Consider the following 53,907-nt stretch of genomic DNA (forward strand, 5'->3'; position numbering starts at 1 on the left):
TCACCGAGCGCCTGCAACCCACTTAACGGCCGCACCATCACCTCGAACTCGACAATCTTCCCCTGTTCATCGAAGCGGATCATGTCGATGCCCTTGAGCTCTTTCGAGCCTACCTTGGCACTGAATTCCAGCACCACATTCAAACCATCAGCCGTCGCCAGTTCACGGTGGTATTTGAAGTCTTCAAACACTTCGAACACGGTGTTGAGGATCATCGCGACCACCGGCGCGCCGGGGTAGGGTGTGTGGGCCATCGGCGAACGGAATACGGCTTTGGGGTCGAGCAGGTCGGGCAGGGCTTTCAAGTTGCCGGTACGGATCATCTCGTGCCAGCGGTTCAGGGATTCGGCGGCGTTGGGGTGCAGGTTCAGCTCGGACATGGTTTCACTCCTGTATTTTTGTTGTTCTTTGCGCGACGCCCATGACTCTAGATTAAAGCGGCGTAATGGAAACCTTCTGTACCGAGCTGAATGACGACACATGAGTGGGCCAAATCCATCTGATCCGCTTTTTCCTGTTGAATCTGCATCTGTAACCATCTCAGCCATAGGCCCAAAATACCCTTGCCGTTCGGCCACACGCGACGAGCTTCATTCCGAAGCGCCCGGTGCGCCGGACATTCAGTATTCAGGAGGCCTTCATGGCTAAGATGGCGTTTTTCCTCGGCGGCTTTCTCGTGTTGACCATCATGATCGGCGTTCTGGCCACGATTTCTCCGGTCTGACGATCAGCAGTTGAGTACCGGCATGTAACGCTCTTCATGCTTTTTGAAATGGATCGGCGCTGTCGGGATTTTCTCTCCGTTCAGGAAGAGCTCCGGCAGCGTCAGGATGAAATCGTCCATTTCGCCGCTGCCCAGCGGTGTTCCGGGGGAATATAGATCCAGCCCTGTTTCACGCGGGTCGAAACCGGTTTTCAAGCGTTCGATGCTGACCTGGTACGACTTGCCATTGGCCAGTTGCACGGTGGCCATCGGCGAAGCCGCGCTGATCCACAGGGCCGGTTCGGGCGTGCTGTAGGCGGTTTTCCACTGTTCCGGTGTATTCAGGTTTCGCATGTACGGGGGCGTATAAAGATACGCGTACAGGCGCACTTCGGTATCGGTGCTGTGATGATAATCAGGTCTGGTCGGCGTCCCCGGCAGCGCTGCATAGACCAACAGATGCACCCAATCGAGCTCTTCTGACGTGGTCGTGTAGCTCATTGCCTGGTGAGGGCCGGGGCACGTTCTGATCAGCAACGCGTTCTGACCGACAGTCGATTGCGGATTCAGGTAAGGGCCCGAGCTACAGGCCGAGAGCAAGGGTAGAAGCAGATAGCAGGCTAGACGTTTCAAATAATCGACTCCGTGATTGGCTGTATTCCCTTTCAAACCACCGCAGATTACCTGAAGCAGCGCCTCTGTTGCGTGTGATCTAATGCCGGGCTTTTCATCCAGCAAACGGACTTCACCCCATGGCCGAACCGCGTATCCGCGCACTTGCACTGTGTGTCTTTCAGCAAAATGGCAAAATTCTGGTTAACCGCTTCCACGACCCGGTCGCAGACCAAACCTTCTACCGTCCCATCGGCGGTGGCATCGAATTTGGCGAAACCAGTCGCGAGGCCATCGTGCGCGAAGTGCAGGAAGAGTTGGGCCTTTCAATGAAAGACCTGCGCCTGCTCGGCACACTTGAAAGCCTCTTCGTCTACAACGGCAAACCGGGACATGAGATGGTTCAGGTGTATGACGCCCGTTTCGAAGACGCGCAGGTCTACGAGCAATTGCAGATCGTCGGTCACGAAAGCGACGGCGCCCCGTTCACCGCCAGTTGGCAGGACAACTCAAGTTTCACTGAGCAATCACCGCTGGTGCCCGTCGGTTTGCAGGCGTTGCTCAAGAACGCCGCCATTCTCGACTGAGCACGCAGTCACACGAGCACCCAGACAAAACCGCATTCGGTATTAGACTCCACCCACGATCTGATACCGGAAACCGTGACATGCCGGACTCCCCATGGACTCGCTGATCAACGCTGCCGGTCGCGCACTGGCGGCGGGTGATCCGTTGGCCGCGCTGAATTTCGTGGCGCTGCGCGAAGACCCGCCCGCCCTGGCCCTGCGCGGGATCGCCATGGCCCAGCTCGGCGTTATGGCGCGGGCCAAGGTATTGCTGCAGCGGGCGGTGAAAGCGTTCGGCGCCAATGAGCCGTTGTCTAGGGCACGCTGCGTGGTGGCCGAGGCCGAAGTGGCACTGGCGGCGCGGGATCTGGGCTGGCCGGTGAAGGCGCTGGAGGCGGCGCGGCGGGCCTTGCACGATCACGGCGACTGGCTCAACGCGGCGCACGCGCGCTATCTGCAGATTCGTCGGTTGCTGCTGATCGGGCAGTTGGACGACGCAGATGCGCTGCTCGCTGAACTCGATCCAGCACCGTTGCCGCCAGCCCTGCGCGCCGTTCATGAACTGATGACTGCCGGGATCGCGTTGCGCCGGGTGCAGGCGCACAAGGCGCAAATGGCGTTGGAACGTGCGCAACGGGCGGCTCAGTCGGCTGCCATTCCGGCATTGTCGGCGGAGATCGAGCACGCTCGGCAAATCCTCGAAGCGCCCGCTGCCCGATTGATCGTTGCGGGTCAGGTGCAAGCAGTGACATTGGCACAGGTTGAAGCGTTGTTTGCGTCGCCGACGCTGGTGGTCGATGCCTGTCGCTATAACGTTCGCGGTGCAGGAATGACGGTGGCGCTGGCCACGCGGCCGGTGCTGTTTCACCTCGTTCGGCTGCTCGCTGAAGCCTGGCCCGGGGATGTGCCCCGAGAGACACTGGTCGCCAAAGCCTTTCGATTGAAACTCGATGATGAATCCCACCGCGCCCGTTTGCGGGTCGAGATCGGCCGGTTGCGTGCAGCGCTGCAACCGCTGGCCGGAATCACGGCGACTTCCCGTGGCTATGCGCTGGTTGCGCAAGACGTGGCGCTGCTGACGTTACCGCTAGAAGACAAACACGCCGCACTGCTGGCCCTGCTCGCCGACGGCGAGGCGTGGTCAAGTTCGGCGCTGGCGCTTGCGTTGGGCAGCAGCCAGCGTCAGATACAACGGGCACTGGAAACGTTGGCGGCGCAAGACAAGGTCCAGGCGTTCGGTGTCGGCCGTGCGCGGCGATGGCTGACCCCGCCCGTGCCGGGTTTCGCGACGATCTTGTTACTCCCGGTGTCGTTGGGCAATGGCTAGGCTGGACTCACCCACTCAACGAGGAAGCCAGCATGAAACACGCAAACGCAGAAATCCTTCGTGAATACGGCCCGTTCGACGGCATCGACGGTGTCCACGGCGTGACCTTCGACGGTCGGCAAGTCTGGTTCGCCAGTGACGGCCAGCTCAATGCGCTGGACCCGGCCAGCGGCGAAACCGTGCGCACGATCAAGGTCGGTGCCGATGGCGGGACCGCGTTCGACGGCAAGCACCTGTTTCAGATTGCCGACCGCCGAATCCACAAGATCGACCCGGCCACCGGGCGTGTGCTCCACACCATTCCGGCCCCCGGCGACGGCGGCGATTCGGGTATGGCCTGGGCCGAGGGCACGTTGTGGGTGGGGCAGTATCGCGATCGCAAGATTCATCAGATCGATCCGGAAACCGGGAAAATCCTCCGCACCCTCGAATCAAACCGTTTTGTCACCGGCGTGACCTGGGTCGACGGTGCGCTGTGGCATGGCACCTGGGAAGGCGATGAGAGCGAGATCCGGCGGATCGATCCAGGCAGCGGCGAGGTTCTGGAAAGCCTGACGTTGCCCGCCGGGATCGGCGTCTCCGGACTGGAGGCCGATGGCAGGGATCGCTTCTACTGCGGTGGCGGCAACAGCAGCAAGGTGCGGGCAGTGCGTCGGCCGAAGTGAGGCGCTCAAGGCGCCCCGAACAGCATCGTCCAGTACACACCGTTATCGCTGCGGGCCTCACTGGCAAAACCGGCGCCGACCTGGGTGAACATCGGGTTCATCAGGTTGGCGCAATGTCCGGGGCTGGCCAGCCAGCCGGCCATGGCCTTGCTCGGAGAACTCTGCCCGGCAGCGATGTTTTCGCCGATCTGCCGGCCACGGTAGCCGGCAGATCGGGCGCGGTCGGCTGGCATGTCGCCGTCCGGGTCCTGGTGAGCGAAGTAGTTGCCGTAGGCCATGGCCTTGCTGTGACCCTGCGCGGCGGCGCCGAGGGCCGGGTTCCAGCTCAAGGGCCGGGCGGCGGCAAAGCGCTGGCGACCGCACATTCGTGGTCGGGCGCGGGCGGCGTTGACCTCGGCCAGCAAGGCTTTGCCGACGCTGCGGTTATCGCCCAAGCGGCTGTCGATCACCGGACGCGCCAGTACCACTTGCCATTCACTGCGGGCGCGGCTGATGCCGATGTCGGCGTACTGCGCATCCAGCAATGCGCCGCAATGTTCATTCTGCAATTGATCAAACGCCTCTTCGGCATCCTCGGCCCCGACGATCCGGATGCTGCGCACCGCGACCGCTGCATAACCGGAGGCTTTCAGTTGCTCGCGCATCCCGCCGCCGTAGCCATAGCCGATGGGCAACGCAATGTTCTGCTTCAGCGTCAGTGGCGCCAGGCGTTGTGCCGGACGCCGGTCGCAGCGTTGCGGATGGGCACGGAGGTCATTGATGGCGGCTGCCAGTTGCCGCTCTGCGCCAGCGTGGGCAGAGGGGGCGAGCAGGGGAGAAAGGATCAGCAGGCACAGCGAAACGAAGCGAGACGAACGGACGGCGTGGCGCATGGGACGCAAGGCTCTGAAAAAAGATAGCGCTGATAGGGAGTTAGCCGCGAAAGCGGCGCGAGTAGGACTGGCCTTTTTGCACTTGGTTCAGGAGGCGCCTGAGGCTTTCGCTGGTCGCCGACGAAGTGCGCAGGTGTCACTCACCGGTTCAACACATCCTTCATCCATTGCAGGTATTGCGGCCGTTCGGATATCGAGTTGTGCGCCGAGTCCTTTATCACTTTGAGCATCGCCACCCCGTCGGGGAAACTGCGCAGCAGGCGCTCTGTGCTGGCCCGTGAAACCACCTCGTCATCGCTGGCCGCCAGCAGCAGCGTCGGCACGCTGATGTGCGCCGCATATTTGCCGGACTCGTAACGATCCTTGAGCAACCACTTCACCGGCACCCACGGGTAATGCTGGACGGCGAGTTCAACGAGGCTGTTGTAGGGCGTGACCAGAATCAGCTGGGCCACCGGCCGCTGGCTGGCCAGCCGCACCGCAACGCCGGAACCGAGGCTGCGTCCAACCAGTGCAATCTGTGGATGCCGGGCATACACCTGATCGAACAGCGCCAGCGCATCTTCGGCGATCGCCGCTTCGGACGGGGAGCCGCCGCTGCCGCCAAACCCCCGATAGTGCAGCAGATACACCGCGTAGTCGGGAAACGCCTCGGCAAACGCCGGCAGATTGCGCGACACGTCTTCGGCATTGCCGCCGAAATAGATCAGCGCTTTCGCCCCGGAATGCTCACGAACACTGACGCGAATATCGGCGTCGGGCATCGCCAGCGTCATTCGCGATTCCGCCGTATCCATGGAGCCGGGCTGCGGGAAATAGATCAGCGAGCGCTGAAAAACGAACAGCGCCGCGCACAGGATCAGGTACACGGCAACGATCAAGGCGACGAGCGACATCAGGATTCTGGACATTCGGCTAACTTTAACGGGGCGTGAGGGTGCTCAGTCGCAGTGTAGTTGAGCCTTCCCGAGTGACCGCCGCCGAACACAAGGCGCAACAGATCCATCAAGCAGAGACGCGAGCATGAGCCACACTGAGGGTTGTTCCCGCCGCCGCCTGCTCACGCTGGCTGCCGGGGTTTCGGCGGTTTTCACGTTTGACCGGGCGTTGGCCACTGCCACGTCGCCGAGCGCCTCAGGAGGCCAGACCATGCAGACCCGCGCCATTCCTTCCAGCTCCGAGCGGCTGCCCCTGGTCGGGCTGGGTACGTATCGCGGTTTCGATGTCGCGCCCGGCGATCCGGCCTACCGGCCCTTGGCGGCAGTGCTCGACGAGTTGTTCAGGAAGGGTGGCACGCTGATCGACAGCTCGCCGATGTATGGCCGCGCCGAAGAAACCACCGGCGAACTGCTGTCGATCCACGAACCGCGTTCACCGGCCTTTCTGGCGACCAAGGTGTGGACGCGCGGGCGCGAGGAGGGCATCGCGCAGATGGAAAACTCCTTCCGTCTGCTGCGCACCGAGCGCATCGACCTGATGCAGATCCACAACCTGCTGGACTGGCAGACTCATCTGCCGACCCTGCGTGAGTGGAAGGAGCAGGGCCGCATTCGTTACATCGGTATCACCCATTACACGCCCTCGGCGTACGAGGAAGTGGAAGCGGTATTGAAGGCCGAACAGCTCGACTTCCTGCAGATCAACTACGCCCTTGATGACCGGGGCGTGGAGAAACGCATCCTGCCGTTGTGCCGCGAGCGTGGGGTAGCGGTGATCTGCAATCGCCCGTTCGGCGGCGGCGAGCTGCTGGCACGGCTCAAAGGCAAACCGCTGCCGGGCTGGGTGTCGGATGTGCAGGTCAACAGCTGGCCGCAACTGGCGCTGAAGTTTTTGCTGTCGAACACGGCGGTCACCTGCGTGATCCCCGGCACCGGCAATCCGCGCTACATGGCCGACAACGCCGGCGCCGGGTTCGGGTCGATGTTGACCGATGCGCAGCGCCAGCAGTTGATTGCGCTGGTGGGTTAGCAGCGCTCGCGTCAGTCTTGCAGGTGGGGCGATGAACGGTCGTTGTCGCCCTGTGAATCATCGTTCGTTTCCCAGGTCGTATCTGCGGCTGCGCGCACCGCGCCACTTCGGTGTGGGTTGCGTTGACCCTTTCCGTCGTCAAGACCTTGGTTTTAGGGAAATTCTGAATGATGCGTGCAACAACGCTGCTGCTGACTGTTTCCGCCGCCGTATTGCTGGGCGGCTGTGTGGCGGACTTTGATGATGACTACCGACATGGCCGCCATTACGACCGTGATCATGGCCGTTACTACGATCATGATCGGCGTTGGGACGACCGCGATTACGATCGCCGCGACGGGCGTCGCTACCACCGTGACCGGGATGATGATTGATCAACGCTGGACAGGCAGGTTTTGACGGGATGGACGCAGTAGTGGCTATTCAGTAGCATCGCGGCTTTTCCCGGCCTTTCCCTCAAGGATGAACATGCCAGTCACTTCGCTCCTTCGCCGTTCTTCGGCGCTTTTCGGCTTGATGGTGTCCCTCTCGGGGCTTGGTGGTTGCGCACTGACGGGGACCTATCAGGACGCCACCGGGCCAGACGCTGCCAAGATGCGTTTCGTGGCCAACACTGACAATGCCACCGTCAATTACTTCGACGCCGAGCATTGCGACGGCCTGACCACTGGCATCCTGAACAATTTATTTGTCAGAGACAGTCCGCGGCGGGTGGGCATGACCGTGGCGCCTCCGGAAAAGGCCCGTGGTTATCTTGAAGTGAAATTGCCGCCCGAAAAGGAAGTGTTCCTGCAGGTCAATACCCAGGTGGGCTATGGCGTGTGTGGCGCGGTATTCGGTTTCAGACCCGAGCGCGCAATGGAGTATGAACTCACCTTCGAACTCAAGGGCAACCAATGCTTGACCTTGATGCAGCGCCTGCAACGGGTTGATGGCAAGGATGTACGTACGCCCGTCACCATCAGGCGCGATGGATTTGCCGCGTGTGAGGGCCGCAGCCCGATCTTTCCGAAACCACCCGCGCTGCTGCCCGATACGCCGGAACGCACGGCGATGATGGATCGCATCATTGCCGGCAGTACGTTTGTCCGGATGACCTCCGACACGGCCAGGGACAAGGTCGAGGGCAACTCGCCGGAAAAAATCGACTCACTGATCAGCGAGCGCAAGGCCAAGCTGGGCTTCAATCTGCCGGACGAATACTGGACGTTGTATCGCCAGAATCTTGAGGCGTTCGATCAGGATTTCGCCGCCAAGAAGACGCAGGTGATGCAACGCTCGACCGACGAATACCGCAAACGCCTGAGTAGCGCGGACGACAAGCAATTGAAGGCGTGGACAGGAACCGGCGAAGCCGCCAACCCCATGAACTCGGCGCCGGCGGAGCTGGAAAAAACCATGATCATGTTCTATTTCCAGACCGACAGAGCGGTGACGGTCGAAACCATCAATCGCCACCTCGACCGCATGGCGAAAATGGAGCAGCAGTACGACGTCTGCTCGCGCTACGCCGATTGCTGGAAGCGTTGATAGTCCGTCTGCGCTGACAAAAAAAGCCCACTGAGCCTAATCGGCCAGTGGGCTTTTTCATGGCCGTTCCTCAAGGGAACAGCAGGTACAGCGATTAAAAATGAGCGTTCGCCCGGACGCTGGATCGCGCAGGCACGGAGGCCTCGATGTCCAGCAAATGGGTGGCGAGTATGTCGCTCAGAAAGCGGAACTGATCGTTGAGGCCCACCACTTCATTGCTGAAATGATTGCTCGCGGCGGGCATCAGCAGATCTTCGAAATCTTCGTTGAACACCAGCGGCTGTGTCTTCAGCGACACCACGTGCTGGTCGTAATAGTTGTTGCCGAAGACCGGGAAACTCACGGCGAGGGTGACGGTATGACTCATGATGTGAACTCCTCGTGGTGTTTGTCTCGGATGGGTGAATCCTGCGCCAGACGCGTTTGATGCGGAAGGCAATCGTCGTAATGGTGAACATCGACGTCAGTGATGGTTGGGAAGAATGTTGAAATCGCCCGCCAGAATTGCAGCCCCCTACAACCGGACAAACGGCTGAAACCCGCACCTATACTCAAACCATTACCTCCAGATCTGATCCACAAAAGGACACCGCCACCGTGAACCTGCGTGCGCTGATCGTCGCCGCACTGATGTTGCTGGCCGGCTGCGCGACGACGGCGCGGGGCCCGGCGAGCGCGCCGCCGGTGGTGGTTTCACCGGCCACCTGGCAGCAGATCGACCGGGACATCGTTACGGCTTCCCGACAGTCCACCGAGCAGGTCAAGGTTTTCGCTCGCGGTTCAATGGAACATTGGCGCATTCGCGTCTATGAGCAAACTGAAGAAAAATTCATCCCGTGGTTCAGCAGCTACTGGACCCAGGAATGGCTGTCGATGAAGGTTAGTTGGTACACCATCAGCGCCGGCGGCGAGCAGGATGCTTCGTCCAAACGCCTGGCCGCCTATTTGCTGGAGCAGTATCAGGAGCGAGTCCTGGCGCCCGTCGCGGCGGAAATCGACCCGGACGCGATCCTCGGCCAGTCCACCGCGTTCTACGCGCAATTGATGGCGCAGCAGATGCCGGTCATCGCCCAGCGCTACGGCATACCTATTGCCCAGCTCAACGGGCACTTGCAGAAAATCCCCGCCATTGCCCTCGGCCCGCCGCCGGCCCGGGATGCCTCGCTGTATCAGATCGTCAGCACTGAACCGCTGAACACCTTGCCGGCCTACGCGGCGTTGATTGACAAGATCCACATCGAAGGGGGGGCCAAGGGCATCGCCTCGACCGACGCGGGCATGGCCCCGGTGGCCAAGCGTGCCAGCCAGCGCATGGAGGCGGAAATGGCCCCGCGTGGCGCCGCCAGCGCGGTGGCGGCGGCGGCCGGCAAACTCGTCGGCGGGCTGATCTCGGCCGGTGTGGCAGGCATCCGCGCCATCCTCCAGGCCAGTGATCGTCCCGACAGCGAAGCGCTGATCCGCAGCAGTCTGGGCAACACCTTCGACAAGGCCTGGCTGAAGCTGGTGCAGAACCCGACCACCGGCGTGATGGCCGGTACGCTGCACATGGCGGCGCAGGTCGAAGGCAATCTGGGCGGGGGCGATGAACCGTCGGTCGGCTTGGGCGCCACTCCTGTCGAATGGCGGCCGCCTGAATCGACTACTCAGCAGATCGACCCCTAAACCCGCAGGAGAACGACCATGGCTTACATCGATGTTTTTGTCGCACCCGTGCCGAACGCCAATCGCGAACAGTACAAAAAACACTGCGAAATCGCCGAGAAACTGTTCAAGGAGTACGGCGCCCTGGAGGTGGTGCAAGGCTGGGGCGATGATGTGCCGGACGGCAAGGTCACCTCATTCCCGATGGCGGTGAAACTCAAGGACGGCGAAACCGTGTCGGCCGGCTGGCTGGTCTGGCCGGACAAAGCCACCCGCGACGCCGGCATGGGGAAAATGATGGAAGACCCGCGCATGCAACCGGACGTCAATCCGATGCCGTTCGATGGGCAGCGGATGATCTTCGGTGGCTTCAAGAACATTCTTGAGTCTTGAGGCATATCTGCCGGATCACTCCGCCGATGGGGTGATCCGGCAGCCTTTGCGGTTGCGAATCTGCTCGTCCGTCGGCCGCTCGCGAACAAACTCGAAACGCGGCTCACCCTCGCTGTAATGCACCAGCCAGCCCCATTCCAGCTCGTTTTCATCCTGCCCCGGGTTCGGTGGCCGAGCCCACCAGGGTTCTTTACTGAGGATCTCGCGCATGACGCCCTCCGGTTGATGGCAATCGTTGAACTATAAACCCCACGCCAAGAGTCGCCAGGAATGGCCGTGTAGAATCGACGGATCAACATCGACAAGGGAGCGGGGCCATGACGGATGACAAACACGGCGAACAACCGTTCAAGCGGCTGTTCTTCGCCCTCGACTGCCCGCCGGCACAGCGCAAGGCGATTGCCCAATGGCGCAGTGAACTGGGGCTTAGGACCGGTAAACCGGTGCCGGCAGACAATTTCCACCTGACGCTGCTGTTTCTCGGCGCGGTGCCGTTGGCGCAGATAGGAGAAGTCTGTGAGGCGGCGTCCAAAGTGAGTACGCCGGGCGAGGCGCTGATGATTTCGCTGGATCGCTTGCAGGTCTGGCGTCGCGCCGGGGTGTTGTCGCTGGCGCCGGAGCAGGCACCGCAGGGATTGCTGCGACTGGTGTACGCACTGGAGCAGGCGATGTTGCCGTTTGGCTTTGAAGAGGCGACGCGTGAGTATCGTCCGCACCTGACACTGGCCCGCGACTACCGCGCGCCGGAACCGGAGTCCGCCACGCCGCCGGAGTTCTTCCTGCGGGCCGAGCGCTTTGCATTGTTCGAATCCCACAAGGGCCGTTACCGCGCACTGGCCGATTGGCCGCTGATCTGAGCCCACAAAAAAAGGCGCCCGAGGGCGCCTGAATTCACCTGAACCGAGGAAGCCAGGTGAGGCCGTTCAGAGCAGGGGGCAGCGGTGGTAAGGCGCTGCGTGAACGGAAATCGATGTGTGTTTATTTGCCGAGCTTCACCCGGGTCCAGCCCCGGGTCATGATCCGTTGCGTGGAAATCGGTTGATCCGGCACCGCATACAGCGTGGCCATCACTTCCTGCGACGGGTACGAGCCCGGGTCGTTGCGGATCGCTTCATCCACCAGGGGCGTCGCCGCCGAGTTGGCGTTGCTGTAACCGTTGCTGTTGGTGATCTCGGCGATGATGTCCGGACGCATCAGGAAGTCCATGAACAGGTAAGCGTTCTCGACGTTCGCCGCATCGCGTGGAATGGCGACCATGTCGTAGAAGCTGCCGGCACCTTCCTTCGGAATGCTGTAGTCGATCACTACGTTGTTGCCCGATTCCACCGCGCGGGCCTTGGCCTGCAGCACGTCGCCCGAGTAACCGACGGCGACGCAGATGTTGCCGTTGGCCAGGTCCGAAATGTATTTCGAAGAGTGGAAGTACGCCACGTTCGGGCGAATCTTCATGAACAGCGCCTCGGCTTCCTTGATGTGCGCGGTGTCCTTGTCATTCACCGGATAGCCCAGATAGTGCAGGGCAGCCGGGATCATTTCGGTCGGTGAATCGAGGAAACTGATGCCACAAGCCTTCAGCTTCTCGGCGTTCTCCGGTTTGAATAGCAGGTCCCAGGAGTTGGTCGGCGCGTTCTTGCCGAGCACTTCCTTGACCTTGGCCGGGTTGAAGCCGATGCCGATCGAGCCCCACATGTACGGGAACGCGTGGGCGTTGTCCGGATCACTGGCGGAGGCGTTTTTCAGCAGCACCGGGTTGAGGTTTTTCCAGTTTGGCAGCTTCGACTTGTCCAGGGTCTGATAGACCCCGGCCTTGATCTGCTTGGCCAGGAAACTGTTGGACGGCACCACGATGTCGTAGCCGGATTTACCCGCGAGCAGACGCGCCTCGAGGGTTTCATTGCTGTCGAACACGTCGTAGGTCACGCGGATGCCGGTCTCGTCCTCGAACTTCTTGACGGTGTCCGGGGCGATGTAATCCGACCAGTTGTAAACGCGCAGCACCTTGTCGTTGGCCTGGGCGCCTGTGGCGATTGCGCCCAATAAGGACAGTGTCAGCAGAGTCCTGCCAAACATTTTCATCGGTGAAACTCCATTCTTTTTATTCAAAAGCTTTTAAGCAAAAGCGCAAAGCCGTAAAACGCGACGGCCCTAGGCCGTCGCTGCCACTCGTTGAGGTTGCGGTTGCTGCCACGATTCGTTGGCGGTCTGATCCATGGCTTCCTGAATCGCCCGCTTGCGGTTGGCTTCTGCCTTGCGGCCGAAGTACCAGACCAGGAAGGTCACCAGCGACACCGCCAGCAGAATCAGGCTGGCCACGGCGTTGATCTCGGGCTTAACGCCCAGACGCACGGCCGAGAACACTTCCATCGGCAGGGTGGTGGAACCTGGCCCGGAGACGAAGCTCGCCAACACCAGGTCATCCAGCGACAGAGCGAACGACATCATGCCGCCCGCCGCCAGCGACGGCGCGATCATCGGGATGGTGATCAGGAAAAACACCTTGAACGGCTTCGCGCCCAGATCCATCGCCGCCTCTTCGATCGACAGGTCCAGCTCGCGCAAGCGGGCGGAGACTACCACCGCCACATAAGCGGCACAAAACGTGGTGTGGGCGATCCAGATCGTGACGATGCCACGCTCCTGCGGCCAGCCGATCAGTTGCGCCATCGCCACGAACAGCAGCAACAGCGACAGACCGGTGATCACCTCAGGCATGACCAGCGGCGCGGTCACCAGACCACCGAACAGCGTACGACCCTTGAAGCGTGTCACGCGGGTCAGCACGAAAGCGGCGAGGGTGCCCAGCGCCACGGCGGCGATCGCGGTGTAGCAGGCGATTTCCAGCGAGCGCACCACCGAGCCCATCAGTTGCGTGTTGTCGAGCAGGCCGACATACCACTTCACCGACCAGCCACCCCAGACCGTCACCAGTTTCGAGGCGTTGAACGAGTAGATCACCAGAATCAGCATCGGCAGATAGATGAACATCAGGCCGAAGATCAGCATGAACTTTGAAAATCCGAAGCGTTTCATCCCCGTGCCTCCATCTCTTTGGCCTGGCTGCGGTTGAACAGCAGAATCGGCACAATCAGGATCAACAGCATCACCACCGCCAGGGCGGACGCCACCGGCCAGTCGCGGTTATTGAAGAACTCTTGCCACAGCACGCGACCGATCATCAGGGTCTCCGGGCCACCCAGCAGTTCCGGGATCACGAACTCGCCCACCACCGGAATGAACACCAGCATGCAGCCGGCGATGATGCCGTTCTTGGCCAGCGGCACGGTGATTTTCCAGAAGTTGTTGAAGTTGCTCGAGCCCAGATCCTGCGCGGCTTCCAGCAGGCTGCCGTCGTGCTTCACCAGGTTGGCGTACAGCGGCAGCACCATGAATGGCAGATACGCATAGACGACGCCGATATACACGGCCGTATTGGTGTTGAGGATCTCGATCGGGTGATCGGTGAGCCCGGTCCACATCAAAAATGCGTTGAGCAAACCGTTGTTGCTGAGGATGCCCATCCATGCGTAAACACGGATCAGGATCGCGGTCCAGGTCGGCATCATGATCAACAGCAGCAGGACGTTTTGCGCTTCCTTGCTGGCCTTGGTGATCGCGTAGGCCATCGGGAAACCGATCACCAGGCACATCAGCGTGCTCAGCGCCGCGACCTTCAGCGAACCGAGGTAGGCCGACAAGTATAGCTCGTCTTCGCCGAGCATGGTGTAGTTGCCGATGTTCAGGAACAGCTGGAATTTCTGTTCGGCGTAGGTGTAGATCTCCGAGTACGGCGGGATCGACAGCGCGGCTTCCGAGAAACTGATCTTCATCACCAGGAAGAACGGCAGCATGAAGAATAGGAACAGCCAGATGAACGGGATGCCGATGACGAACTTTCGCCCGCTGGGCACCAGGCGCAGGAATTGCTGATTGAAGGTTCTCATGAGCGCAGTACCACGCCGCTGTCGTCTTCCCACCAGACGTAGACCTTGTCGTCCCAGGTCGGACGCGCGCCACGGCGTTCGGCGTTGGCCATGAACGACTGGACGATCTTGCCGCTCGGCAACTCGACGTAGAACACCGAGTGGCCGCCGAGGTAGGCGATGTCATGCACCTTGCCTTCGGACCAGTTGTAGCGGGTCTCTGGCTTGATCGTGCTGACGAGCATTTTTTCCGGGCGGATCGCGTAGGTGATCGACTTGTCCTGCACCGAGGTGCTGACGCCATGACCGACGTAGATCTTTTGCTGCAAGTCCGGACTGTGAATGATCGCGTGACCTTCAAGGTCCTCGACCACGGTGCCGTCAAAGGCGTTCACGTTGCCGATGAATTCGCAGACCATGCGGCTGACCGGTGCTTCATAGATGTCGACCGGGCTGCCGATCTGGGCGATCCAGCCCAGGTGCATGATCGCGATGCGCTCGGCCATGGTCATGGCCTCTTCCTGGTCGTGGGTCACCATCACGCAAGTCACGCCGACGCGCTCAATGATCTCCACCAGTTCCAGCTGCATTTGCGAGCGCAGCTTTTTATCCAGTGCGCCCATCGGTTCGTCGAGCAGCAACAGCTTCGGACGCTTGGCCAGGGAGCGGGCGAGGGCCACGCGCTGACGCTGGCCACCGGACAGCTGATGCGGGCGGCGCTTGGCGTATTGGGTCATGTGTACAAGACGCAGCATTTCTTCGACGCGGGCGTCGATTTCGCTGGTCGGCAAACGGTCCTGCTTGAGGCCGAAGGCAATGTTCTGCGCGACAGTCATGTGCGGGAACAGGGCGTAGGACTGGAACATCATGTTGATCGGCCGCTCGTACGGCGGCATGTCGGTGATGTCCACACCGTCGAGCAGAATGCGTCCTTCAGTCGGCCGTTCGAAACCGGCGAGCATGCGCAGCAGGGTCGATTTGCCCGAGCCGGAGCCGCCGAGCAGGGCGAAGATTTCGCCCTGATGGATCTCCAGGGACACGTCGTCCACAGCGGTGGTTTCGTCGAACTTCTTGGTGACTCGATCGACTTTCACCAGAACCTTTTTCGGTTGCTGATGACCTTCAAGAGCCTTCCTGTAAGTGCTGGAGGCGTTTGCCATGTGAAACTCCCAACAGGTTTCAGTCGCCGGGCCAACGCGGCCTGGCTTAAGAGTGGATTGCAGACCCGCACCGTGCGGGTTGTTCGGCGCCGCCGTCCTGGCTGCCGGGTGGTGCTTTTTGTTTTCGCGGTGTGTTGCTGATCGCGGATGACGGATGCACAGGTGCGCAGCCGCCGACCCCGCGGGGGCAGTAAATGGTTTTGCAATCGTTGGGTGGCGTCAGCGCTGGTTACGTCGCGCCGCACGCTGGCGGCAAGCCTCGCCGAATGCCTGGAAAATCCGCAGGTAGTTCGGGTTGTCCAGCACCTGCCATTCCGGGTGCCATTGCACGCCGAGGGCAAAGGTCGGGCTGTGCTCCACCGAGACCGCCTCGATCAAGCCATCCGGCGCCACGGCTTCGGCGCGCAGGCCGGGAGCGAGGCGGTCGATGCCCTGACTGTGAATCGAGTTGACCTGGAATTCACCCGGCAGCTCCAGCGCTTCGAACACGCCACCGGCCAGCACCGTCACGGCGTGGGCCGGGGCGTACTGCACGGCGACATCCGGGCTGTCGGCTTCGCGGTGATCGAGCATGCCCGGCAACTCATGCACCTTCTGGTGCAGGCTGCCGCCGAACGCTACGTTCATTTCCTGGAAACCCCGGCAGATGCCGAGTACCGGAACGCCCGCCGCGATGGCTGCACGTAATAAAGGAAGGGTGGTGGCATCCCGCGCCGGATCGTGATCCGTGCCGGGAGCGCTGTCCGGGCCCTGATAGTGGAAAGGTTCCACGTTGGACGGCGAGCCGGTCAGCAACAGACCGTCGAGCTGACCCAGCAGGTCTTCGATTTCAGTCAGTTTGCCAAGGGATGGAATGACGACGGGCAACCCCAGCGCCGCAACGCTGACAGCGCGAACGTATTTGTCGCCGCTGATGTGGTAGGGGTGCAGGCCAATCTGTTTGACGCACGCAGTAACGCCGATCAATGGCTTGAATGCCATTTTTATTCACCTCGAAGTTTGACACTTGAACGAGCTTTTTCGGAGCTTAGCCTCGTTGATTTTAATTAACAACTCCCATGTAAAAAATTCTAAACGCCGTTCATCAAATCTTCATGATTCCCGGGCCTCTGGCGCCTGCGTTGGCACGAGAGTGTTAAAAAAAGCCCGAAAAATAAACGCTGAGCGGCCATGTGTTCGCTATTGACTTCACTTTGCCGTTCGGGTTGACTGGCTCGGCGAAACAGCAGTGAACATAATAATTAACAGCTAAATAGGTGCATCATGTCGGTCCCTCTGCGTGCCGTTCAACTCAACGAAGCAAACGCATTCCTTAAGAAACATCCTGAGGTTTTGTACGTCGACCTTCTGATTGCAGACATGAACGGTGTGGTGCGCGGCAAGCGCATCGAGCGCACCAGTCTTCATAAGGTTTACGAGAAAGGCATCAACTTGCCGGCTTCGCTTTTCGCCCTCGACATCAATGGCTCCACGGTGGAAAGCACTGGCTTGGGTCTGGACATCGGCGACTCTGACCGCATCTGCTATCCGATCCCGGGCACCCTGAGCATCGAGCCTTGGCAGAAGCGCCCGACCGCACAACTGCTGATGACCATGCACGAACTGGAAGGCGAGCCGTTCTTCGCCGACCCGCGTGAAGTGTTGGCCAACGTGGTGCGCAAGTTCGACGAAATGGGCCTCACCATCTGCGCCGCGTTCGAACTCGAGTTCTACCTGATCGACCAGGACAACGTGAACGGCCGTCCGCAATCGCCGCGTTCGCCGGTTTCGGGCAAGCGTCCGGTGTCGACCCAGGTTTACCTGATCGATGACCTGGACGAGTACGTCGACTGCCTGCAAGACATCCTCGAAGGCGCGAAAGAGCAGGGCATTCCTGCCGACGCCATCGTCAAGGAGAGCGCCCCGGCGCAGTTCGAAGTCAACCTGCACCACGTATCCGACCCGATCAAGGCGTGCGACTACGCCGTCCTGCTCAAGCGTCTGGTGAAGAACATCGCCTACGATCACGAGATGGACACCACCTTCATGGCCAAGCCGTATCCGGGCCAGGCGGGCAACGGTCTGCACGTGCACATTTCGATTCTGGACAAGGAAGGCAACAACATCTTCGCCAGCGAGGATCCCGAGCAGAACGCCGCGCTGCGCCACGCGATCGGCGGTGTGCTGGAGACCCTGCCTGCGCAAATGGCCTTCCTGTGCCCGAACGTCAACTCGTACCGCCGTTTCGGCGCACAGTTCTACGTGCCGAACTCGCCGAGCTGGGGCATCGACAACCGTACCGTGGCAGTACGCGTGCCAACCGGTTCGGCAGACGCCGTGCGCATCGAGCATCGTGTCGCCGGTGCCGACGCCAACCCGTACCTGCTGATGGCTTCCGTGCTGGCCGGTATTCACCACGGCCTGACCAACCAGATCGAACCGGGCGCCCCGGTCGAAGGCAACAGCTACGAGCAGAACGAACAGAGCCTGCCGAACAACCTGCGCGACGCCCTGCGTGAGCTGGACGACAGCGAAGTCATGGCCCGCTACATCGACCCGACGTACATCGACGTGTTCGTCGCGTGCAAGGAAAGCGAGCTGGCCGAGTTCGAAAACTCGATCTCTGACCTTGAGTACAACTGGTATCTGCATACCGTCTGACGCTCGAGCGCTCACCCCGCAAGCACCGCCGATTCCGTGGGAACGGCGGTCACCTCTTTCTCTGTGTGAGTCACCCCCATGACCATGACCCGCAACGACTGGGAACAACGCTTCCAGTCCCTGACCCTTGAATCCCGCGCCTTCATCAATGGCGAATACCGCCCGGCCATCAGCGGCGACACCTTCGAATGCCTGAGCCCCGTCGACGGCCGTTTCCTGGCCTCCGTCGCCAGCACCGATGAAGCCGACGCCAACCTGGCCGTCGAAGCCGCGCGCCAATCCTTCAACTCCGGCGTGTGGGCCAACAAGCCCCCGGCCGAGCGCAAGCGCATCCTGATCCGCTTCGCCGATCTGATCCTGCAACACCAGGAAGAACTGGCGCTGCTCGAAACCCTCGACATGGGCAAACCGATCAGCGACTCGATGAGCATCGACATCCCGGCGACCGCCAACGCGATCCGCTGGAGCGCCGAAGCGATCGACAAGATCTACGATGAAGTCGCCGCCACTCCGCACGACCAACTCGGTCTGGTGACTCGCGAGCCATCGGGCGTGGTTGCAGCCATCGTGCCGTGGAACTTCCCGCTGATCATGGCCAGCTGGAAATTCGCCCCGGCATTGGCGGCAGGTAACTCGTTCATCCTCAAGCCTTCGGAAAAGTCGCCGCTGACCGCGATCCGCATCGCTCAGTTGGCGCTGGATGCTGGCATCCCGAAAGGCGTGTTCAACGTCCTGCCAGGCTTCGGCCACACCGTCGGCAAGGCGCTGGCGCTGCACATGGACGTCGATGTGCTGGCCTTCACAGGCTCCACCGCGATTGCCAAGCAACTGATGATTTATGCCGGCCAAAGCAACATGAAACGCGTCTGGCTCGAAGCAGGGGGCAAGAGCCCGAACGTGGTGTTTGCCGACGCACCGGACTTGCGCGCGGCAGCACAAGCAGCGGCCGGCGCCATTGCGTTCAACCAGGGCGAAGTCTGCACCGCCGGCTCGCGCCTGCTGGTGGAGCGTTCGATCCGCGAGCAATTCATCCCGCTGCTGGTGGAAGCGCTGCAAGCGTGGAAACCGGGTCACGCCCTCGATCCGGCGACCACCGTCGGCGCTGTGGTCGATCAGCGTCAACTGGACAACGTGCTGCGCTACATCAGCATCGGTCGGGAGCAGGGCGCCGAACTGATCGCCGGCGGCCACCGCACCCTCGAAGAGACCGGCGGCAGCTACGTCGAGCCGACGATTTTCGACGGCGTGACCAACGCCATGACCATCGCCCGCGAAGAAATCTTTGGCCCGGTGCTGTCGCTGATCACCTTCGACACCGTTGAAGAAGCGCTGCACATCGCCAACGACAGCATCTTCGGTCTCGCCGCCGGGGTCTGGACCAGCAACCTGAGCAAGGCCCACACCTTCGCCCGTGGCCTGCGCGCCGGCAGCGTCTGGGTCAACCAATACGACGGCGGCGACATGACCGCGCCGTTCGGTGGCTTCAAACAGTCGGGCAACGGTCGCGACAAATCGCTGCACGCGTTCGACAAGTACACCGAGCTGAAAGCGACCTGGATCAAGCTCTGACTCTTTTACAGCGGTGGTCGCCTGCAACCGGCGACCCTCGGAGAATAAAAAAATGAAACAACAACACGTCAACAGTTACTACGCCGCCACCCGCAACGAAGTGATCGATTTTCCGGTCCTCGAAGAGTCGGTGGAGTGTGATGTCTGCGTCATCGGCGCCGGTTACACCGGCCTGTCCTCGGCGCTGTTCCTGACCGAAGCCGGCTACAAGGTGACGGTGCTGGAAGCGGCGAAAGTCGGCTACGGCGCCAGCGGTCGCAACGGCGGCCAACTGGTCAACTCCTACAGCCGCGACGTCGACGTGATCGAAGAGCGCTACGGCGACAAGACCGCCGAAATCCTCGGCAGCATGATCTTCGAAGGCGCCGACATCATCCGTTCGCGCATCAAGGAATACGACATCAAATGCGACTACCGCCCGGGCGGTATCTTCGCAGCGATGAACAAGAAACAACTCAACGGCCTGGCCGAGCAGAAGCGCAACTGGGAACGCTACGGCAACCGCAATCTGAAGATGCTCGACGCTGCGGACATTCGCCGCGAAGTCGGTTCCGACTCCTACGTCGGTGGTCTGCTGGACATGCAGGGCGGTCACATCCACCCGCTGAACCTGGCCCTCGGTGAAGCTGCGGCCATCGTGCGTCTGGGCGGCAAGATCTACGAGCAATCCGCTGCGGTGGAAATCAAGTACGGCGAGCCCAACGTCATTCGCACCGCCAAAGGCCAGGTCTGCGCCAAGTACCTGCTGATCGCCGGTAACGCCTACCTGCCGCAAGGCCTCGACAACCGCGTGACCGCCAAGAGCATGCCGTGCGGTTCGCAGATCTGCGTCACTGAACCGTTGACCGAGAAACAGGCCCGCAGCCTGATCACCAACAACTACTGCGTCGAAGACTGCAACTACCTGCTCGACTACTACCGCCTCACCGCCGACAACCGTCTGCTCTACGGCGGCGGCGTGGTCTACGGCGCCCGTGAACCGGACGACATCGAAACCCTGATCCGCCCGAAGATCCTCAAAACCTTCCCGCAGCTCAAGGACGTGAAAATCGACTACCGCTGGACCGGCAACTTCCTGCTGACCATGTCACGCATGCCGCAATTCGGCCGCATTGAGAAAAACGCGTACTACATGCAGGGCTACAGCGGTCACGGCGTCACCTGCTCGCACCTGGCCGGCAAGCTGATCTCGGAAATGATCCGCGGCGACGCCGAACGCTTCGACGCCTTCGCCTCGCTGCCACACATGCCGATGATCGGCGGCCGCACTTTCTCGGCCCCGCTGACCGCCCTCGGCGCCGTGTATTACTCGCTGCGCGACCGTTTCGGCATCTGATTTACCTCGCCGGCGGCGCCCCCCAAAAGGGCGCTGCCGGCTTTTTCATGTGCCGTCCATCGAACCTGCTGAGCAACACCGACAAACGTGATTTAATAGCCGCCTTTCACGGTTCCGGGACACGGGAGCAACGTGATCCGCGCGACCTGCGCGGCACCCGCCACCCACCCCCATTACCCTTAAGTCGTTCTCACATAAGGCTGTCATGGATACGGGTTCTCGACTCAAACTAGTACGCGAAAGCTACAAACTCTCCCAGCGCGAGCTGGCCCGGCGTAGCGGCGTGACCAATGCAACCATCTCCCTGATCGAACAGAATCGTGTCAGTCCTTCCGTCAGCTCACTGAAAAAGCTGCTCGAAGGCATCCCGATGTCCCTGGCCGACTTCTTCACCTTCGACCAGCCCCCCCGCGAACACCAATACGTCTTCCGCGCCAACGAACAACCCGACCTCGGCCGCCACGGCCTGCGCCTGCTGCTGATCGGCGCCTCGGTCCCCAGCCGCCAGATGCGCTTGCTGCGCGAGCAATACGCGCCGGGCGCGAGTTCGGGGGAAGAGCCGATTGTTCACGCGGAAGGTGAAGAGTGTGGGTTGGTGACCCGTGGCACGGTCGAGTTGACGGTGGACGGGCAGGTGAGCGTGTTGAGTGCGGGGGATGGGTACTATTTTCCGACGACGCTGCCGCACAAGTTCCGGAATATCGGGGCGGATGAGGCAGAGATTATTAGTGCGAATACGCCGGCGAATTTTTGAGTTTGATTTTTCGCAACGCTTTCGATTGACCTATAAAAAAACCGCAGAAGTGCGGTTTTTTTGTACCTGATTTTTAGTACCTCATTTCGGTTCATGTGATAAATTTGGCGATGTCCATGTGCCATCATTTGGGGCGAGAACGAAGATAATCGCTAAGGCTCGCGATAACAGCGCGTGAGTTCTTGCCCTCGTTGCTGCGGCCTCCACGTGGAAGGTCTTGAGAAAGTGGACGTGGCGATTGATTGAAATGAAAGCGACGAAAAACTTGTTAATGGGTTTTTGATTGAATTTGTAATTGGGGTGAGTCTTGCTAGGGAAAATTGCTAGTTTGTTAGGGATCGTGAGTAAAGATAGATCAATTCCAGCTGTGATACTTAATACAAGGCGGCTCAATCGCTTTTCGAAAGGTTCGTTGTGTTTTTCTTTCTTTCTGACGCTGATGGCATATTCGCTTTGGATTTATCCAGTATTTGAGGAGGTCGATGTCACAAACTCTGCAGTTGTGGGTGTTGTGACTTCGAAGGAATATCAATCGATCACGAATGGGCAGTTTGAAAAACTCGCTTCTTATAATGAAGGGTTTTTAAGTGAAGATAATTTTGTAAAGTATGATCTTCATGGGGTTCAGGGTTTTAAAGGAGTGGTTGTAAAGTTTGATCTTAATCTTGTTCCTGCGTCGGAAGAGAGAGTTGGAGGAGGGCATAAATATAAGTATGAGAGTGTTTATAGGCTGAGTTTGAATTTTGGTCACTTGGTTCTGTTTTTGATCGTTGAAGCCTGTATTTTGTTGTTTGGCTGGTATTTTCTCCTTTGGAAACCGCCTGCGGCGCAGATTGAGTTTGAAGAGGATGTGTTAAGAAACTTCTTTGCTTTTGAAACAGATGAAAACGCCTCCAATAACTTGAGTGTTGAAGAGCGCATAGAGTTGCTTCTTCGGAAATTTCATCGCTTTGCGAAAGACTTGAGTGTACGTCAACGTAATCGTCCGGCACTTTTGGTGGAGGATGAGTATGATGTTCAGTATTTGGTTTTTGCGTTGTTGAGAATGTATTTTTCAAATGTTAAATCAGAGGATGTAGTTCCGAGTGTCTTGGGAGGTGGGTCTAGGGTTGACTTTTTAATACCAGAAGAGGAGTTGGTAGTAGAAGTCAAAATGGCACGGGCGGGTATGAGTGATCGAACGCTTGGCGATGAGTTGATTCGTGATGTCGCAAGGTACCATTCGCATCCGGCTTGCAAAACGATTGTCTTCTTTGTGTATGATCCAAATGGTCACATAAGAAATCCGACTGCCTTGAAAAAGGAATTCCGGGCGGCTTCGGATAAGTTGAAGGTCATCGTTGTGTTTGCTCCTGAATATTAAATCTATTTCGTAAGCAAAAGAAAATGACAGAAAGGGTGACAGATTTATTTATGTGAATCTGTCACCTTCAAGTGTCTAGCCAGGAACTTCAAGCCCTCGTCGCTCTATAACTCGAAACATATCACTCGCGTCTTGCACCATGATTCTGGCGATGGTGGTGACGGTGTTAATGTCATGTTCAGCATGGTCAGGTAAGTGAATGCAGGCCATGAGATCGAGACATTTGAGGACGGCATTCAGGCGTTCACTAAAGCAGGCGTGTAAATCTCGCAGCGGGATGTCGGCGTCGATGAGCAGCACTGGGTGCTCGGTGGCTGGGTGTGCGTCACTTCTGAGGGCTGCGAAACCCTATCGCCAAAATCGTTCAGCGACAGACCCACTCTAGGCACCGATCCCCACCGTCGCAATCAGCCTGTAGGACGCAAAATAGCCACGTCTAGCCAGAGAGTTGACTCCCGTTCCGCCGCGCAGCCGGCGTAAATCAAGGGTTACTGAGTGCCAGGGAAAATGACTCGTCGAGTTTCGGCCTGCTTCGCATCCCATCGAGACCAAGCTCCCTCACCACGCGCGGTCATTTCCTACGATGTTTTCAGATCCCAAAATCCAGCCCCATCCCCGCCCCGGAACTTTCCTAAAAAGCGATGTCAATTTGATAGCGTGTCGCGACGCTCATTTCGAACGGATCAACCAGTGCCTGGCTGTTTCCCGGCAAACCCAAGGAAGTGTGAGATGAAACTGATTCTTGCGATGTTGTTGATGTTCAGCGGTTACGCATTTGCCGGTTGTTCCAGCATCCACGACAGCGACCAGCGCGCTTACTGCGAGGCAAAAAACGGCAGCACGTGTTCGAGCATTCATGATTCAGATTTGCGCGCAACATGTGAGGCCGAGAAAGGCAGTACTTGTTCGAGCATTCACGACAGCGACCAGCGTGCTTACTGCGAGGCGAAAAAGGGCAGCACTTGTTCGAGCATTCATGATTCGGATTTGCGCGCAACGTGTGAGGCTGAGAAAGGCAGTACTTGCTCCAGCATCCATGACAGCGATCAGCGTGCATTTTGCGAGGCGAAAAAGGGCAGCACTTGTTCGAGCATCCATGATTCGGACCTGCGCAACCAGTGCGAAGCCATGAAACGTTGATCCATCGACCTGATTCCTAACGCAAAAAGGGACACTCAACGGTGTCCCTTTTTTGTGGGCAAGAATGTTCGCTTCACCCATCGCCGTACATTAGTTCAAGTCTTTCAATCCACTCACTAGTTGCGTGAAATTTGGAATAGTAGGACTGTTTTTCAGTTTCACTAAGTTGAGTAAAAAAACTGAAAAAATAGTGGTTGTCGTAATATTCTTGAGCGCCTTGCATGCTCCCTCCCCACCCAGAAGGCGCGTAGCCTTCAAAAGCAAACCATGGCGGAGGAACCGCAAATTTTTTACGGTTAAGCATTGTTAAAAAGTCAAGGCTGTTCGTTATCAAGCGAATCGTGACGGAGTTGAACTCTCTAGTCGATGCGAAGACTATCAGTCGGTCTCCGCTCAGTGCGCTTTCGTATTCAAATACTGGAAGATCATTGAAGGTTCTTTCAGTGTTTTTTCTGAAGTGAGATTCAACGAGCGATTCAAATTCAACTAAATCTTTTGGTTCGATAAGGAACTGCGAAAAAAATGCGCAGATATCAGCGCTTTCCAAGGAAGTAGTGGGAGGCTGTGTGGGTAAGTTGGTATGAGCTAAAGGCCGAGAAAATAAGCTTTTAAGCTCCTGTTTGCTGTACCCGGCAATTTGCTCTTGACTAGGTTTTGGCTTTACCAGTGCCATTATTTTTTTGATAAAGCTCATGCTGCTCTCACTCTTGCATATATTCAGTTAGCCAAGTAGCACCTAAATAACCGGCAGTGCCAAATATAATGCCCCCGATTGCACCGCTGACAACTGCGCCAGGGCCTGTTTCGATTCCCACTGCTGCTCCGACCACCACGCCAATCCTGGCGCCAGCTATCGCCGCACCCCAGCCACCAGCCTGTTTGACAACCTCAACGGATATAGGCTTGATGCTGTTTTGTTTAATTGATTCTTCAGTCGCGATCTTCAGATCGTATGCAGTGAATGCAATCCCGAACACCCGCACAACTCTTGCGCCTTTTATAAAGGCGTTTGTGACTTTGTGGGAGGTAGGCGTGAAAATCGCCTTCGCTGGGATTTTATCTGCTTGAACTAATACTTCTTTATCGATGTTCTTTACCCAGCCAGCAATTTCATCGATTTTTGCTACGTTTTTTGGTGCGTGTTTTTTGTAGTCTTCGAGGGCTTTTAGAATTTCTTCAGTTGATACTAGCTTTGCGCCTGCGGCTTTAGCTTTTTCAATATCAATGTAGACAGTTTTTCCTTCGAATCTTGGTGATCCATTCGGGAATTCAGAACTCGTGGAAATATAGCCTGAGGGGTACTTTCGACTACTGTAAACATGTTGGGCAACTGTGGCGCCAGAATCCGGTGCAACAGAACGCATTCCGTATTTTTCCGGCCAGACTTCGTTTTTGATCTGAAGTTCGGAAAGATTTTTTGCGATCAGGTGAGGGTTGTCGGGCGAAGAGTAAATTTTCCGGACTAGAAATCCGTCCTTGCCGATTTCATCTACAACAACAAATAAATGAATGTTGGCCGGCATCAAGTAGCCGGGTACGTTGCTAACGGAGTTTGCCTGCTTGTTTGTTGGCACTTTGCAAGAAAACTCCGTCATACGTCCTCCCATTTTTCAAGCGCGGCTACACCGGTTGTAACTTCAAGAGCTTCTTGCTTGCTAGTTGCGATGCGAGGTGTGTGCCCAGACTCATCAGAGAAGCCTGTATAAACCCTGCCTGCTTCGTCTCTGATGTGGTAAGGCACATTGGCGAGGGGTTGGCCGTCACTCCCGACGATGCAAAATTTTTCGTCAAATTTCATGGCCCAGAGAGGCATGGCTGATGGAGGGGCGAATTCTGCGGGCGTATGCGAATTTCCGATAATTACAGTTGATGAGCCGGCGATTACTTTATTGCCGTGGCCTCCGACACTTCCCACGGTTGCGGCAGGCAAGCCGTTGATGAGCACGGTGGAAGCGACGTCTCCCACGATGGGGCTGCCACAAGCGCTCTTATCGTTCTGGCGGGCTGCAGGTAACCCATCAAAAAAAACGTCGGGTGAGCCGGCGGCGATTGGATTTACTCCATGCCCAGGTAGCGGGCAGGAGGTTGGATCAGTAACTCGCGCAGCGGGTTTTCCTGACATTGTGAACATCCTTGTAAATACGCTGTTTTGGAAATGTTACACAAAAGAGGGTGGTTTGAACCATTTCACTTGTCTCCCCGCATCTCATCGCCAGAGGTTTCCCCCATCGGCACCACGTCGTAGACTGCGAAACAAGTTGTCACGCCTCTCCCACGGACGGAACCGCGCATGATTCAGATCGGCAGCCGCAACAACGCCCCCACGCCGCAGCACAAAACCCAAGACATCTATATCTTCAGCATCGACCTGTCCCGCCCGACAACGCCGTTCTGCTTCGAGCAGTCGATCGGCGGCGGGCATGCCAATCAGGGTGGTGCGCGGTGGTTGGCGCTGGATGAGCTGGAGGCGTGGCCGGGCGAGTGGCGGGAGCATTTGAAGAAGGCCAATTGCGCCTGGGTGGCCGAGTTGATGGACGCTCATCCGGCGGCTGATCAGGCTGATCTGGTTTCGCTGATCCTCCAGCAATACGCCGAGCCGGCGCAGCCAACCGGCCGTTTGCAGGCGATTGGCCGCTGGCTCAAACGCAACATTCACGTCGGCGGCCGGTACGGCGTCTAACCCGAGGAAACGCCCATGACTCAGACTCTGGAACGCGCCATCGCCATTGCCGCCACGGCCCACGCGGGGCAGGTGGACAAGGGCGGTGCGCCGTACATTTTGCATCCACTGAAAGTCATGTTGCGCATGAGCAGCCTGGAAGAGCGCATCGTCGCGGTGCTGCACGATGTGGTCGAGGACTGCGGCATCAGCCTGGATGATTTGCGCAAGGAAGGCTTCAGCGAAGAAGTCTTGTCAGCCATCGAATCGGTGACCAAGGTGCCGGGCGAATCCTACGAGGATTTCGTCGAGCGCGCGGCGCAGAACCCGATCGGGCGGGTGGTGAAACTGGCGGATCTGGAAGAGAACAGCGACCTGTCGCGGATTGCCTCGCCGAGTTGGGAGGATCTGGAGCGGATCGAGAAATATCGGCGGGCGATCGGACGGTTGCGCGCCTGACTCAATTTGAATAGCCAGGAAGGCGACCATGAAATCCATTCTGTGTTTGTTGATCGCTGCCGGATTCGGTGCGCTGTTGCAGTTCGAGGGCGTGCCTCACGGTTTGCTGTTGGGCTCGATCCTCGTCACCGCACTTGTCGTCACCCGGTTCGGCTTCGTGCCTGCGACGCCTTATGGGCTGGGTTACATCCAGGTCACGCTGGGCATCGCCACCGGACTGATGTTCGAAGCGTGGGACAGTGCGACCGTTTCGACGATGTTGCCAAGCCTCGGCGTGTTGCTGCTGTGCCTGACGGTGCAGGTCGCGCTGTCCGCCTGGTGGCTGGCGCGAGGGGCAGGGTGGAACCGCACGGATGCATTGCTGGCGGTGTATCCGGGGGCGCTGGCGGCGGTGTTTGATTTGCTGGAGTCGGAGAAGGCATCGAGCAAAGTCATCATCGTGCACCTGATGCGGTTGTTGCTGATCACGGTGCTGGTGAGTTTCCTGATTCCCGGGCCGGTATCGGTCGCCGTTGCCGAAGCCGATCCGCTGTCGACAGGCATGGCGTTGACCGTGCTGTCGGTGATCTTCCTCAGCGTGGTGGTCGGGCGATTGCTGCTGGCGATGGGTGTGCCGGCGCCGTTCATGTTGACGGCAATCATCATCACCGCTGTGTTCGTGAAATCGGGATGGCTGCACGGCTTTCACATGCCGGACTGGAGTTTGAATCTGGCGGCGTTGATTCTCGGGGCGCGGATCGGCTCACGGTTCCAGGGCCTCGGTTTTAAGGAGCTGGCCCGTCATGGCCGCACGGCGTTGGTCTCGGTGGGTTTGATGATCCTGGTTGCGGCCGGGTTTGCCGAAATGGCGGCGCGGTTGCTGGGGAGTGATGCGTTGTCGCTGTGGCTGGCGTACATGCCGGGAGCGATCGAGACCATCGCCATCGTGGCATTTGGTGGCGGGTTGAATGTGGTGTTTATCCTGACTCACCATCTGGTGCGGATGGTGGTGCTGCACTTTGCGCCGGCGTTGTTGGTGCAGGTGCGTAGAGCGCGGGAAGAGGTGTGATTTGTGCGTCGTTCACTTATTTGTGTCTTGAGGTAGGTCATGGGGTCATGGGTTCGGTGCAAATGTGATGAGCTGGTTCACAAAAACTGGTTTTGCGGGGCGGGTGTATCTCTGGTGGCTTCAGAGGATGCGCTTGATCTGCCGGATGGAAATCAAATGTCCGCCAATCAACTCGTCGACAAGCTGTTTGCAGAGTCCGACATGCTTCTCAAATGCTGGAATTGCGCTCGGATCATTTTGTTGAACGAGCGGGGCGGGGAGTTTGATATCAGGTTTTTCGCCCCCGAGCCTGATTGATCGGCGGTGCTGTCGGTGCCGCACTTTCTGTTGCTGATGTCAGTGCTGGCGAGTACCGATCTGGTGGCGATGTTGCCGTCGCGGCTGGTGCGCGACCGTTCAGCGTTGCAGGTGGTCGAGCCGCCGCTGGCGGTGCCGGGTTACGAGATGGTGATGCTCTGGGCCGAGCGCTCGCATCGGGATCCGGTTCACAAATGGTTTCGCGAACATCTGGTGGCGTCCGTGTGAATCATGCATGCCCCAGGGCAATCGCAAACGAGACGACGATCATGCACGCAAACGCAAAATTGAGATTCATGGGTGTTCATCCTGAGCCTTATTGAAGTGGTGCCATTGTGAACAGGCCCGATGCAAAGAAAAAATTCGGCTTCATGATTTCAATGATCGAAACAATTGATACCAGCCGGTTTGTGTTTGCTCGAGGCTTTGGTTAGTCTCGTTAAACCTGCAACTACAAGCACAAACAGGCATAACCATGCACGATCATTCCGTTGCCGAGCTCCCCTCCCTGCGTCGGCAGAAAATCCTCCTGATTCTCGAACGTGACGGCAAGGTCATGGCTTCCGAGTTGAGCCAGCACTTTGCGGTGTCCGAAGACACCATCCGCCGCGATCTGGCGGAACTGGACAATGCCGGCCTGGTGCAGCGAGTGCACGGTGGGGCGCTGCCGCGACCGAAGGATACCGGCAAGGATTACTTCACGCGGATCAGTGAAACCGACGAGGTGAAAACCAGTCTCGCGCAACTGGCGGCAGGCAGGGTGAAGAATGGTCAGATCGTGTTGTTCGATTCCGGCACCACCACGTTGCAGATCGCCCGTTCGCTGCCCTCGGATATTTCCATCACGGCGGTCACTACGTCACCGATGACAGCAATCACGCTGGCGGAATACAAGGGCATCAAAGTAATTCTGGCGGGCGGCCAGCTGAATCTGGCGACGATGTCGGTCAGTGGCCACGAAACGGTGCGACTGCTGCAAAGCATCAAGGCGGATGTGCTGTTTACCGGGGTTTGTGCGATTCATCCGGAAGTGGGGCTGAGCTCGCTGTATTTCGATGAAGTGCCGGTGAAGCAGGCGTTGTTCGACAGTGCGGCGCAGGTGATTGCCGTGACCACGGCGGACAAGCTGGGGGCGGTGGAGCCTTTTGTGGTCGCACCTTGCAGCCGGGTGCATACGTTGATCACCGAGCGGCACCTGGCGTCAGGCAGTGCCGAGGATTACCGGCGGTTGGGGATTGAGGTGGAGCAGTTGCAGGACTGACGTTTTGGAGCGAAACAAAAGGCCCCACCGCTCGCGATGGGGCCCGTTCAATCAGCGCAGTTTTTCCAGCATCTGGTAGTACCACATGCCGGCGGCCAGCATCGGATTCCCCAGCAGATCCCCCATCGGCACCCGAATGTGCGAGCACGCGGCAAACGTGTCGAACTGCTGCATCTGCCCGGTGATCGCCCGGCTCATGATTTCGCCCATGATGTGGGTCGTGGCGATGCCGTGGCCAGAGTAGCCCTGGCAATACCAGACGTTGTCCGAAAGCTTGCCCAGTTGCGGAATGCGGTTGATGACGATGCCCATCGCGCAGCTCCACTGGTAGTCGATTTTCACCCCCTTGAGCGCCGGGAAGGTCTGTTCGATGCACGGCCGCAGTTCGCCGGCGATGTCCCTTGAGTCCTTGCCGCTGTAGTTGGCGCCGCCGCCGAACAGCAGGCGGCCGTCGGCAGTGAGGCGGTAGTAGTCGAGGACGAAACGGCAGTCGTACACGGCGAGGTCTTCGGGGTTGATCTGTTTGGCCAGGTTCCCCAACGGTTCGGTGGTGACGATGCCGCCCATGGCCGGGAAGATCTTGCCCTTGAGCTGGCCCGGTTCGAGCCTGTGGTAGACGTCGCCGGCCAGCAGCACCTGATTGGCGTCGATCCGGCCGTGGGCCGTGCGAACGCCCGGGCTGTCGCCGTGAATGATCTCCAGCACTTCGCTGTTTTCGAATATCAGTGCGCCGAGGCTTTCCGCTGCCCGCGCCTCGCCGATGCACAGGTTGAGCGGGTGCAGGTGCATGTTGCGAGTGTTCTTGATCGCGCCGTGATAGAGGTCGCTTTGCAGCAGGTCGCGCACCTGGCTGCGGTCGAGCAGGCTGACCTCATCGCCCATGCCTCGGCGTACGGCTTCGTCGTAGTCGCTGCGCAGACCGGCCATGTGGCTCGGCTTGTACGCCGCGTGCAAATGGCCGTGCTTGAGGTCGCAATCGATTCCGTATTTCTCGACCCGTTGCTGGATGATTTCGTGCCCGCGCCAGCGCAGGTGCCAGATGAAGTCGTCGACTTCATCGCCCAGCGTATTGCGCATCTGTTTGCGCATCGCGCCGTCGCCGGACAGGCTGCCGGTGACCTGGCCGCCGTTGCGCCCGGTGGCGCCCCAGCCGATCTTGTGGCTTTCGACGATGGCGACTTTCAGGCCTTTTTCGGCCAGTTCGACGGCGGTGGCGACGCCGGTGAAACCGCCGCCGATGATCACCACATCGACCTTGTGCCGACCTTGCAGGGACGGGTAGTCGGTGTCGCGGTTGAGGGTGGCGGTGTAGTAGGAATTGCTGCGTTCAGTCATGTCGGTATCCAAGGCAAAAAGAGGAAAAAAGGATCAGGCTTCGGTCAGATACCAGCGCCAGTCCTGCTCACCCACTTCGGCCATGAACTGCCGGTATTCCGCACGCTTCACTGCCAGATACACCCCGAGAAACGCCTGTCCCAGTGCATCACGCGCCCACACCGATTGTTCCAGCGCCGTGAGCGAGGTCAGCCAGTCGGTCGGCAGCAATTCTTTCGCCTGCGCATAGCCATTGCCTTGCACCGGTTCGCCCGGATCGATGTCTTCTTTTATGCCGCGATGAATGCCCGCCAGGATCGCCGCCGCTGCCAGATACGGGTTGGCATCGGCGCCGCAGATGCGGTGTTCGATGTGCCGGGTGTTGGCCGGGCCGCCAGGCACGCGCAGGCTGACGGTGCGGTTGTCGACGCCCCAGGTCGGCGCCAGTGGCGCGTAGCTGTTGGCCTGGAAGCGGCGGTAGGAGTTGGCGTTGGGGCAGAACAGCAGCAGCGAATCGAGCAAGGAGGCGAGCATCCCGCCAATCGCCGTGCGTAACAGCGGCGTGCCGGCCGGATCTTCGGAGGCAAACAGATTGCGCCCCTCGGCATCGGCGAGGCTGACGTGCATGTGCATGCCGGTGCCGGCCAGGTGATCGAACGGTTTGGCCATGAACGTCGCCTGCATCCCGTGCTTGTGCGCCACGGCTTTGACCAGCCGTTTGTAGCGCACGGCCTGGTCCATCGCCTCTAGCGCATCGCCGTGTTCAAGGGTGATTTCCACCTGGCCCGGTGCGTATTCCGAGATCGCCGTGCGGGCCGGAATGCCGTGCAGTTTGCAGGCGCTGTAGAGGTCGGCGAGGAATGGTTCGATCTGCTCCAGCTCGCGCAAACCGTAGACCTGCGTGTGCCTCGGTCGACCGCCGTCGGCATCCAGCGCCGGTTGCGGACGACCGTTGTGATCGCGTTTGGCGTCGAGCAGATAGAACTCCAGTTCGCAGGCCATCACCGGGTGGTAACCCTCGGCTTTCAAGCGGTCGATGACCTTGATCAGCAAGTGACGCGGGTCGGCAATGCTCGCCGGCATGCCCTGTTCCGGGTGCATGCTGACCTGCACCGCAGCGGTCGGAATCTGCCGCCACGGCAGGCGTACCAGACTGCCTTCCAGCGGGTAGGCGCGGCAGTCGATGTCGCCGACGTCCCACACCAGACCGGAATTTTCCACGTCCTCGCCGTGCACGGTCAGACCGAGGATGGTGCTCGGCAGCGGGCGCCCGCTTTCGTACACGGCGAGCAGTTCTTCGCGGTGCAACAACTTGCCGCGGGGCACGCCGTTGGCATCGAGGATGAACAGCTCGATCATGTCGATGTCGGGGTTCTGATCGAGAAAGCGACGGGCGTCTTCAATGGCTGCGAATTTCATAATCAATCACTCACGATGGCGCCGCACAGGCGCGCAGATTCGGGCCGGACGCAGCTCGGCAAAAGGCGCGGGCGTCCTGGCAGGGATATCGAAAAAAGTATTCGGATTGTGGCGAGGGAGCTTGCTCCCGCTGGACTGCGCAGCAGTCATTTCTGTTTTGGGGACACTGCGTGTCCCGGCGGGAGCAAGCTCCCTCGCCACAGGACTAGCAGATATCCGGCGGGCGTGCGGAGTGACGCAGCTTGGAGCGGCTCAGGGCCATGGGGAGATTGACGATGCGATTCATGCGCGGCCCCTGTGAAGGAGGGCGCACAGTGCAGAGACGTTCAACGATTCTGATTGTTGTAGTGACGTGCTCATGACGCGTGTTTCCGTTGGCGGAAAACGTCGGCGGCGGGAGTGTCCCGCCATGCCGGTGTGGCTGGATAGTAAGGGGGAACTCCCGGATAAGTAAACGCCTGATTCCGGAGGGCGTGGCGAGCCCCCGGTTCAGCGCAACAGGTGAAACCCCAGCCCGACGAGGGCGCAAACGATCAACACCTCGATCACCCCGCGCTTGAAAACAAACAGTGCGAGGGTTGCCGCCAGTGCGAGCAATAGCGCAAAAAAGTCAGGTTGCCCGGCAAACCCCTGGGGCCAGAACACGTGGTAAGCAAAGAAACACGCCAGATTGAGGATCACCCCGACCACGGCGGCGGTGATCGCAGTCAGCGGTGCGGTGAACTTCAGTTCGTTGTGGGTCGACTCCACCAGCGGTCCGCCGGCGAAGATGAACAGGAACGAAGGCAGAAAGGTGAACCAGGTCACCAGCGTCGCGGCCAGCGCGCCGGCGGCAAACGCATGTTCCGGGCCGAACGTCGGTTGCACGTAAGCCCCGACGAACCCGACAAACGCCACCACCATGATCAGCGGCCCCGGCGTGGTCTCGCCCAGGGCCAGGCCGTCGATCATCTGCGTCGGCGTCAGCCAGCCGTAATGCCCGACCGCGCCTTGATACACATAGGGCAGCACGGCGTAAGCGCCGCCGAAGGTCAGCAGCGCCGCTTTGGTGAAAAACCAGCCCATCTGCGTGAAGGTGCCGTTCCAGCCGAACAGCGCGGTCAGCAGCGCCATCGGCAGACACCACAGCAACGCGCCGACCAGCGCCAGACGTAGCAGCCTCGGCAGGCTGAACCGTGCATGTTCGGGCGTTGGCGTGTCGTCATCGATCAGTGCCGGGCCGAAGGATTTTTCGCTGCCACGATGACCGCCGTGGTTGAACCGCTGCGGCGCCCAGCGTCCGCCGAAATACCCGATCAATGCCGCACCAAGCACGATCAGCGGGAACGGTACGTTGAAGGCGAAAATCGCCACGAACGCTGCTCCGGCAATCGCCCACAGCCAGCCATTCTTCAAGGCCCGCGAACCGATGCGATGGGCCGCGTGCAACACAATCGCGGTCACCGCCGGTTTGATCCCGTAAAACACCCCGGCCACTACCGGCACATCGCCAAGCGCAATATAAATCCAGGAAAGGACAATCAGAATCAGCAGCGACGGCAGCACAAACAGCGCCCCGGCCAGCACGCCGCCGCCCGTGCGGTGCAGCAGCCAGCCGATGTAGGTCGCCAGTTGCTGGGCCTCCGGGCCGGGCAGCAACATGCAGTAGTTGAGCGCGTGCAGGAAGCGCCGCTCGGAGATCCAGCGCCGGCGCTCCACCAGTTCCTGATGCATGATCGCGATCTGCCCGGCGGGGCCGCCGAAACCGATGCAGCCGAGCTTGAGCCAGAAGGGCCAGGCCTGGCGCAGGCTGACAGGCTGGGGGCGGGGCAAGTCCTCAGGGGGCGTTGTGCTCAAGTGCGGCTCCGCGTTCGAATCGTCGGGAACCGCTATCTAATCAGGCTTTTGTTGCATCCGACAGTGCCCCGTCAGGCATGCGCCAGACTCCAGCGAAACGCCGCATTCTGATCACTCTCCCGCGCCTCAACCCAATGCGAGCCCTCAGGCGTGGACTCACGCTTCCAGAACGGCGCACGCGTCTTCAGCACATCCATGATGAACGCACAGGCTTCAAACGCCGCATGCCGATGTTTGCTGCTGACGCCGACAAACACGATCGGATCGGTCACCGACAGCGCGCCGACCCGATGCACGATCTCCACCGCCAACAGCGGCCAGCGCTCGCGGGCCTGTTCGGCTATCTGTTCCAAAGCCTTCTCGGTCATGCCCGGATAGTGTTCGAGGAACAGTTCGTTAACCGTTTGGCCGACATTCAGATCACGCACGTAACCGATGAAGTTCACCACCGCGCCCACCCGTGGATTGCGTGCATGCAAATCCGCAATCAACTGACCGGCATCGAAGCTTTTACGCTGGACTCGAACGCCCATGGCTCACCCCCCCGTGACCGGTGGGAAAAACGCGATCTCGTCGAAATCCTCAATGGCCTGATCCGGCTGGCACAACTCCTGATTCACCGCACACATCAGGTTGCCGGCGCCGAGCACTTCGCGCCACAAGTCGCCACGCTGCATCAGCATCTGCCGCACGTCCTCTACGCTGGCGAGGGCGCTGCTGGCCGGAATCTTTTCACCGCCCAGATTGAGCCGGTCACGGTAGCTGGCGAAGTAGTTGATCAGAATCATTGCGGGTTCTCCCATTGAAAGTGGCCGGAGCGGCCGCCCTGTTTGCTCAGCAGACGGATGTCGCCGATGACCATCGCCCGGTCCACCGCTTTGCACATGTCGTAGATCGTCAGCGCGGCGACGCTGGCGGCGGTCAGGGCTTCGAGTTCGACGCCGGTCTGGCCGGTGAGGCGGCAGGTGCTGGTGATCTGCACGCGGTCCGGTTCGCAGGCCTTGAGTTCGACGTGGATCGAGCTGAGCAACAGCGCATGACACAGCGGAATCAACTCGTGGGTGCGCTTGGCCGCCTGAATCCCGGCGATCCGCGCCACGGCGAACACGTCGCCCTTGGGGTGGCCGTTGGACTGAATCATTTGCAGGGTTTCAGGACGCATCTGCACCCAGGCCTGGGCAGTGGCTTCGCGGCGCGTCGCGGCCTTGTCGCTGACGTCGACCATGTTGGCGCGGCCCTGATCGTCGAGGTGGGTGAGGGTGTCGCTCATGGGGTTTGCTCCTGGATCGGGCTGTAGATTCGGGGGGCGTTGCGGTGCGGGACGTGGATCAGGTTCAAGCGGTGCTTGAGCGCCCAGCGCACGGTCAGCGCGGTGGGGGCGGACAGGCTGACGAGGGTGCCAAGACGGGCGCGCACCGCTTTGTGGATCAGTTCAAGACTGCAACGGCTGGTGACCACGACGAAGCCCTGACGCGCATCGAGGCCTTCGAACTGCAGGGCACCGATCAGCTTGTCGAGGGCGTTGTGGCGGCCGATGTCTTCGCGGCACAGCAGCGCTTCGCCGTCGGCGTCGAAGTACAACGCCGCGTGCAGGGCGCCGCTGCTGCGGGCCAGTTGCTGGGCCTGTTCGATGCGTTGGCGGATGCCCTCGAAATGCGCGGCCGGTGGCAACGGTGTCGGCGTCAGGATCTCCAGTTGCGGCAGCGCCTGTTCAAGGGCTTCCACACCGCAGAGGCCGCAACCGCTGGTGCCCGCCATCTGCCGGCGATGATCTTTCAGGGCCCAGAACGCGCGGCTGGAAATCTGCACGTCGGCCTGGCAGGCCTGGTCAAAGTGAGTCAAACGGATGTCGTGGATATCGTCGAGGCTGTCGACGATGGCGTTGCTCAGACTGAAGCCGCGAATGAAGTCCTCGATGTTGCCCGGCGAGACCATCATCACCGCCTGATTCAAGCCGTTGTAGCTGATGGCCAATGCGATCTCCGCCGCCAGCGCCGCGTGGGACACAGGCGCATCGTCGAGGTATTCGCGGTAAGCCACTGGCGAAGGTTGTGGCGCGGGGGCGTTGGCGTCGCCCGGTTCGATGAGTTGTTCAACTTGGCACAGCATCTTGAAAGTCCCCGAAGCGCTGAAGTGAGTTCAGGCTACGGGGCAGCGAAAAGTGCGTCCAATCGCTTGTTCCGATGCAGTGATTGGATTGGTCGATCACTGCTGGCGAAGTTGAAAGCGTTGCACCGAAGTGCAACGTTTCAGGCTACTTGAGGGGGTGTTAAACGGCAGGCGCCTCGATCCCGAACATCTTGCGCGCCTCGGCAAAACACTTTTCGGCAATCGCCGAGCGCGGTTCGGTCTTGCGCATCACCAGCCCCAGCGGCGCGAGTACGCTCGCATCCGGCAGGTTAATGAAGGCCAGGTGTTCGATCGGCTCTTGCAGACCACTGTCCAGCGGCATGATCGAGCAGCAGAAACCCTGGTGAATCGCCTGCAACAGTTGATAGGTCGAGTCGCTTTCCATGATCGGCTGCGGGTTGAGGCCGCGACTGCGGAAACTCAGGTCGATGGATTTGCGGTAATGCATGCCGGTGGTGATCATCCCCAGCGGCAGTTCGGCGGCATCTTCCCAGCTCATTTCCGGGCCTTCGAAATGGAAGTGGCGGGTGTCGTAGAGCAGGCCGACGCGGGTTTCGCCGATCTCGAAGAAATCGAAGTAGTTCGGGTTGACGTGATCCAGATAACACACGCCCAGGTCCAGCTGATTGTTGCCCAGGCCTTCGATGATTTCGTTGGAACTCAGCGACGACAGGCTGTATTTCAGCTCCGGATAGATCGCGGACAAACCCTGAATGTAATTGACCGGATTGAAGTTGCTCAGCGGCACCAGCCCCAGGCGCAGGCTGCCGACGAGTTGCCCGCGGCAGGCGGCGGCTTCGGCAAACAACCCGTCGTGGGCGGCCAGCAGGGTGCGGGCCCAGGCCAGTACGCGTTCGCCGGCCTGGGTGAAACCTTCGAAGCGCTGGCCGCGATTGACCAGCACCAGATCCAGCTCGTCTTCCAGATTACGCAGGCGCATCGACAGGGTCGGCTGGGTGATGTGGCAACGCGCGGCGGCCTGGCCGAAGTGACGGGTTTCGTCCAGCGCGATCAGGAACTTGAGTTGTTTGATGTCCACGATGGCACCTGCTCGATTGAGAATTTTGATTGAGTATTGACGCAGATGCGTACGGCGCACGGAAAGCGCAGGGGGTGACGATCCCATTGATCGCGTTTTACGTCCAATCGGAAGCGTTGAAGAGGCTATCGAGGGTTTCGATGACGGCCGGTTTCATTGGCGCGAACGGTAGTCGACGTTCGTGGAAAAATAGCCGATAGAGCGGGTCGATAATGCGGTTGGTTAGAGTGATTAGACAGTCTTGATAAGTGGCACTTAGGCTCTGGCCCAATTGAATTGGCGAATGCCGGAGAGTGCCATGAGTGTTAAAGCGGATGCCTTGTTTGTTCCCTTGAATATTGCCGTGCTGACGGTCAGCGATACCCGCGATTACGCCAGCGATACTTCCGGCCAGTTGCTGGTCAGTCGTTTGCTGGAGGCAGGCCACACGCTGAGTGAACGCAATCTGCTCAAGGATGATTTGTACAAGATTCGCGCTCAGGTCGCGCAGTGGATCGCCGACGACAACATCCAAGTGGTACTGATCACCGGCGGCACCGGTTTCACCGGCCGCGACAGCACCCCGGAAGCGGTGGCGTGCCTGCTGGACAAACAGATCGACGGTTTCGGCGAACTGTTCCGCGCGATCTCGATTCTCGACATCGGCACCTCGACCGTACAAAGCCGCGCGCTGGCGGGCCTGTCCAACTGCACGCTGGTGTGCTGCCTGCCGGGCTCTACCGGCGCGTGCCGCACGGCGTGGGAAGGCATCCTCGCCGAGCAACTGGATAACCGTCACCGCCCGTGTAACTTCGTCCCGCACCTCAAACCGGTGCAAGCCTGCGGGCCACGCGGATGAGCAAGGCTGCATTGATGCCGGTCGAAGACGCCCTCGACCAACTGTTGGCGATGGCCAATGAACAACGCCTGCCGGACAGCGAATCAGTGCCGCTCAATGAGGCACGCGGACGAGTACTGGCCAGCGATCTGGTCGCCACCCTCGATCTGCCGCCATGGCCAAACAGTGCCATGGACGGTTACGCCTTGAACCTCGCCGATCTGCACCGCCAGCCATTGAATGTTTCGCAACGGGTCTACGCCGGGTTGGCGCCGGACGCCTTGCTGCCCGGTACCTGCGCGCGGATCTTCACCGGCGCACCGCTGCCGCCGGGCGCCAATTGCGTGGAAATGCAGGAAAACGTCGAAGTGCTGGAGGATGTCCGGGTGCGGTTTCTGCAACCGCTGAAGGTTGGCCAGAATATCCGTGCCCAGGGCCAGGAGAACCGCGTCGGCGACACCTTGCTGCGCGCCGGCAAACGCCTTGGCCCGTTCGAACTGGCGGTGGCTGCGGGGCAGGGCATGACCCATTTGCCGCTGGTGCGCCGACCGCGTGTGGCGCTGCTCTCTACCGGTGACGAGCTGGTGGAACCGGGCCAGCCGTTGCGTCCCGGCAGCATCTACAACAGCAATCGCACCTTGCTCGATCACTGGTTGCGCGAACTGGGTTGCGAAGTGATCGACGCCGGGATTCTTCCCGATCGCCCGGCACAGACCCGGCTCAAGCTTGAGCAGCTGCAAGTGGCAGCCGATCTGATTCTGACCACGGGCGGCGTGTCTGCCGGCGATGCCGACTGCCTCGGCCAGGTGCTGCGCGACAACGGCAAACCGTTGCTGTGGAAGCTCGCGATCAAACCCGGAAAACCGTTGACGGTTGGCCATTTCGGCACGGTGCCGGTGATCGGTCTGCCAGGCAATCCGACCTCGGCGCTGGTGACGTTCGGCCTGTTGGCGCGCCCGTACCTGCTGCGCATTCAAGGCGTGGAAGAGGTGATGCCGCTGAGTTTCACCGTCAATGCCGGGTTCGACTGGCCGAAACCCGGCAGTCGCCGCGAGTACCTGCGGGTGCGCCTGGAGGGCGGGCAGGCGGCGCTGTATCCGAATCAGAGTTCCGGGGTTCTGCTCGGCGCCACCTGGGCTGACGGGCTGGTGGAAATTCCGGAGAACAGCACCTTGCGAATGGGTGATCCACTGCGTTTCATTCCGTTCAGCGAGCTGTTCTGAGCGCGATCAAAAGGTGTAGGCCACTTGCCCGGCGAGGGAGGTCTGCAGCCGACGTTCGACAATCGGGCTGTCGGCCGCCTCGTGGTTCAGGTATTGCACCGCCAGCACTGTCGAGACACTCCATTGTTTGTCCAGAGGCAACGACCACGTCAGGTCCGCGCCGCGACTGATCAACCCGGCGCGGGCCTTGTACGCCCGGAACTGGCTGCGCGAGGCCTGCGCATCGCTGACGCCGTACCAGGTACGCATGTAGTTGCTGTCGCCAAACTGGCTGTTCAGACCGCCGACCACTTTGCCGAAACGCCCTTCGTAGAACGGCGCGCTGATGCTCAGCTTGAGGCGGTTCCAGGCCGAACCGGTGTCGTGGTCATCGTCATCCTTTTCCAGCGCATGTTCGAAGCTCGCGCCGAGAATGATCGGGCCCATGTGATACGTCCCGTCGAGCCCGATCACCGGGCGCGATTTGATCGAGCCCATGCCGTTGAGCTCGTCCGAGCCTTTGAATCCGGTCTTGCGATCCTTGCGCACGTCGCTGGCACCGACGTAGACGCTGAGCCCGAAATCCTCTTCATCGAAACCCCAGCCCAGGCCTCGGCTAGTGTCGAGGAACACGCCGTAGGGGCTGACGATTTCGACACCCACCAATGGCGCCACCACCCGCTCATCACTGCCGCTGTAGCGCGGCGCACTGGCAGCCCCGGCGCGCAGTGTGGTGTGCCAGTCTTCGGCGCGCAGCGAGTCGCCGGGCAGCAGCAGGCAAAGGGAGGTCAGGGACAGCGAGAACGTACGCAACGAAACCGGCATGGGGCACCCGAGGGAAATGTGGATGCGCCATGCTAGGCGGGGGCTGGCCGGCAATCTTTGGCAGCTTTGTCGGGAAACTGTCAAAGACTGTGAAGGCGGCTACCGGCTCAATCCCGGCCGAACGATAACGCGGTGCAACTGGACGCCCGCGAAAAGCCCGGTCAGCATGGGCGCAAAAAAGGGACCCAACCCATGCGCCGACTACCTTCCCTGGCCGCCCTGCGAACCTTCGAATGCGCCGCCCGCCACGCGCATTTCGGCCGGGCCGCAGCGGAGCTGTGCGTCACCGACAGCGCCGTCAGCCATCAGATTCGCCAACTCGAAGAGCAACTGGGCATGTCGCTGTTCATTCGCGAGGGCCGGCAGATTCGCCCGACCATCGCCGCCGGGCGCTTGATGCAGAGCCTGCAACAAGCCTTCGAACTGATCGGCGATGCCTGCGACGAGTTGCGCGATCCGTCCTCGCTCGCCGTTCTGCGGCTAGCAGTCACGGCAGAACTCGCGCAGAAGTGGCTGATGAACCGTCTCACCGACTTCTACGCGCGTTATCCGCACATCACCTTGCACCTCTACGAACAACCGATCGACGCCACGGCGCCCGGCGAGGACATCGATCTGGCGATCACCTACGGCACCGGCCCGGTGGACAGCAGCGCGTATTTCGTCCGTCCGTTGCCGGCGTTGCAGTTCTTCCCGGTGTGCAGCCCCGGCCTGTTCAACCAGGGCAACCTGAAAACCCCGAAGGACCTGGCCCGGCATTGCCTGTTGCACGACGATCAGGACGGCAAGACCTGGACCGCGTGGCTGACCAGCCATGCCGGCGATTTGCGCCCGGAACGCCAGTTGTATTTCGCCCATGCCGGGCTGGCGCTGGAAGCGGCGGCGCAAGGGCAGGGCGTGGCGATGGGCGACAACCTCACCGCGCAGGAGGATTTGCAGAGCGGGCGTCTGGTGCGACCGTTCACCTCCAGCATGACTGCGCTGGGCCAATACGCGCTGGTCTGCGAGCGGGTGCGGCTGGAGCGTCCGGCGGTGGCGCAGATGCTGGAATGGTTCAACGATCAACTGGCGGATTGATGAGTTGAATTCAACTGTTCCGAAATAATCATCGTTGGCGAGCCGACCGCTCGCGACCGTAGCCTGAGGTCATTCCCATCCCGATGACGAGGTTTGACCATGGCACGTTTGCTCGACACCACCCCGAAACTCGACGGCTTCCGTCTGCCCGGCGAATTCGAAGCCAAGTCCGGTTGCTGGCTCGGCTGGCCGGAGCGCACCGACGTCTGGCGCAATGGTGCGAAACCGGCACAGAAAGTCTGGGTGCAGATCGTCACCGCGATCTCCCACAGCGAACCGGTGACGGTCTGCGCTTCGGCGGCCCAGTTCGCCACCGCCCGCCGCCAGTTGCCACCGCAAGTGCGGGTGGTGGAGATGACTTGCAACGACACCTGGTTTCGCGACAGCGGCCCGTGCTTTGTGGTCAACGATCAGAGCGGTGAAGTGCGTGGCGTCGATTTTGAATTCAACGCCTACGGCGGCCTCGATGGCGGCCTCTACTACCCGTGGGACAAGGACGATCAGATCGCCAGCAAGATCCTCGAAATCGAACGTTTCGACCGTTATCGCGCGCCATTGATTGCCGAACTCGGCGGCATTCAGAGCGACGGCCAGGGCAGCATCCTCACCACCGAGCAATGCCTGCTCAACCGCAATCGCAACCAGCACCTGGGCAAGGACGAAGTCACCCGCCGGCTAACCGATTACCTCGGCGCCGAGCAAGTGATCTGGCTGCCGCGCGGTTGCAAGTTCGACGAAACCGACGGCCATGTCGACGACCTCGCGTGCTTCGTGCGCCCCGGCGAAGTGGTGCTGCAATGGACCGACAACCGTGACGATCCGCAATGGGAAATCTATCAGGAGGCCTACGACATCCTGCGCAGCACCCGCGACAGCCGTGGCCGCGAGCTGATCGTGCACAAGCTGCCGCAACCGGACGTGCTGGAGTGGACCGCCGAAGAAGCCGAAGGCCTCGATCAGCAGGACAGCACCCACACCCGTCAGGCCGGCACCAAGATCTGTGCGTCGTACATCAACTACTACGCCGGCAACAGCTCGATCGTGGTGCCGTTGTTCGGTGATCGCAACGATCAGGTGGCGCTGGCGACCCTCGCCGAACTGTTCCCGCAGCACAAGATCGTCGGTATCGAAAACTCCCGGGAAATCCTGCTCGGTGGCGGCAACGTCGCGTGCATCACCATGCCGCAATACGCCGGCCAGAAAAAAGGAGCCTGACCATGGGCCTGCACAAACTGAGTAAAGCGTTATTGCTGGTGCTTGCACCCCTGTGTGTGCAGGCTGCCGAGACGGCGAAACCGGTGGTCAATCTGTATATCTGGGGCGAGTACCTGGCCCCGGATACCCTGAAGAATTTCGAGGCGAAAACCGGGATTCAGGTGGTCGCCGATCACTTCGATTCGCTGGAAACCGTCGAAACCAAACTGCTCACCGGCCGCAGCGGCTACGACCTGGTGCTGACCGCCGGCCAGCACCTGTCGAGAGCCATCGAGAGCGGCGCGATCCAGACTTTGAACAAGCAGCAGCTCCCGCATTTTGCCGGGGTTGGGGACGAATTCCGCCAGCACATGGCGGTGTTCGATCCGGGCAACCGCTACGCCGGGATCTACGCCTGGGGCACTACTGGCGTCGGCTATCAGGAAGAAGCCGTGAAGCAGCGCTTGCCGGAGGCGCCACGGGACAGTTGGGCGATGCTGTTCGATCCGGCGGTGGTGTCGAAATTCGCCGATTGCGGGGTGAGCCTGCTCAACGATCCGAACGAAGTGTTCGCGGCGGTCATGAAGTACATGGGCCTGGACATCAACCGCCAGAGCCTGGATGACCTGAAACTCGCCGAGCAGCAACTGGCGAAGATCCGTCCGTACATTCGCTACTTCGACAACGACCTGAACATCAGCGACCTGGCCAACGGCAACACCTGCGTGGCGATGTCGTGGAACGGCAACGTTGCGATTGCGGCGGGCCAGGCCGAGGCGGCGCACAAACCATTCAAGTTGAATTACCGGATTCCGAAGGAGGGCACGCTGATCTGGTTCGACGCCATGGTCCTTCCCAAGGACGCACCGCACCCCGAGGCCGGATTGGCATTGATGGATTACCTGATGACGCCCGAGGTGATCGCGCCGATCACTGACACCATTCACTACGCCAACGCGATTACGGCGGCGGACGGGTTGATTGATCCTGCGATTCGTAATGATCCGGGGACGTATCCGCCTGAGGCGGTGAGGGCTTCTTTGTATAGCAAGAATGATAATGGCAAGGCGTTCAATCGGGCTTTGATTCGGGCGTTCAGTCGGTTGAAATCGGGCCTTTGAAAGCCGCCCTCACTTACGGTGAGGGCGCTTTTGGCACCCGCCACAAATACCAAGCCGCCACCGTCCGAAACGGACGCCAGCCCAACCCGATCTCAATCATCTGCTTGCGCGTCGGCTGCACCTCCAGCCCCTTCAACCGCCGATACCCCTCGCGCACACCAAAGTCATCCGCCGGCAAAATATCCGGCCGCTCCAGGCTATAAATCAGCAACATCTCCACCGTCCAGCGGCCAACCCCGCGCAGGCTGACCAAACGCTCGATCAGCGCCTCATCCTCCATCGCCAGCGCGGTCGAGTAATCCGGCACCACGCCGTCCAGGGTCGCCTGGGCAATCCCCTGAATCGTCGCAATCTTGCCTGCCGAAAACCCGCAACCGCGCAACCGATCGAAGTCCGTCGCCAGAATCTGCTCCGGACGCGGAAACGTCTGCCCGGGAAACAACCCCACCAACCGCCCGACAATCGCATCGCCAGCCTTGGCATGCAGTTGCTGATAGGCAATCGCCCGCACCAGCGATTCATAGGGATCGCGCGCCGGATGCGGTTGATGCAGGCAAGGGCCGACCGCAGCGATGTGGCGCTGCCAGTCGGCGTCGAGGCTGGCCAGAAACTCGCTGGCCGGTTGGTAGGGATCGGGCATGGCTTACTTCAGCAGACCGTTGACTTCGCCATAGGTGAAGGCCTTGAGGTCATGGGTATCGAGCTTGCCGCTGGCGAGGAAACTTTTCACCAGTGAACCCATGGCGCCGTAGAGGAACTCGGCGATACCGGAACCGGCGCTCAGGCGGCGTACACCGAGGGTTTTCAACTCATCGGGGGAGGGCAGGCAAGCAAAACCGAGGACGTTGACCGGCAGTGATGTGCCCTTGCAGATGGCTTCGATTTCGTAGGCGGACGTCACGCCGGCGGCAAACAAACCATCGGCCCCGGCTGCCTGATACAGCGCCGCGCGGTGCAGGGTTTCGGCGACGCGATCCTCGGCTGGCACCAGACTTTTGAGGTAAACATCGGTGCGGGCATTGATAAACAGCTTCACATCGCGCTTGTCGGCGACTTGCCGTGCCACTTCGATCTTGCGCGCCAGCAGTTCCGGCGTGCCGTTGCCGTCTTCGATATTGATCCCGGCCGCGCCTGCTGCGACAACCGCATCGATCACTTCGGCGACCCGGTCGAGGTCATCGGAGTAACCGGCCTCGATGTCCACACTCAACGGCACCTTGATGACACGGGCAATCGACTCCACGGTGCTGATCAAGCGCTCCAGCGGCAGGGTGTTGCCATCCGGGTAACCGTGGGCCCAGGCCACCGCGGCGCTGCTGGTGGCGACGGCCTTGCCGCCGAGTTGTTCGACCAGTCGCGCGCCCGTGGCGTCGGCAACGTTGGTCAGGATCAGCAGGCCATCGTGGTGCAACTGGTGAAACTGTGTGTCGAGCGCGTTCATCGAAATCCCTTCTTGTCGGTTGTTCAGAAAGCCAGCGGTTGCGTCAGTTGCACGGCAGCGTTTTCCAGCCTGAGCAAAAACGCCTTGCGCGGTTGTCCACCACCATAGCCGGTCAGCGAGCCGTCCGCACCGATCACCCGATGGCACGGCACCACGATCGACAGCCGATTGTGCCCGTTGGCCAGCCCCACCGCGCGACTGGCGCCGGGTTTGCCCAGCCGTGCGGCGATGCTGCCGTAAGTGCTGGTGTGGCCGTAGGGGATTTGCCGCAGTTCGGCCCAGACCTGACGGGCAAACTCACTGCCGGGCAGGTGCAGTGGCACGCTGAACTCGCTCAGCTTGCCGGCGAAGTACAGCGCCAGTTCGTTTTCGATCTGCTGCAAATGCGCGTTGTGTCCCGGCGCGACCACGTAGCCGTAGCGGTTTTGCAATTCTTCGACTTCCCGGGTCAGCGCCGGGCGGTCGAGAAACTCCAGCAACACCAGCCCGCGTCGCTCGGCCATGGCGATCATTGGCCCCAGCGGCGTGGTCAGGCGGGTGAACAACAGCGGTTCGCTGGCCGCTGCGCGTCCCGGCGTGATGTGGAACGACTTCTGAAACGCATCGCGAAAACCGCTGAGAGATTCATAACCGGAGTCGAACGCCGCGTGGTCGATGGAGGTGCCTTGCTTGATCCCACCCAACGCCACGCCCAGCCGGCGGGTGCGCAGCCACGCATGAAAGGTCATGCCGAAATGCTGCTTGAACCAGCGCCGCAGCTTCAGCGGTTCGATGCCCTCGGCGAGCAATTGCGCATCGCTCCAGCGCAGCTCCGGATCGGCGTCGACGGCTTTCAACAGCCGTTGCACCCAGTCCGGGGCGATGGCTGCAGCGTCCAGCGGTTTGCAGCGCAGGCAGGCGCGGTAACCGGCGGACAGGCAGTCGTCAGCGTGGGCGAAGAACTCGACGTTTTCCGGTTTCGGCTTGCGCGCCGTGCAGGTAGGGCGGCAAAAGATCCCGGTGGTTTTCACGGCCGTAAAGAACACGCCTTCATAGGCAGTGTCGCTTGCGAGCATGGCGCGAACCATTTCGGCGTGAGGGGGCAGGGCAGCGGTCTGTATGTTCATGGGCCGAGGATAAAACCAGTTATTCGATGGCTCCACCGAAAAATCGACAATGAATTTTCGGGCCGCTGCACTACAGTGATCGGGTCGCTACAACTCGGGAATTGCCTGTATGCCACCGTTCACGATTCAACACATCGATCACATCGTGCTGCGCGTTGCGGATCTGCAACGCAGCATTGATTTCTACGACCGGGTCTTCGGTGCCGAAGTGGTCAAGCGCAACGAAAAATTCGGTCTGGTGCACCTGCGTGCCGGCACGTCGATGATCGATCTGGTCGACCTCGACGGCGAAATCGGCCGCAAGGGCGGCGCCGCTGCCGGCAGCGAACGGCGCAATGTCGATCATTTCTGCCTGCGCATCGAGCCGTTCGATGAAGAGGCTTTGATCAGTCACCTGCAAGCCTGTGGGTTGTCCGTCGACAAGGCCTCCACCCGTTACGGCGCCGAGGGCAACGGCCTGTCGCTGTATTGCTTTGATCCGGACGGCAATCAGGTCGAGCTCAAAGGCCCGTCCGAAGCTTAGGCCCGCTTGGCCATTAGCAACACCGAAGCCGCCGCCGACAACAGCCCCGCGCAGCAACGGTTGAAAATCCGTTTGCCGCGCGGCTCGGCGAACCAGCGGCGCATGTGCAGGCCCATGTACGCGTAGGCGCTGATGGCGATCCACTCCAGCAGCAGGAACAGCACGCCCAGCAGCATGAACTGCGGGGTGATGGCGCGATTCGGGTCGACGAATTGCGGCAGGAAGGCGGTGAAGATCAGGATTGCCTTGGGATTACCTGCAGCCACCAGAAACTCCTGACGTGCCAGGGCCAGAAGCCCACTTGCCGGCGCAGTAACGGCGTCTTCTGCAGCCGGATTCGCTCGCCACAGCTGCCACGCCAGATACAGAAGATACCCCGCGCCGACAATCTTGATCCCGTAGAACAACAGCTCGGACGTTTGCAGCACCACCGCCAGCCCCGCCGCCGCGAGGGCGATCATCCCGGCAAACGCCAGCAACCGACCGACACCCGCCACACAGGCGCGACGATAGCCGTAACGGGTGGCGTTGCTGACCGACAGCAGGTTGTTCGGGCCGGGTGCCATGTTCAAGGCGAAACAGGCGGGCAGAAACAGGGAAAGGGTGGCGAGATCCATGGCGCGGGCTCCGGTGGCGGGACGGCTATTTTTATCATGCTGGCGGCGGGCCGGAACCGTACAGTCAGGCTGCGGAGTCGCGGTACAGCGATTGCCGGGCGCGAATCCGTTCGAACTTTCTGCCGCCCCGCCAACTCTGAATTCGTCACAGGGTGATGGAATCGGCAGAAAAACCCATCAACCGGTCAGAAAACGCCTTGGCCGTGTAAGCTTTCGCGCCACGCTATTCCATTCCCCCATGGCCCCAGGCGGCCCACTGTACGAGCGACCTACATGCAAGCAAAGGCCCGCGAGGTTCATGTACCACCGGTGTTGCAGGATCTGCGCGCCGGCACGGCCGAACTGCACATTGCTCTGGAAAAACGCCTTCCTTTCTTCTCCGACACCCTTGATCTGCAAGCCTTCGAGCGACTGATGCGCGCCTATTACGGCTTCTATCAGCCACTGGAAAGTGCATTGCAGGACAGCGGCGAGATCCCTGCCGATTTCGATCTGGTTTCGCGCCTCAAGGCGCCGACCCTGCAACGCGATCTGCAAGCGTTGGGCGCGAACGACGGGGACTTTTCGATCTGCCGCCAGTTGCCCGTCATCGACTCTGCCGCCGCGTGCCTGGGCGTGCTGTACGTGCTGGAAGGCGCAACTCTCGGCGGGCAGATCCTGCGCCGGGAAATCGCCTCGCGGCTGAGCCTGGGCGCGGACAACGGCGCGGCGTTTCTGGACATCTACGGCGTTGCCACCGGCCGGCGCTGGCGCGACTTCATCGAATACCTGGGCAGTCGCCCGATGGACGCCGACGAGCGCGAAGCCGTCGTGGCGGCCGCCCACACCACATTCAGCTGTTTCGAGCGCTGGCTCGAAAGCCAGGAGGTTCTGGTATGACCCCGCAAGACAAAGAAGCCTTTGAAGAGTTGCTGGCCAACTGCGCCGACGAGCCGATCCGTTTTCCCGGCGCGATCCAGCCTCACGGGTTGCTGCTGACCCTGAGCGAGCCTGACCTTTCGATCATTCAGATCAGCGCCAACGTCGAGACTTTGCTGGCGCGCCCGGCACAAGAACTGATTGGCCAGCCACTGCAAAGCCTGATCGGCGATGCCCATGCCGCGCAGGTTCGCGAAGCCTTGCAGCAGCCGACCCTGTCCGACGCGTCGCCGCTGCACTTTCGCCTTAATGGCACGGCGTTCGAAGGCTTGCTGCACCGGCATCAGGATGTGCTGATTCTGGAGCTGGAAATCCACGTCGAGAACTTCCAGCCGCGCAACGTCGCCGGCACCGAAACCCACCTGGGGCGGATGCTTGCGCGCCTGCAAAAGGCCCAGAGCCTGCAAACGCTGTACGACATCAGCGTCAAGGAAATCCAGGCCATGACCGGTTACGACCGGGTGCTGATCTATCGCTTCGAGGAGGAGGGCCACGGTCAGGTCATCGCCGAAGCGTCCGACCCGTCGATGGAAGTCTTCAACGGGTTGTTCTTCCCCGCGTCCGATATCCCCGAGCAGGCCCGCGAGCTGTACCGCACCAACTGGCTGCGAATCATCCCGAATGCCGACTACCAACCGGTGCCGCTGCTGCCCAAGTTGCGCCCGGACACCCAGACCCCGCTGGATCTGAGCTTCGCGACGTTGCGCAGCGTGTCGCCGATCCACTGCCAGTACATGAAGAACATGGGCGTGCTGTCCTCGATGAGCATTTCCCTGCTCAAGGGCGACCGGCTCTGGGGCCTGATCAGTTGCGGCAATCGCCAGCCGCTGCATGTGCCGCACGAGTTGCGCACGGCCTGCCAGACCATCGGCCAGGTGCTGTCGTTGCAGATCAGCGCGATGGAAGCGCTGGAAGTCAGCCGTCAACGCGAGGAAAAAGTTGAGGCGCTGGCGTTGCTCAATCAGGCGATGATTGATTCCCCTCAGAACGTCTTCGATGGCCTGGCCAACCAGCCGCAGGTCCTGATGGCACTGGCCAATGCCGGTGGCATCGCGATCATCGAAGACAAGCAGTTGCACCGTTACGGCAATTGCCCGGAGCCGGAGGAGATTCGTGCCCTGCACAAGTGGCTGCAGGAACGCGGCGAGCCGGTGTTTGCCAGTCATCATCTGGCCAGCGTCTATCCGCCGGCGGCGCACTATCAGCAGGTCGCCAGCGGTGTGCTCGCCATGAGCCTGCCCAAACCGGTGGACAACGGCGTTCTGTGGTTCCGGCCCGAAGTCAAAGAGAACATTAACTGGAGCGGTGACCCGCGCAAGCCGTTGGATCTGGAAAACTCCGACGCGGGCCTGCGTCTGCGACCGCGTACTTCGTTCGAAATCTGGAAGGTCGAGATGGCCGGGATTTCCACCAAGTGGAGCCACGGCGATCTGTTCGCTGCCAACGACCTGCGTCGCTCGGCGCTGGAAAATGATCTGGCCCGTCAGGTGCGCCGCGAGCAGGAAGCGGTGCGCGCCCGTGATGAGCTTGTCGCTGTGGTTTCCCACGATCTGCGCAACCCGATGACCGTGATCTCGATGCTGTGCGGCATGATGCAGAAGGCTTTCAGCTCAGACGGGCCGCACACCTCGCGACGTATCTCGACGGCTATCGACACCATGCAACAAGCCGCCGGGCGCATGAACACGCTGCTGGAGGACTTGCTCGATACCTCGAAAATCGACGCCGGGCGCTACACCATCGCGCCGCAGAAACTCGACGTTGCGCAGATGTTCGAAGAAGCCCAATCACTGCTCGCGCCACTGGCGCTGGACAAGGACATCAGCATTTCGTTCGAGGCCGATCCCGATCTGAGCATCCATGCCGATCCTGAGCGACTGTTTCAGGTGCTGTCGAATCTGGTCGGCAACGCGATCAAGTTCACCCCGCGCCTGGGCACGGTCGATGTGTATGCCAAATCGGTCGGCGACGACATCGTCTTTACGGTGCGCGACAGCGGCGAAGGCATTCCCAAGGATCACTTGCCGCACGTGTTCGACCGTTACTGGACGGTGAAGGACGGCAACCCGACCGGCACCGGGCTGGGCCTGTACATCACGCAGGGCATCGTCGAGGCCCATGGCGGGCGGATTGTTGCCGAGAGCGAGCCGGGACAGGGCAGCGAATTTCGCTTCACCGTGCCACGTCTGGACTGAGCAGCGGTTCGCGACGGGTGGCCTGCAACAGTGCCACCCATTCGGCGGCGAATCGATGGCAATCGCCGGGCCAGCGCGCCGTCAGCAATTGGCCGTCGCGCACCACAAATCCCGCGAGGGGTGCCTGCGCGCAATCTCGCTTGGCGATGAGTGGGCCGCGTATGAAATCGGCCTTGCTGGCCAGTGCGGTTTTCACTTCTGCCTCGACCGTCTGTTTGTAGGTGCGGTAGTAGCGCCCCAGCCAGAACGAGGTCATCAGCCACGCCGGCAGCTCCATGGTTGCCGCGAGCAACGCGGTGACCTTGCGCCCGAACAACACCGAACGCCCGGTTTCCGGATCGAGCGTCCGGGCCAGCAACAACACGCCATGACACACCGCTGCCACGGGTTTTTCAGCCTTGAAAAATTGCAGGGCGATCTGCTGGGCCTGCGTGGACTCCAACAGCGTGCGCATCCCCTTGGCATGACCGCCGGGAATCAATAAACCGTCGAACCGGGTCGTGTCGACATCGGCATACGCCAGCGGCTGGCGAAACGCTTCGGATTCGATCATCTGCGTGTAACTGTCGAGGTCGGCCTTGCGCGTCATCAGCATCGAACTCAACAGACCGAACCCGATGTCCACCAGCCGCGGGTCGGCGTGGGCGGGCAAGCCTTGCGGCGTGGCAAAACGCACCTCGATGCCCGCGTTGCGCAATGCCTGCCAGGGCACGCTGCTTTCGGTGGGGTCGTAATCGGCGGCGGGCAGCAGAATCAGAATCATCGAGGGCAGACTTCCAGTCGAGAGTGGTCGCAGAGCTACAGCGTAGTGGGTCTACGGATACGGGGGTAATTTCGTTCAATACCGCCGGGTGGTGTGCTGGCTACTGTGAGCGCCTTGTTCCTCGATTTGAAGCAGGTGTGCGATGAGTCTGATTGTGTCGATGGCGGCGTTTGCCCTGGCCGCGTCCATTACCCCGGGGCCGGTGAATATCGTGGCGTTGAGTTCGGGTGCGCAGTTCGGTTTTCGTGCCAGCCAACGGCATGTGGCGGGGGCGACGCTGGGGTTTGTGTTGTTGCTGGTGTTGATGGGGCTGGGATTGCATGAAGTGCTTACGCTGTGGCCGTCGCTGACCCGCGTGGTGCAACTGGCCGGGGTGGCGTTTCTGTTGTTCATGGCCTGGAAACTGGCCACCGATAACGGTCAGTTGAATACGGGAGAATCGGGCAGGGCGCCGTCGATGCTCTACGGCGCGGTGATGCAATGGCTCAATCCCAAGGCGTGGCTGGCCTGCGTGGCGGGGATGGGCGCGTTCGTGGCCGATGGCGAGGCGCGGCTGGTGTGGCAGTTTGCTGCGGTGTATCTGGTGATCTGTTATCTGTCGGTGGGTTGCTGGGTGTATGCCGGGACGTTTCTGCGCGGCTATCTCGGCAACCCTGCGGGGATGCGCCTGTTCAACCGGGTGATGGCGGCGTTATTGGCGATTAGTGCAGGGTATTTGTTGCTGCCGTGAGCGGGCGGGCGTTAGGTTTAAAGGTGTTTAAGGATGCTTCCGGCAAGCCACAACGCCTTGCGCCTTTGCCTACGCATCCGCCAGAATCCGCCGGCTTGTGGGCCTTGGGGCCGGGTTCTATCGTGTGTCGGTCGCTGACGAATCAGCGACCGGACTTGACCGTCCGACTCAATCAAGGCGCCAGCGTGCCGTTTCCGTTCAGCTCTCGTGGCTGTTCGTGTTATGGCGGTTGTATGCGGGATACCTTCGGGTATGCCGGGTTCCTTGATTCCCGGTCGGTCAACCCGCGTACAGCTGCCACCTGTTTCGATTGACCGCGAACGGTTGCAGCTCCGCCTATCAAGGAGCTTCACCATGATCAAGCCAACGCCAAACCCGCCTGAAACAGATACAACCTCGCCCTACGAAACCCTCGATTCAAAGAAATTCCACGAAGCCGCCGAACGCGCCCTCGATCACTACCTCAATCCGTTCCACCCCAGAAAGCCGCTGCTCAAACCCAACTCCCGCTACCTCATCGCCCCCGGCATCGCGAACGAAGAACTGCTGGCCGACGCCTGCGAAACCCTGACCTCGGCCAAAACCATGGCCAGCGATTTCGCCGGGATGATCGATGCGCCGCAGCGGCATGTGCTGCTGGGCATCGGGCAACTGATCATGCTGGCGGAACTGGCGGTGAATCGGGTGCTGGATAACCAGGACGTGGCGGCTGAACCTCGGCCCTGAGGGCTGAAACTGAAACGGCCCCTTTGCGGGGCCGTTTTTGTGTCTGCAGGAAAACCGTTCACCGATGACCATTCGTCTTGAAACCACGCTCACCTGTCAGATCTGACAGGTGACGGTTCTCTCCTTTCGCGGTGTCATGAGTTTCGCCCCGAAGATGGCTATTGACTGCGCGCCAGGAGAACAACATGAGCATCAACGTCAATTCGACACAGATCAGCGCCTTGCTCCAGCTGTATCCGATGGCCATCCCGGGCGCAGTAGAAAACCTGCAACCGCCAGGGGCCTACCATCTCGGCATTCCCGAAAGCATTCATTCGCCATCCACCAAACTCTTCATGGTGATCGACCCGGTCACGTTGTTTTCTACTCCCTTCGCGGCAGGTGACTCCGTAAGGCTGTGGGTCAACAGCCAGGCGACATCCGTGATCAAGCCTATCAAACCGGGCGAAGAGAATGACCGCATTTTTATGGAGTTGCCTTGGGGAGTGTTGAAGGATGGCCTCAATACGCTGTACTACGAAGTCACCCGGGTCAGCGGTAATAAAGATCAATCCACCCCGATACTGAATGTGCTGTTCAATAACCCGGTCTCCACTATCACAGTGAATCATCCGCCCAGCATCGGTCCAGGGCAGTCGGCTACCGTCACTTTAACCCGCAGCGACCCGCGCCAATTTGACGAAGTGGAACTGACCATAGGCTCGTGGAGTAAAACCATTCCCTATGTCCATCCTGCCAACCCGGTCACCTATACCTTGACGGCTCTTGACCTCCAGCAGATCGGTGACGGTACTCGTTCAGTGAGCGCCACCCTAAAAGATCAACTGAGTAACCTCAGAGTGTCGCCGACGACCTCCATCGTCATCACCGCCAACACACTTGTGTTACCGCCCCCCTCCGTCACGGGGCAGACAGGCAACAACTTCAGTCCGACCTTGCAGAATGTCGAGGTAGTGGTGCCTGCGGGCACTTTGCTACCCAGCGACAAGGTCTACGTCGAATGGGAGGGCGCAATCAGTGCGCCGGGGGCG

59 protein-coding genes and 2 pseudogenes (2 of these 61 cut by a window edge) are annotated in these 53,907 nt (G+C 60.3%); 32 read left to right on the plus strand and 29 right to left on the minus strand.

What is annotated here, in order from left to right; translation table 11 throughout:
• Together IF199_RS11335 and IF199_RS11340 are read right to left on the minus strand one after the other, a co-directional pair.
• On the minus strand, positions 1–380 hold the 5' portion of the coding sequence (locus IF199_RS11335) for a nuclear transport factor 2 family protein (protein ID WP_192560412.1). The gene continues 49 nt to the left of window position 1, outside the view; only the first 380 of its 429 coding nucleotides appear in the window; the start codon lies at positions 378–380; its stop codon lies beyond the left edge, outside the window.
• Between the two features lie 347 nt (positions 381–727).
• On the minus strand, positions 728–1,441 hold the full coding sequence (locus tag IF199_RS11340; RefSeq protein ID WP_244142458.1) for a hypothetical protein: 714 nt from the start codon (positions 1,439–1,441) through the stop codon (positions 728–730).
• A gap of 14 nt (positions 1,442–1,455) precedes the next feature.
• Here IF199_RS11340 and IF199_RS11345 point away from each other — a divergent pair, with 14 nt between their 5' ends.
• The 3 genes from IF199_RS11345 to IF199_RS11355 all read left to right on the plus strand — a co-directional run bounded on the left by IF199_RS11345 (position 1,456) and on the right by IF199_RS11355 (position 3,873).
• Positions 1,456–1,902, plus strand: a complete 447-nt coding sequence (locus IF199_RS11345; protein ID WP_192560413.1) for an NUDIX hydrolase — start codon at positions 1,456–1,458, stop codon at positions 1,900–1,902.
• A 94-nt stretch (positions 1,903–1,996) separates the two neighbouring features.
• Positions 1,997–3,208 (plus strand): helix-turn-helix domain-containing protein, encoded by a 1,212-nt coding sequence (locus IF199_RS11350; protein ID WP_192560414.1) that lies wholly within the window; start codon positions 1,997–1,999, stop codon positions 3,206–3,208.
• A 32-nt stretch (positions 3,209–3,240) separates the two neighbouring features.
• Positions 3,241–3,873 carry a Vgb family protein gene (locus tag IF199_RS11355; protein WP_192560415.1) on the plus strand — a complete coding sequence of 211 codons (633 nt, stop codon included), beginning with the start codon at positions 3,241–3,243 and terminating at the stop codon, positions 3,871–3,873.
• 5 nt (positions 3,874–3,878) lie between these two features.
• On the opposite strand, the gene IF199_RS11360 is transcribed toward IF199_RS11355, so the two are convergent.
• Together IF199_RS11360 and IF199_RS11365 are read right to left on the minus strand one after the other, a co-directional pair.
• Positions 3,879–4,745: a CAP domain-containing protein gene (locus IF199_RS11360; protein WP_192560416.1), complete on the minus strand. Its 867-nt coding sequence runs from the start codon at positions 4,743–4,745 to the stop codon at positions 3,879–3,881.
• A gap of 140 nt (positions 4,746–4,885) precedes the next feature.
• Positions 4,886–5,656 carry an alpha/beta hydrolase gene (locus IF199_RS11365; protein ID WP_192560417.1) on the minus strand — a complete coding sequence of 257 codons (771 nt, stop codon included), beginning with the start codon at positions 5,654–5,656 and terminating at the stop codon, positions 4,886–4,888.
• A 112-nt stretch (positions 5,657–5,768) separates the two neighbouring features.
• Between IF199_RS11365 and IF199_RS11370 the strand changes: the two genes are divergently transcribed.
• The 3 genes from IF199_RS11370 to IF199_RS11380 all read left to right on the plus strand — a co-directional run bounded on the left by IF199_RS11370 (position 5,769) and on the right by IF199_RS11380 (position 8,243).
• Positions 5,769–6,713: an aldo/keto reductase gene (locus IF199_RS11370; protein ID WP_192560418.1), complete on the plus strand. Its 945-nt coding sequence runs from the start codon at positions 5,769–5,771 to the stop codon at positions 6,711–6,713.
• A gap of 167 nt (positions 6,714–6,880) precedes the next feature.
• Entirely contained in the window at positions 6,881–7,087 is a 207-nt protein-coding gene (locus IF199_RS11375) for a hypothetical protein (RefSeq protein WP_096822865.1), read from the plus strand.
• Positions 7,088–7,181: 94 nt separating this feature from the next.
• Complete coding sequence (locus IF199_RS11380; protein ID WP_244142459.1) at positions 7,182–8,243, plus strand: hypothetical protein; 1,062 nt, start codon at positions 7,182–7,184, stop codon at positions 8,241–8,243.
• Positions 8,244–8,337: 94 nt separating this feature from the next.
• Here IF199_RS11380 and IF199_RS11385 read toward each other — a convergent pair whose 3' ends face one another.
• The gene (locus IF199_RS11385; RefSeq protein WP_096822863.1) at positions 8,338–8,610 is read right to left on the minus strand and encodes a hypothetical protein; all 273 of its coding nucleotides are present in this window, start codon (positions 8,608–8,610) and stop codon (positions 8,338–8,340) included.
• A gap of 230 nt (positions 8,611–8,840) precedes the next feature.
• On the opposite strand from IF199_RS11385, the gene IF199_RS11390 reads away from it, so the two are divergent.
• Both IF199_RS11390 and IF199_RS11395 read left to right on the plus strand, forming a co-directional pair.
• Positions 8,841–9,905, plus strand: coding sequence for a hypothetical protein (locus tag IF199_RS11390; protein WP_192560420.1), 1,065 nt, complete (start codon positions 8,841–8,843; stop codon positions 9,903–9,905).
• An 18-nt stretch (positions 9,906–9,923) separates the two neighbouring features.
• Positions 9,924–10,277: a DUF1428 domain-containing protein gene (locus IF199_RS11395; protein ID WP_102619606.1), complete on the plus strand. Its 354-nt coding sequence runs from the start codon at positions 9,924–9,926 to the stop codon at positions 10,275–10,277.
• 15 nt (positions 10,278–10,292) lie between these two features.
• On the opposite strand, the gene IF199_RS11400 is transcribed toward IF199_RS11395, so the two are convergent.
• On the minus strand, positions 10,293–10,487 hold the full coding sequence (locus tag IF199_RS11400; protein WP_096822860.1) for a hypothetical protein: 195 nt from the start codon (positions 10,485–10,487) through the stop codon (positions 10,293–10,295).
• A gap of 107 nt (positions 10,488–10,594) precedes the next feature.
• Between IF199_RS11400 and thpR the strand changes: the two genes are divergently transcribed.
• Positions 10,595–11,134, plus strand: coding sequence for an RNA 2',3'-cyclic phosphodiesterase (thpR, locus tag IF199_RS11405; protein ID WP_192560421.1), 540 nt, complete (start codon positions 10,595–10,597; stop codon positions 11,132–11,134).
• A 121-nt stretch (positions 11,135–11,255) separates the two neighbouring features.
• Here thpR and IF199_RS11410 read toward each other — a convergent pair whose 3' ends face one another.
• The 5 genes from IF199_RS11410 to IF199_RS11430 all read right to left on the minus strand — a co-directional run bounded on the left by IF199_RS11410 (position 11,256) and on the right by IF199_RS11430 (position 16,338).
• Positions 11,256–12,353 carry a polyamine ABC transporter substrate-binding protein gene (locus IF199_RS11410; protein WP_096822858.1) on the minus strand — a complete coding sequence of 366 codons (1,098 nt, stop codon included), beginning with the start codon at positions 12,351–12,353 and terminating at the stop codon, positions 11,256–11,258.
• Positions 12,354–12,422: 69 nt separating this feature from the next.
• A complete protein-coding gene (locus tag IF199_RS11415; protein ID WP_011333555.1) occupies positions 12,423–13,307 on the minus strand; it encodes an ABC transporter permease subunit in 885 nt (294 codons plus the stop codon).
• A complete protein-coding gene (locus tag IF199_RS11420) occupies positions 13,304–14,185 on the minus strand; it encodes an ABC transporter permease subunit (RefSeq protein ID WP_425220388.1) in 882 nt (293 codons plus the stop codon). Before IF199_RS11420 ends, IF199_RS11415 begins: the two co-directional genes overlap by 4 nt.
• Positions 14,186–14,214: 29 nt before the next feature.
• Entirely contained in the window at positions 14,215–15,357 is a 1,143-nt protein-coding gene (potA, locus tag IF199_RS11425) for a polyamine ABC transporter ATP-binding protein (RefSeq protein ID WP_096822856.1), read from the minus strand.
• Positions 15,358–15,576: 219 nt separating this feature from the next.
• Complete coding sequence (locus tag IF199_RS11430; protein ID WP_007957108.1) at positions 15,577–16,338, minus strand: gamma-glutamyl-gamma-aminobutyrate hydrolase family protein; 762 nt, start codon at positions 16,336–16,338, stop codon at positions 15,577–15,579.
• A gap of 282 nt (positions 16,339–16,620) precedes the next feature.
• On the opposite strand from IF199_RS11430, the gene IF199_RS11435 reads away from it, so the two are divergent.
• The 5 genes from IF199_RS11435 to IF199_RS11455 all read left to right on the plus strand — a co-directional run bounded on the left by IF199_RS11435 (position 16,621) and on the right by IF199_RS11455 (position 23,019).
• Complete coding sequence (locus tag IF199_RS11435) at positions 16,621–17,997, plus strand: glutamine synthetase family protein (RefSeq protein ID WP_096822855.1); 1,377 nt, start codon at positions 16,621–16,623, stop codon at positions 17,995–17,997.
• A gap of 78 nt (positions 17,998–18,075) precedes the next feature.
• A complete protein-coding gene (locus tag IF199_RS11440; protein ID WP_192560423.1) occupies positions 18,076–19,566 on the plus strand; it encodes an aldehyde dehydrogenase in 1,491 nt (496 codons plus the stop codon).
• 52 nt (positions 19,567–19,618) lie between these two features.
• Complete coding sequence (locus tag IF199_RS11445; RefSeq protein WP_192560424.1) at positions 19,619–20,902, plus strand: NAD(P)/FAD-dependent oxidoreductase; 1,284 nt, start codon at positions 19,619–19,621, stop codon at positions 20,900–20,902.
• Between the two features lie 205 nt (positions 20,903–21,107).
• On the plus strand, positions 21,108–21,656 hold the full coding sequence (locus IF199_RS11450) for a cupin domain-containing protein (protein WP_011333561.1): 549 nt from the start codon (positions 21,108–21,110) through the stop codon (positions 21,654–21,656).
• Positions 21,657–21,996: 340 nt separating this feature from the next.
• Positions 21,997–23,019 (plus strand): PD-(D/E)XK nuclease domain-containing protein, encoded by a 1,023-nt coding sequence (locus IF199_RS11455; protein ID WP_208491905.1) that lies wholly within the window; start codon positions 21,997–21,999, stop codon positions 23,017–23,019.
• Between the two features lie 75 nt (positions 23,020–23,094).
• On the opposite strand, the pseudogene IF199_RS11460 reads toward IF199_RS11455, so the two are convergent.
• A pseudogene (locus IF199_RS11460) lies at positions 23,095–23,343 on the minus strand (fructose-bisphosphate aldolase); the annotation flags it as partial.
• Between the two features lie 405 nt (positions 23,344–23,748).
• On the opposite strand from IF199_RS11460, the gene IF199_RS11465 reads away from it, so the two are divergent.
• On the plus strand, positions 23,749–24,159 hold the full coding sequence (locus tag IF199_RS11465) for a hypothetical protein (RefSeq protein ID WP_192560425.1): 411 nt from the start codon (positions 23,749–23,751) through the stop codon (positions 24,157–24,159).
• 73 nt (positions 24,160–24,232) lie between these two features.
• On the opposite strand, the gene IF199_RS11470 is transcribed toward IF199_RS11465, so the two are convergent.
• From IF199_RS11470 to IF199_RS11480, 3 genes are read right to left on the minus strand one after another with little or no spacing between them, the layout of a single operon-like run.
• The gene (locus IF199_RS11470; RefSeq protein ID WP_192560426.1) at positions 24,233–24,853 is read right to left on the minus strand and encodes a hypothetical protein; all 621 of its coding nucleotides are present in this window, start codon (positions 24,851–24,853) and stop codon (positions 24,233–24,235) included.
• A gap of 7 nt (positions 24,854–24,860) precedes the next feature.
• Entirely contained in the window at positions 24,861–25,754 is an 894-nt protein-coding gene (locus IF199_RS11475) for a glycine zipper family protein (RefSeq protein ID WP_192560427.1), read from the minus strand.
• Positions 25,751–26,281: a PAAR domain-containing protein gene (locus IF199_RS11480; protein ID WP_192560428.1), complete on the minus strand. Its 531-nt coding sequence runs from the start codon at positions 26,279–26,281 to the stop codon at positions 25,751–25,753. Before IF199_RS11480 ends, IF199_RS11475 begins: the two co-directional genes overlap by 4 nt.
• Before the next feature lie 168 nt (positions 26,282–26,449).
• On the opposite strand from IF199_RS11480, the gene IF199_RS11485 reads away from it, so the two are divergent.
• From IF199_RS11485 to IF199_RS11510, 6 genes and pseudogenes are all read left to right on the plus strand, one after another.
• Positions 26,450–26,839: a hypothetical protein gene (locus tag IF199_RS11485; protein ID WP_192560429.1), complete on the plus strand. Its 390-nt coding sequence runs from the start codon at positions 26,450–26,452 to the stop codon at positions 26,837–26,839.
• A gap of 15 nt (positions 26,840–26,854) precedes the next feature.
• A complete protein-coding gene (locus tag IF199_RS11490) occupies positions 26,855–27,277 on the plus strand; it encodes an HD domain-containing protein (protein WP_085708646.1) in 423 nt (140 codons plus the stop codon).
• Positions 27,278–27,305: 28 nt separating this feature from the next.
• On the plus strand, positions 27,306–28,325 hold the full coding sequence (locus tag IF199_RS11495; RefSeq protein ID WP_192560430.1) for an AbrB family transcriptional regulator: 1,020 nt from the start codon (positions 27,306–27,308) through the stop codon (positions 28,323–28,325).
• Positions 28,326–28,481: 156 nt separating this feature from the next.
• Positions 28,482–28,622 carry a hypothetical protein gene (locus tag IF199_RS11500; RefSeq protein ID WP_192560431.1) on the plus strand — a complete coding sequence of 47 codons (141 nt, stop codon included), beginning with the start codon at positions 28,482–28,484 and terminating at the stop codon, positions 28,620–28,622.
• A 6-nt stretch (positions 28,623–28,628) separates the two neighbouring features.
• Positions 28,629–28,850, plus strand: a pseudogene (locus IF199_RS11505) (LysR substrate-binding domain-containing protein); the annotation flags it as partial.
• 247 nt (positions 28,851–29,097) lie between these two features.
• On the plus strand, positions 29,098–29,883 hold the full coding sequence (locus IF199_RS11510; protein ID WP_192560432.1) for a DeoR/GlpR family DNA-binding transcription regulator: 786 nt from the start codon (positions 29,098–29,100) through the stop codon (positions 29,881–29,883).
• 51 nt (positions 29,884–29,934) lie between these two features.
• Here IF199_RS11510 and IF199_RS11515 read toward each other — a convergent pair whose 3' ends face one another.
• The 8 genes from IF199_RS11515 to IF199_RS11550 form a co-directional block, all read right to left on the minus strand.
• Entirely contained in the window at positions 29,935–31,218 is a 1,284-nt protein-coding gene (locus tag IF199_RS11515; RefSeq protein WP_192560433.1) for an NAD(P)/FAD-dependent oxidoreductase, read from the minus strand.
• A 33-nt stretch (positions 31,219–31,251) separates the two neighbouring features.
• Positions 31,252–32,616, minus strand: a complete 1,365-nt coding sequence (locus IF199_RS11520; RefSeq protein ID WP_192560434.1) for a glutamine synthetase family protein — start codon at positions 32,614–32,616, stop codon at positions 31,252–31,254.
• Positions 32,617–33,105: 489 nt separating this feature from the next.
• Entirely contained in the window at positions 33,106–34,452 is a 1,347-nt protein-coding gene (gene chrA, locus IF199_RS11525; protein ID WP_192560435.1) for a chromate efflux transporter, read from the minus strand.
• 71 nt (positions 34,453–34,523) lie between these two features.
• Positions 34,524–34,985 (minus strand): molybdopterin synthase catalytic subunit MoaE, encoded by a 462-nt coding sequence (gene moaE, locus IF199_RS11530; protein ID WP_192560436.1) that lies wholly within the window; start codon positions 34,983–34,985, stop codon positions 34,524–34,526.
• A gap of 3 nt (positions 34,986–34,988) precedes the next feature.
• Positions 34,989–35,240 carry a MoaD/ThiS family protein gene (locus tag IF199_RS11535; RefSeq protein ID WP_096820496.1) on the minus strand — a complete coding sequence of 84 codons (252 nt, stop codon included), beginning with the start codon at positions 35,238–35,240 and terminating at the stop codon, positions 34,989–34,991.
• A complete protein-coding gene (gene moaC, locus IF199_RS11540) occupies positions 35,237–35,722 on the minus strand; it encodes a cyclic pyranopterin monophosphate synthase MoaC (RefSeq protein WP_085698780.1) in 486 nt (161 codons plus the stop codon). Before moaC ends, IF199_RS11535 begins: the two co-directional genes overlap by 4 nt.
• Entirely contained in the window at positions 35,719–36,561 is an 843-nt protein-coding gene (gene fdhD, locus IF199_RS11545) for a formate dehydrogenase accessory sulfurtransferase FdhD (RefSeq protein ID WP_102621923.1), read from the minus strand. Before fdhD ends, moaC begins: the two co-directional genes overlap by 4 nt.
• Before the next feature lie 160 nt (positions 36,562–36,721).
• Positions 36,722–37,621, minus strand: coding sequence for a LysR family transcriptional regulator (locus IF199_RS11550; protein WP_096820498.1), 900 nt, complete (start codon positions 37,619–37,621; stop codon positions 36,722–36,724).
• Positions 37,622–37,919: 298 nt separating this feature from the next.
• Here IF199_RS11550 and moaB point away from each other — a divergent pair, with 298 nt between their 5' ends.
• Both moaB and IF199_RS11560 read left to right on the plus strand, forming a co-directional pair.
• Positions 37,920–38,459 (plus strand): molybdenum cofactor biosynthesis protein B, encoded by a 540-nt coding sequence (moaB, locus tag IF199_RS11555; protein ID WP_192560437.1) that lies wholly within the window; start codon positions 37,920–37,922, stop codon positions 38,457–38,459.
• Positions 38,456–39,661 carry a molybdopterin molybdotransferase MoeA gene (locus IF199_RS11560; RefSeq protein ID WP_192560438.1) on the plus strand — a complete coding sequence of 402 codons (1,206 nt, stop codon included), beginning with the start codon at positions 38,456–38,458 and terminating at the stop codon, positions 39,659–39,661. The genes moaB and IF199_RS11560 overlap by 4 nt, the downstream gene beginning before the upstream one ends.
• Before the next feature lie 6 nt (positions 39,662–39,667).
• On the opposite strand, the gene IF199_RS11565 is transcribed toward IF199_RS11560, so the two are convergent.
• Positions 39,668–40,465, minus strand: coding sequence for a MipA/OmpV family protein (locus tag IF199_RS11565; protein ID WP_096820500.1), 798 nt, complete (start codon positions 40,463–40,465; stop codon positions 39,668–39,670).
• Between the two features lie 192 nt (positions 40,466–40,657).
• Here IF199_RS11565 and IF199_RS11570 point away from each other — a divergent pair, with 192 nt between their 5' ends.
• From IF199_RS11570 to IF199_RS11580, 3 genes are all read left to right on the plus strand, one after another.
• Entirely contained in the window at positions 40,658–41,542 is an 885-nt protein-coding gene (locus tag IF199_RS11570; RefSeq protein ID WP_192560439.1) for a LysR substrate-binding domain-containing protein, read from the plus strand.
• A gap of 99 nt (positions 41,543–41,641) precedes the next feature.
• On the plus strand, positions 41,642–42,757 hold the full coding sequence (gene aguA / locus IF199_RS11575) for an agmatine deiminase (RefSeq protein WP_102621919.1): 1,116 nt from the start codon (positions 41,642–41,644) through the stop codon (positions 42,755–42,757).
• Positions 42,758–42,759: 2 nt separating this feature from the next.
• Positions 42,760–43,857 (plus strand): extracellular solute-binding protein, encoded by a 1,098-nt coding sequence (locus tag IF199_RS11580; RefSeq protein ID WP_192560440.1) that lies wholly within the window; start codon positions 42,760–42,762, stop codon positions 43,855–43,857.
• A 13-nt stretch (positions 43,858–43,870) separates the two neighbouring features.
• Here the strand turns inward: IF199_RS11580 and IF199_RS11585 are convergent, their stop codons facing one another.
• Genes IF199_RS11585 through IF199_RS11595 form a run of 3 tightly spaced genes read right to left on the minus strand, consistent with a single transcriptional unit; the run spans position 43,871 to position 46,404 of the window.
• On the minus strand, positions 43,871–44,497 hold the full coding sequence (locus IF199_RS11585; RefSeq protein ID WP_192560441.1) for a DNA-3-methyladenine glycosylase family protein: 627 nt from the start codon (positions 44,495–44,497) through the stop codon (positions 43,871–43,873).
• A gap of 3 nt (positions 44,498–44,500) precedes the next feature.
• On the minus strand, positions 44,501–45,298 hold the full coding sequence (locus tag IF199_RS11590) for an isocitrate lyase/PEP mutase family protein (protein WP_192560442.1): 798 nt from the start codon (positions 45,296–45,298) through the stop codon (positions 44,501–44,503).
• 23 nt (positions 45,299–45,321) lie between these two features.
• On the minus strand, positions 45,322–46,404 hold the full coding sequence (locus tag IF199_RS11595) for a bifunctional transcriptional activator/DNA repair enzyme AdaA (RefSeq protein ID WP_192560443.1): 1,083 nt from the start codon (positions 46,402–46,404) through the stop codon (positions 45,322–45,324).
• Between the two features lie 109 nt (positions 46,405–46,513).
• On the opposite strand from IF199_RS11595, the gene IF199_RS11600 reads away from it, so the two are divergent.
• Complete coding sequence (locus tag IF199_RS11600; RefSeq protein WP_192560444.1) at positions 46,514–46,927, plus strand: VOC family protein; 414 nt, start codon at positions 46,514–46,516, stop codon at positions 46,925–46,927.
• Here IF199_RS11600 and IF199_RS11605 read toward each other — a convergent pair.
• The gene (locus tag IF199_RS11605; RefSeq protein WP_192560445.1) at positions 46,924–47,544 is read right to left on the minus strand and encodes a LysE family translocator; all 621 of its coding nucleotides are present in this window, start codon (positions 47,542–47,544) and stop codon (positions 46,924–46,926) included. The two genes, IF199_RS11600 and IF199_RS11605, sit on opposite strands and share 4 nt — an antisense overlap.
• 273 nt (positions 47,545–47,817) lie before the next feature.
• On the opposite strand from IF199_RS11605, the gene IF199_RS11610 reads away from it, so the two are divergent.
• Together IF199_RS11610 and IF199_RS11615 are read left to right on the plus strand one after the other, a co-directional pair.
• Positions 47,818–48,423 carry a biliverdin-producing heme oxygenase gene (locus IF199_RS11610; protein ID WP_192560446.1) on the plus strand — a complete coding sequence of 202 codons (606 nt, stop codon included), beginning with the start codon at positions 47,818–47,820 and terminating at the stop codon, positions 48,421–48,423.
• Positions 48,420–50,657, plus strand: a complete 2,238-nt coding sequence (locus IF199_RS11615) for an ATP-binding protein (RefSeq protein ID WP_192560447.1) — start codon at positions 48,420–48,422, stop codon at positions 50,655–50,657. Before IF199_RS11610 ends, IF199_RS11615 begins: the two co-directional genes overlap by 4 nt.
• Here IF199_RS11615 and IF199_RS11620 read toward each other — a convergent pair.
• Positions 50,635–51,420, minus strand: a complete 786-nt coding sequence (locus IF199_RS11620) for a type 1 glutamine amidotransferase domain-containing protein (RefSeq protein WP_192560448.1) — start codon at positions 51,418–51,420, stop codon at positions 50,635–50,637. The two genes, IF199_RS11615 and IF199_RS11620, sit on opposite strands and share 23 nt — an antisense overlap.
• Positions 51,421–51,562: 142 nt before the next feature.
• Between IF199_RS11620 and IF199_RS11625 the strand changes: the two genes are divergently transcribed.
• The 3 genes from IF199_RS11625 to IF199_RS11635 form a co-directional block, all read left to right on the plus strand.
• Positions 51,563–52,150: a LysE family translocator gene (locus tag IF199_RS11625; RefSeq protein WP_192560449.1), complete on the plus strand. Its 588-nt coding sequence runs from the start codon at positions 51,563–51,565 to the stop codon at positions 52,148–52,150.
• Positions 52,151–52,504: 354 nt separating this feature from the next.
• Entirely contained in the window at positions 52,505–52,876 is a 372-nt protein-coding gene (locus IF199_RS11630) for a DUF6124 family protein (protein ID WP_192560450.1), read from the plus strand.
• Positions 52,877–53,061: 185 nt separating this feature from the next.
• Positions 53,062–53,907, plus strand: the 5' end (the start) of a protein-coding gene (locus IF199_RS11635; protein WP_192560451.1) for a hypothetical protein. 2,001 nt of this gene lie beyond the right edge of the window; only the first 846 of its 2,847 coding nucleotides appear in the window; it begins with the start codon at positions 53,062–53,064; the stop codon falls past the right edge of the window.

Source organism: Pseudomonas allokribbensis, assembly GCF_014863605.1.
GTDB classification, from domain to species: domain Bacteria; phylum Pseudomonadota; class Gammaproteobacteria; order Pseudomonadales; family Pseudomonadaceae; genus Aquipseudomonas; species Aquipseudomonas allokribbensis.

What these genes read in the sequence shown, in the direction of transcription:
- IF199_RS11345 (WP_192560413.1), top strand. Translation starts at nt 1,456, where the DNA reads ATGGCCGAACCGCGTATCCGCGCACTTGCACTGTGTGTCTTTCAGCAA.
- IF199_RS11350 (WP_192560414.1), top strand. Translation starts at nt 1,997, where the DNA reads ATGGACTCGCTGATCAACGCTGCCGGTCGCGCACTGGCGGCGGGTGAT.
- IF199_RS11355 (WP_192560415.1), top strand. Translation starts at nt 3,241, where the DNA reads ATGAAACACGCAAACGCAGAAATCCTTCGTGAATACGGCCCGTTCGAC.
- IF199_RS11360 (WP_192560416.1), bottom strand. Translation starts at nt 4,745, where the DNA reads ATGCGCCACGCCGTCCGTTCGTCTCGCTTCGTTTCGCTGTGCCTGCTG.
- IF199_RS11365 (WP_192560417.1), bottom strand. Translation starts at nt 5,656, where the DNA reads ATGTCCAGAATCCTGATGTCGCTCGTCGCCTTGATCGTTGCCGTGTAC.
- IF199_RS11370 (WP_192560418.1), top strand. Translation starts at nt 5,769, where the DNA reads ATGAGCCACACTGAGGGTTGTTCCCGCCGCCGCCTGCTCACGCTGGCT.
- IF199_RS11375 (WP_096822865.1), top strand. Translation starts at nt 6,881, where the DNA reads ATGATGCGTGCAACAACGCTGCTGCTGACTGTTTCCGCCGCCGTATTG.
- IF199_RS11380 (WP_244142459.1), top strand. Translation starts at nt 7,182, where the DNA reads ATGCCAGTCACTTCGCTCCTTCGCCGTTCTTCGGCGCTTTTCGGCTTG.
- IF199_RS11385 (WP_096822863.1), bottom strand. Translation starts at nt 8,610, where the DNA reads ATGAGTCATACCGTCACCCTCGCCGTGAGTTTCCCGGTCTTCGGCAAC.
- IF199_RS11395 (WP_102619606.1), top strand. Translation starts at nt 9,924, where the DNA reads ATGGCTTACATCGATGTTTTTGTCGCACCCGTGCCGAACGCCAATCGC.
- IF199_RS11400 (WP_096822860.1), bottom strand. Translation starts at nt 10,487, where the DNA reads ATGCGCGAGATCCTCAGTAAAGAACCCTGGTGGGCTCGGCCACCGAAC.
- thpR (WP_192560421.1), top strand. Translation starts at nt 10,595, where the DNA reads ATGACGGATGACAAACACGGCGAACAACCGTTCAAGCGGCTGTTCTTC.
- IF199_RS11410 (WP_096822858.1), bottom strand. Translation starts at nt 12,353, where the DNA reads ATGAAAATGTTTGGCAGGACTCTGCTGACACTGTCCTTATTGGGCGCA.
- IF199_RS11415 (WP_011333555.1), bottom strand. Translation starts at nt 13,307, where the DNA reads ATGAAACGCTTCGGATTTTCAAAGTTCATGCTGATCTTCGGCCTGATG.
- potA (WP_096822856.1), bottom strand. Translation starts at nt 15,357, where the DNA reads ATGGCAAACGCCTCCAGCACTTACAGGAAGGCTCTTGAAGGTCATCAG.
- IF199_RS11430 (WP_007957108.1), bottom strand. Translation starts at nt 16,338, where the DNA reads ATGGCATTCAAGCCATTGATCGGCGTTACTGCGTGCGTCAAACAGATT.
- IF199_RS11435 (WP_096822855.1), top strand. Translation starts at nt 16,621, where the DNA reads ATGTCGGTCCCTCTGCGTGCCGTTCAACTCAACGAAGCAAACGCATTC.
- IF199_RS11440 (WP_192560423.1), top strand. Translation starts at nt 18,076, where the DNA reads ATGACCATGACCCGCAACGACTGGGAACAACGCTTCCAGTCCCTGACC.
- IF199_RS11445 (WP_192560424.1), top strand. Translation starts at nt 19,619, where the DNA reads ATGAAACAACAACACGTCAACAGTTACTACGCCGCCACCCGCAACGAA.
- IF199_RS11450 (WP_011333561.1), top strand. Translation starts at nt 21,108, where the DNA reads ATGGATACGGGTTCTCGACTCAAACTAGTACGCGAAAGCTACAAACTC.
- IF199_RS11465 (WP_192560425.1), top strand. Translation starts at nt 23,749, where the DNA reads ATGAAACTGATTCTTGCGATGTTGTTGATGTTCAGCGGTTACGCATTT.
- IF199_RS11470 (WP_192560426.1), bottom strand. Translation starts at nt 24,853, where the DNA reads ATGAGCTTTATCAAAAAAATAATGGCACTGGTAAAGCCAAAACCTAGT.
- IF199_RS11475 (WP_192560427.1), bottom strand. Translation starts at nt 25,754, where the DNA reads ATGACGGAGTTTTCTTGCAAAGTGCCAACAAACAAGCAGGCAAACTCC.
- IF199_RS11480 (WP_192560428.1), bottom strand. Translation starts at nt 26,281, where the DNA reads ATGTCAGGAAAACCCGCTGCGCGAGTTACTGATCCAACCTCCTGCCCG.
- IF199_RS11485 (WP_192560429.1), top strand. Translation starts at nt 26,450, where the DNA reads ATGATTCAGATCGGCAGCCGCAACAACGCCCCCACGCCGCAGCACAAA.
- IF199_RS11490 (WP_085708646.1), top strand. Translation starts at nt 26,855, where the DNA reads ATGACTCAGACTCTGGAACGCGCCATCGCCATTGCCGCCACGGCCCAC.
- IF199_RS11495 (WP_192560430.1), top strand. Translation starts at nt 27,306, where the DNA reads ATGAAATCCATTCTGTGTTTGTTGATCGCTGCCGGATTCGGTGCGCTG.
- IF199_RS11500 (WP_192560431.1), top strand. Translation starts at nt 28,482, where the DNA reads ATGTCCGCCAATCAACTCGTCGACAAGCTGTTTGCAGAGTCCGACATG.
- IF199_RS11510 (WP_192560432.1), top strand. Translation starts at nt 29,098, where the DNA reads ATGCACGATCATTCCGTTGCCGAGCTCCCCTCCCTGCGTCGGCAGAAA.
- IF199_RS11515 (WP_192560433.1), bottom strand. Translation starts at nt 31,218, where the DNA reads ATGACTGAACGCAGCAATTCCTACTACACCGCCACCCTCAACCGCGAC.
- IF199_RS11520 (WP_192560434.1), bottom strand. Translation starts at nt 32,616, where the DNA reads ATGAAATTCGCAGCCATTGAAGACGCCCGTCGCTTTCTCGATCAGAAC.
- moaE (WP_192560436.1), bottom strand. Translation starts at nt 34,985, where the DNA reads ATGGGCGTTCGAGTCCAGCGTAAAAGCTTCGATGCCGGTCAGTTGATT.
- IF199_RS11535 (WP_096820496.1), bottom strand. Translation starts at nt 35,240, where the DNA reads ATGATTCTGATCAACTACTTCGCCAGCTACCGTGACCGGCTCAATCTG.
- moaC (WP_085698780.1), bottom strand. Translation starts at nt 35,722, where the DNA reads ATGAGCGACACCCTCACCCACCTCGACGATCAGGGCCGCGCCAACATG.
- fdhD (WP_102621923.1), bottom strand. Translation starts at nt 36,561, where the DNA reads ATGCTGTGCCAAGTTGAACAACTCATCGAACCGGGCGACGCCAACGCC.
- moaB (WP_192560437.1), top strand. Translation starts at nt 37,920, where the DNA reads ATGAGTGTTAAAGCGGATGCCTTGTTTGTTCCCTTGAATATTGCCGTG.
- IF199_RS11560 (WP_192560438.1), top strand. Translation starts at nt 38,456, where the DNA reads ATGAGCAAGGCTGCATTGATGCCGGTCGAAGACGCCCTCGACCAACTG.
- IF199_RS11565 (WP_096820500.1), bottom strand. Translation starts at nt 40,465, where the DNA reads ATGCCGGTTTCGTTGCGTACGTTCTCGCTGTCCCTGACCTCCCTTTGC.
- IF199_RS11570 (WP_192560439.1), top strand. Translation starts at nt 40,658, where the DNA reads ATGCGCCGACTACCTTCCCTGGCCGCCCTGCGAACCTTCGAATGCGCC.
- aguA (WP_102621919.1), top strand. Translation starts at nt 41,642, where the DNA reads ATGGCACGTTTGCTCGACACCACCCCGAAACTCGACGGCTTCCGTCTG.
- IF199_RS11580 (WP_192560440.1), top strand. Translation starts at nt 42,760, where the DNA reads ATGGGCCTGCACAAACTGAGTAAAGCGTTATTGCTGGTGCTTGCACCC.
- IF199_RS11585 (WP_192560441.1), bottom strand. Translation starts at nt 44,497, where the DNA reads ATGCCCGATCCCTACCAACCGGCCAGCGAGTTTCTGGCCAGCCTCGAC.
- IF199_RS11590 (WP_192560442.1), bottom strand. Translation starts at nt 45,298, where the DNA reads ATGAACGCGCTCGACACACAGTTTCACCAGTTGCACCACGATGGCCTG.
- IF199_RS11595 (WP_192560443.1), bottom strand. Translation starts at nt 46,404, where the DNA reads ATGAACATACAGACCGCTGCCCTGCCCCCTCACGCCGAAATGGTTCGC.
- IF199_RS11600 (WP_192560444.1), top strand. Translation starts at nt 46,514, where the DNA reads ATGCCACCGTTCACGATTCAACACATCGATCACATCGTGCTGCGCGTT.
- IF199_RS11605 (WP_192560445.1), bottom strand. Translation starts at nt 47,544, where the DNA reads ATGGATCTCGCCACCCTTTCCCTGTTTCTGCCCGCCTGTTTCGCCTTG.
- IF199_RS11610 (WP_192560446.1), top strand. Translation starts at nt 47,818, where the DNA reads ATGCAAGCAAAGGCCCGCGAGGTTCATGTACCACCGGTGTTGCAGGAT.
- IF199_RS11615 (WP_192560447.1), top strand. Translation starts at nt 48,420, where the DNA reads ATGACCCCGCAAGACAAAGAAGCCTTTGAAGAGTTGCTGGCCAACTGC.
- IF199_RS11620 (WP_192560448.1), bottom strand. Translation starts at nt 51,420, where the DNA reads ATGATTCTGATTCTGCTGCCCGCCGCCGATTACGACCCCACCGAAAGC.
- IF199_RS11625 (WP_192560449.1), top strand. Translation starts at nt 51,563, where the DNA reads ATGAGTCTGATTGTGTCGATGGCGGCGTTTGCCCTGGCCGCGTCCATT.
- IF199_RS11630 (WP_192560450.1), top strand. Translation starts at nt 52,505, where the DNA reads ATGATCAAGCCAACGCCAAACCCGCCTGAAACAGATACAACCTCGCCC.